The organism is Achromobacter sp. 1011811831 (assembly GCF_059760905.1).
The window spans coordinates 168830-224016 of the sequence record NZ_JCBANG010000001.1; the positions used below are offsets into that span (position 1 = coordinate 168830).

General features: G+C 66.7%; 50 protein-coding genes and 1 tRNA gene (1 of these 51 cut by a window edge). 23 read left to right on the forward strand and 28 right to left on the reverse strand.

Annotated features, from left to right (window positions below; translation table 11 throughout):
• On the forward strand, positions 1–1158 hold the 3' portion of the coding sequence (locus AC6LJ9_RS00650; protein WP_498146100.1) for a sensor histidine kinase. 39 nt of this gene lie to the left of the window's left edge; 1158 of the gene's 1197 nt are visible here — the last part of the coding sequence; the start codon falls outside the window, past its left edge; the stop codon is at positions 1156–1158.
• 253 nt (positions 1159–1411) lie between these two features.
• The gene (locus tag AC6LJ9_RS00655) at positions 1412–2878 is read left to right on the forward strand and encodes a lytic polysaccharide monooxygenase (RefSeq protein WP_498146101.1); all 1467 of its coding nucleotides are present in this window, start codon (positions 1412–1414) and stop codon (positions 2876–2878) included.
• A gap of 156 nt (positions 2879–3034) precedes the next feature.
• Here the strand turns inward: AC6LJ9_RS00655 and AC6LJ9_RS00660 are convergent, their stop codons facing one another.
• From AC6LJ9_RS00660 to AC6LJ9_RS00670, 3 genes are read right to left on the reverse strand one after another with little or no spacing between them, the layout of a single operon-like run.
• Positions 3035–4234, reverse strand: coding sequence for an MFS transporter (locus tag AC6LJ9_RS00660; protein ID WP_498146102.1), 1200 nt, complete (start codon positions 4232–4234; stop codon positions 3035–3037).
• 46 nt (positions 4235–4280) lie between these two features.
• The gene (locus AC6LJ9_RS00665) at positions 4281–5300 is read right to left on the reverse strand and encodes an asparaginase (RefSeq protein WP_498146103.1); all 1020 of its coding nucleotides are present in this window, start codon (positions 5298–5300) and stop codon (positions 4281–4283) included.
• On the reverse strand, positions 5297–6199 hold the full coding sequence (locus tag AC6LJ9_RS00670) for a polysaccharide deacetylase family protein (RefSeq protein ID WP_498146104.1): 903 nt from the start codon (positions 6197–6199) through the stop codon (positions 5297–5299). Before AC6LJ9_RS00670 ends, AC6LJ9_RS00665 begins: the two co-directional genes overlap by 4 nt.
• 161 nt (positions 6200–6360) lie before the next feature.
• On the opposite strand from AC6LJ9_RS00670, the gene AC6LJ9_RS00675 reads away from it, so the two are divergent.
• Positions 6361–7137 (forward strand): IclR family transcriptional regulator, encoded by a 777-nt coding sequence (locus AC6LJ9_RS00675; protein ID WP_498146105.1) that lies wholly within the window; start codon positions 6361–6363, stop codon positions 7135–7137.
• Between the two features lie 63 nt (positions 7138–7200).
• Here AC6LJ9_RS00675 and AC6LJ9_RS00680 read toward each other — a convergent pair whose 3' ends face one another.
• Genes AC6LJ9_RS00680 through glcF form a run of 4 tightly spaced genes read right to left on the reverse strand, consistent with a single transcriptional unit; the run spans position 7201 to position 11970 of the window.
• Positions 7201–8031 carry an alpha/beta hydrolase gene (locus AC6LJ9_RS00680; protein ID WP_498146106.1) on the reverse strand — a complete coding sequence of 277 codons (831 nt, stop codon included), beginning with the start codon at positions 8029–8031 and terminating at the stop codon, positions 7201–7203.
• Positions 8032–8046: 15 nt separating this feature from the next.
• On the reverse strand, positions 8047–8841 hold the full coding sequence (locus tag AC6LJ9_RS00685) for an SDR family NAD(P)-dependent oxidoreductase (protein ID WP_498146107.1): 795 nt from the start codon (positions 8839–8841) through the stop codon (positions 8047–8049).
• The gene (locus AC6LJ9_RS00690; protein ID WP_498146108.1) at positions 8838–10364 is read right to left on the reverse strand and encodes an FAD-binding oxidoreductase; all 1527 of its coding nucleotides are present in this window, start codon (positions 10362–10364) and stop codon (positions 8838–8840) included. Before AC6LJ9_RS00690 ends, AC6LJ9_RS00685 begins: the two co-directional genes overlap by 4 nt.
• 25 nt (positions 10365–10389) lie before the next feature.
• A complete protein-coding gene (glcF, locus tag AC6LJ9_RS00695) occupies positions 10390–11970 on the reverse strand; it encodes a glycolate oxidase subunit GlcF (RefSeq protein WP_498146109.1) in 1581 nt (526 codons plus the stop codon).
• Between the two features lie 87 nt (positions 11971–12057).
• Here glcF and AC6LJ9_RS00700 point away from each other — a divergent pair, with 87 nt between their 5' ends.
• Positions 12058–13041 carry a Bug family tripartite tricarboxylate transporter substrate binding protein gene (locus tag AC6LJ9_RS00700; protein ID WP_498146110.1) on the forward strand — a complete coding sequence of 328 codons (984 nt, stop codon included), beginning with the start codon at positions 12058–12060 and terminating at the stop codon, positions 13039–13041.
• 7 nt (positions 13042–13048) lie between these two features.
• Positions 13049–13945 carry an alpha/beta hydrolase gene (locus tag AC6LJ9_RS00705; RefSeq protein WP_498146111.1) on the forward strand — a complete coding sequence of 299 codons (897 nt, stop codon included), beginning with the start codon at positions 13049–13051 and terminating at the stop codon, positions 13943–13945.
• Between the two features lie 25 nt (positions 13946–13970).
• On the opposite strand, the gene AC6LJ9_RS00710 is transcribed toward AC6LJ9_RS00705, so the two are convergent.
• Complete coding sequence (locus tag AC6LJ9_RS00710; protein WP_498146112.1) at positions 13971–14921, reverse strand: helix-turn-helix domain-containing protein; 951 nt, start codon at positions 14919–14921, stop codon at positions 13971–13973.
• 157 nt (positions 14922–15078) lie between these two features.
• A tRNA-Gly gene (locus AC6LJ9_RS00715) sits at positions 15079–15154 on the reverse strand.
• 292 nt (positions 15155–15446) lie between these two features.
• Here AC6LJ9_RS00715 and murB point away from each other — a divergent pair.
• A complete protein-coding gene (gene murB, locus AC6LJ9_RS00720; RefSeq protein ID WP_498146113.1) occupies positions 15447–16496 on the forward strand; it encodes a UDP-N-acetylmuramate dehydrogenase in 1050 nt (349 codons plus the stop codon).
• A 119-nt stretch (positions 16497–16615) separates the two neighbouring features.
• Here the strand turns inward: murB and dapB are convergent, their stop codons facing one another.
• Positions 16616–17407, reverse strand: a complete 792-nt coding sequence (gene dapB / locus AC6LJ9_RS00725; RefSeq protein WP_212315896.1) for a 4-hydroxy-tetrahydrodipicolinate reductase — start codon at positions 17405–17407, stop codon at positions 16616–16618.
• A gap of 17 nt (positions 17408–17424) precedes the next feature.
• Positions 17425–17961, reverse strand: a complete 537-nt coding sequence (locus AC6LJ9_RS00730; protein WP_103272853.1) for an outer membrane protein assembly factor BamE — start codon at positions 17959–17961, stop codon at positions 17425–17427.
• Between the two features lie 157 nt (positions 17962–18118).
• Between AC6LJ9_RS00730 and fur the strand changes: the two genes are divergently transcribed.
• Positions 18119–18538: a ferric iron uptake transcriptional regulator gene (gene fur, locus AC6LJ9_RS00735; RefSeq protein ID WP_103272854.1), complete on the forward strand. Its 420-nt coding sequence runs from the start codon at positions 18119–18121 to the stop codon at positions 18536–18538.
• Between the two features lie 178 nt (positions 18539–18716).
• On the opposite strand, the gene recN is transcribed toward fur, so the two are convergent.
• Together recN and AC6LJ9_RS00745 are read right to left on the reverse strand one after the other, a co-directional pair.
• Entirely contained in the window at positions 18717–20378 is a 1662-nt protein-coding gene (recN, locus tag AC6LJ9_RS00740; RefSeq protein ID WP_498146114.1) for a DNA repair protein RecN, read from the reverse strand.
• Between the two features lie 13 nt (positions 20379–20391).
• A complete protein-coding gene (locus AC6LJ9_RS00745) occupies positions 20392–21291 on the reverse strand; it encodes an NAD kinase (RefSeq protein ID WP_212315892.1) in 900 nt (299 codons plus the stop codon).
• 143 nt (positions 21292–21434) lie between these two features.
• On the opposite strand from AC6LJ9_RS00745, the gene hrcA reads away from it, so the two are divergent.
• The 7 genes from hrcA to dnaJ all read left to right on the forward strand — a co-directional run bounded on the left by hrcA (position 21435) and on the right by dnaJ (position 28175).
• Positions 21435–22439 (forward strand): heat-inducible transcriptional repressor HrcA, encoded by a 1005-nt coding sequence (hrcA, locus tag AC6LJ9_RS00750; RefSeq protein ID WP_212315884.1) that lies wholly within the window; start codon positions 21435–21437, stop codon positions 22437–22439.
• A gap of 46 nt (positions 22440–22485) precedes the next feature.
• Entirely contained in the window at positions 22486–23577 is a 1092-nt protein-coding gene (gene hemH / locus AC6LJ9_RS00755; RefSeq protein ID WP_498146115.1) for a ferrochelatase, read from the forward strand.
• 12 nt (positions 23578–23589) lie between these two features.
• A complete protein-coding gene (locus tag AC6LJ9_RS00760; RefSeq protein ID WP_103272859.1) occupies positions 23590–23829 on the forward strand; it encodes a hypothetical protein in 240 nt (79 codons plus the stop codon).
• 121 nt (positions 23830–23950) lie between these two features.
• Positions 23951–24508 (forward strand): nucleotide exchange factor GrpE, encoded by a 558-nt coding sequence (grpE, locus tag AC6LJ9_RS00765; RefSeq protein WP_103272860.1) that lies wholly within the window; start codon positions 23951–23953, stop codon positions 24506–24508.
• Positions 24509–24528: 20 nt separating this feature from the next.
• Positions 24529–24933 carry a thioredoxin family protein gene (locus AC6LJ9_RS00770; RefSeq protein ID WP_498146116.1) on the forward strand — a complete coding sequence of 135 codons (405 nt, stop codon included), beginning with the start codon at positions 24529–24531 and terminating at the stop codon, positions 24931–24933.
• Positions 24934–25015: 82 nt separating this feature from the next.
• A complete protein-coding gene (dnaK, locus tag AC6LJ9_RS00775) occupies positions 25016–26941 on the forward strand; it encodes a molecular chaperone DnaK (RefSeq protein ID WP_498146117.1) in 1926 nt (641 codons plus the stop codon).
• Positions 26942–27050: 109 nt separating this feature from the next.
• Positions 27051–28175 (forward strand): molecular chaperone DnaJ, encoded by a 1125-nt coding sequence (dnaJ, locus tag AC6LJ9_RS00780; RefSeq protein WP_212315876.1) that lies wholly within the window; start codon positions 27051–27053, stop codon positions 28173–28175.
• A 376-nt stretch (positions 28176–28551) separates the two neighbouring features.
• Here dnaJ and AC6LJ9_RS00785 read toward each other — a convergent pair whose 3' ends face one another.
• The gene (locus AC6LJ9_RS00785; RefSeq protein ID WP_498146118.1) at positions 28552–28947 is read right to left on the reverse strand and encodes a DUF4148 domain-containing protein; all 396 of its coding nucleotides are present in this window, start codon (positions 28945–28947) and stop codon (positions 28552–28554) included.
• A 401-nt stretch (positions 28948–29348) separates the two neighbouring features.
• Complete coding sequence (locus AC6LJ9_RS00790; RefSeq protein WP_498146119.1) at positions 29349–32105, reverse strand: M16 family metallopeptidase; 2757 nt, start codon at positions 32103–32105, stop codon at positions 29349–29351.
• Between the two features lie 94 nt (positions 32106–32199).
• Here AC6LJ9_RS00790 and AC6LJ9_RS00795 point away from each other — a divergent pair, with 94 nt between their 5' ends.
• The 3 genes from AC6LJ9_RS00795 (at position 32200) to AC6LJ9_RS00805 (ending at position 34095) form a co-directional block, all read left to right on the forward strand.
• Positions 32200–32802: a GNAT family N-acetyltransferase gene (locus AC6LJ9_RS00795; protein ID WP_498146120.1), complete on the forward strand. Its 603-nt coding sequence runs from the start codon at positions 32200–32202 to the stop codon at positions 32800–32802.
• A gap of 251 nt (positions 32803–33053) precedes the next feature.
• Entirely contained in the window at positions 33054–33431 is a 378-nt protein-coding gene (locus AC6LJ9_RS00800) for a hypothetical protein (protein ID WP_212314511.1), read from the forward strand.
• Between the two features lie 106 nt (positions 33432–33537).
• Complete coding sequence (locus AC6LJ9_RS00805; RefSeq protein ID WP_212314509.1) at positions 33538–34095, forward strand: GNAT family N-acetyltransferase; 558 nt, start codon at positions 33538–33540, stop codon at positions 34093–34095.
• Between the two features lie 36 nt (positions 34096–34131).
• On the opposite strand, the gene AC6LJ9_RS00810 is transcribed toward AC6LJ9_RS00805, so the two are convergent.
• Together AC6LJ9_RS00810 and AC6LJ9_RS00815 are read right to left on the reverse strand one after the other, a co-directional pair.
• Positions 34132–35304, reverse strand: coding sequence for a vWA domain-containing protein (locus AC6LJ9_RS00810; protein ID WP_498146121.1), 1173 nt, complete (start codon positions 35302–35304; stop codon positions 34132–34134).
• 19 nt (positions 35305–35323) lie between these two features.
• Positions 35324–36193, reverse strand: coding sequence for an AAA family ATPase (locus tag AC6LJ9_RS00815; RefSeq protein ID WP_212314505.1), 870 nt, complete (start codon positions 36191–36193; stop codon positions 35324–35326).
• A gap of 150 nt (positions 36194–36343) precedes the next feature.
• Between AC6LJ9_RS00815 and AC6LJ9_RS00820 the strand changes: the two genes are divergently transcribed.
• Together AC6LJ9_RS00820 and AC6LJ9_RS00825 are read left to right on the forward strand one after the other, a co-directional pair.
• Positions 36344–36697: a c-type cytochrome gene (locus tag AC6LJ9_RS00820; protein ID WP_498146122.1), complete on the forward strand. Its 354-nt coding sequence runs from the start codon at positions 36344–36346 to the stop codon at positions 36695–36697.
• A 15-nt stretch (positions 36698–36712) separates the two neighbouring features.
• Positions 36713–37075 (forward strand): c-type cytochrome, encoded by a 363-nt coding sequence (locus AC6LJ9_RS00825; RefSeq protein WP_498146123.1) that lies wholly within the window; start codon positions 36713–36715, stop codon positions 37073–37075.
• A gap of 210 nt (positions 37076–37285) precedes the next feature.
• On the opposite strand, the gene AC6LJ9_RS00830 is transcribed toward AC6LJ9_RS00825, so the two are convergent.
• Entirely contained in the window at positions 37286–37711 is a 426-nt protein-coding gene (locus AC6LJ9_RS00830) for a DUF1841 family protein (RefSeq protein WP_103272871.1), read from the reverse strand.
• A gap of 200 nt (positions 37712–37911) precedes the next feature.
• Between AC6LJ9_RS00830 and icd the strand changes: the two genes are divergently transcribed.
• Positions 37912–39168 carry an NADP-dependent isocitrate dehydrogenase gene (icd, locus tag AC6LJ9_RS00835; RefSeq protein WP_103272872.1) on the forward strand — a complete coding sequence of 419 codons (1257 nt, stop codon included), beginning with the start codon at positions 37912–37914 and terminating at the stop codon, positions 39166–39168.
• Between the two features lie 68 nt (positions 39169–39236).
• Here icd and AC6LJ9_RS00840 read toward each other — a convergent pair whose 3' ends face one another.
• Positions 39237–39479: a hypothetical protein gene (locus AC6LJ9_RS00840; RefSeq protein WP_498146124.1), complete on the reverse strand. Its 243-nt coding sequence runs from the start codon at positions 39477–39479 to the stop codon at positions 39237–39239.
• A 230-nt stretch (positions 39480–39709) separates the two neighbouring features.
• Here AC6LJ9_RS00840 and AC6LJ9_RS00845 point away from each other — a divergent pair, with 230 nt between their 5' ends.
• The 3 genes from AC6LJ9_RS00845 to AC6LJ9_RS00855 all read left to right on the forward strand — a co-directional run bounded on the left by AC6LJ9_RS00845 (position 39710) and on the right by AC6LJ9_RS00855 (position 43848).
• Positions 39710–40690, forward strand: coding sequence for a glycosyltransferase family 9 protein (locus AC6LJ9_RS00845; protein WP_498146125.1), 981 nt, complete (start codon positions 39710–39712; stop codon positions 40688–40690).
• A 114-nt stretch (positions 40691–40804) separates the two neighbouring features.
• On the forward strand, positions 40805–42076 hold the full coding sequence (locus AC6LJ9_RS00850; protein WP_498146126.1) for an O-antigen ligase family protein: 1272 nt from the start codon (positions 40805–40807) through the stop codon (positions 42074–42076).
• A gap of 230 nt (positions 42077–42306) precedes the next feature.
• Positions 42307–43848, forward strand: a complete 1542-nt coding sequence (locus tag AC6LJ9_RS00855) for a methyl-accepting chemotaxis protein (RefSeq protein WP_498146127.1) — start codon at positions 42307–42309, stop codon at positions 43846–43848.
• Here AC6LJ9_RS00855 and dapA read toward each other — a convergent pair.
• From dapA to kdpF, 9 genes are all read right to left on the reverse strand, one after another.
• Complete coding sequence (gene dapA, locus AC6LJ9_RS00860) at positions 43826–44719, reverse strand: 4-hydroxy-tetrahydrodipicolinate synthase (RefSeq protein WP_498146128.1); 894 nt, start codon at positions 44717–44719, stop codon at positions 43826–43828. The two genes, AC6LJ9_RS00855 and dapA, sit on opposite strands and share 23 nt — an antisense overlap.
• A 9-nt stretch (positions 44720–44728) precedes the next feature.
• Positions 44729–45052, reverse strand: coding sequence for a hypothetical protein (locus AC6LJ9_RS00865; protein ID WP_498146129.1), 324 nt, complete (start codon positions 45050–45052; stop codon positions 44729–44731).
• Positions 45053–45199: 147 nt separating this feature from the next.
• A complete protein-coding gene (locus tag AC6LJ9_RS00870; RefSeq protein ID WP_498146130.1) occupies positions 45200–45961 on the reverse strand; it encodes a TorF family putative porin in 762 nt (253 codons plus the stop codon).
• Positions 45962–46074: 113 nt separating this feature from the next.
• Positions 46075–46767: a two-component system response regulator KdpE gene (gene kdpE, locus AC6LJ9_RS00875; RefSeq protein WP_498146131.1), complete on the reverse strand. Its 693-nt coding sequence runs from the start codon at positions 46765–46767 to the stop codon at positions 46075–46077.
• A 12-nt stretch (positions 46768–46779) separates the two neighbouring features.
• Entirely contained in the window at positions 46780–49566 is a 2787-nt protein-coding gene (locus AC6LJ9_RS00880) for a DUF4118 domain-containing protein (RefSeq protein ID WP_498146132.1), read from the reverse strand.
• A 57-nt stretch (positions 49567–49623) separates the two neighbouring features.
• Entirely contained in the window at positions 49624–50235 is a 612-nt protein-coding gene (gene kdpC, locus AC6LJ9_RS00885; protein WP_498146133.1) for a potassium-transporting ATPase subunit KdpC, read from the reverse strand.
• 25 nt (positions 50236–50260) lie between these two features.
• A complete protein-coding gene (gene kdpB / locus AC6LJ9_RS00890; protein ID WP_498146134.1) occupies positions 50261–52426 on the reverse strand; it encodes a potassium-transporting ATPase subunit KdpB in 2166 nt (721 codons plus the stop codon).
• 238 nt (positions 52427–52664) lie between these two features.
• On the reverse strand, positions 52665–54461 hold the full coding sequence (gene kdpA, locus AC6LJ9_RS00895) for a potassium-transporting ATPase subunit KdpA (protein ID WP_212314485.1): 1797 nt from the start codon (positions 54459–54461) through the stop codon (positions 52665–52667).
• Entirely contained in the window at positions 54461–54550 is a 90-nt protein-coding gene (gene kdpF / locus AC6LJ9_RS00900; protein ID WP_103272882.1) for a K(+)-transporting ATPase subunit F, read from the reverse strand. Before kdpF ends, kdpA begins: the two co-directional genes overlap by 1 nt.
• Positions 54551–55187 lie beyond the last annotated feature (637 nt).

The following is a 55187-nucleotide window of genomic DNA, read 5'->3' on the forward strand; positions in this document are numbered from 1 at the left end:
ACGGCGCTTGCACCTTGCCGAAACGCCTGGCTGTGCTGTCACCTGAGCATCGTCGCCCTGGCGCTGGTTCTGCCCGGGGGCCGCGTGGGTTCGCCGCCCCGGCCTTTCAGCGCGGCGGATGTACTGGTCATCGCCTGCGTTGCCCTGTTCATCATGGCCCTGGGCCTGTTCCATCAGCGCGGACGAGCCGCGTTGCGCCTGGCGGTCTTCTGGACCGCCGTGGTGCTGACGCTGATCATCGCGCGACGCGTGACACCGGCCGGGTCGCCGGTGATGGCGGTGGTGTTCATGCTGGGCTGCATGGTCCGCTGGCGCGTCGGCGTTTCACGGGCCCGCGCCCAGGTTTCCCTCGAGGCAGCCCCACGGGCGGCCGCGGCGACATCCGAACCGCCAAAGATCGCGCCTGCCGCGCCCGACCGCGACGCCGTCGCGCAGATGGTGCACGACCTGCGCAGTCCCCTGTCGGCCGTGCTCGCGCTGGTCGACAAGCAGGGCGCGGACAAGCCCGAGGCGGTGCATCATGACTTTCTGCGTTCGGTGCGGGACCAGGTGCAATACGGCCTGTCGGTCGCGCAGCACTTCATGCAGCGGTCGCGAGCGGAACGGCTGGACCGGTCGCGCTTCCTGCCGGTGTCGCTGCAAGACCTGGCGCACAGCGCGGCGGACCAGGTGTTTCCCCTGGCCGACAAGAAAGGCGTGTCGATCGCCGTGGAGGACGGCGACGAAACGCTATGGGTGGCCGGCGACTACTGCATGTTGCTGCGCGCCGTCGTCAATCTGCTGGAGAACGCCGTCAAGTATTCGGCATCGGGCACGCGGGTCACGCTTGGCGCGCAACGCCAGGGCAATGCCGCGCGGCTGTACGTGACGGACCAGGGCGTGGGCATCGCGGCCGAGGCCTTGCCCCGGCTGTGCCAGGCGTTCTACCGGGCCGCGGCGGCGCGCAAGCACTGCCAGGACGGCGTGGGGATGGGCCTGGCCATCGTGGCCGCCGTGGCCAAGGGGCATGGCGCGGAGGTGATGGTGAAATCGCGTCCGAGCCAGGGGAGCACCTTCATCCTGACCATGCCGTTGTTGCCGCGCGGTGGCGCGCTTGAAGAGGATGATCTCCCCGAACCCGGCGGCGCCGCGCAAGGCGCCGCCGTCAGACTGGAATGAGGCGCCCGCGAGGCGCTTTTTTTAGGTCTTGCCACACGAGGGACCATGGCGCCGGGCATGTGGCGAGACGTACGGCGAGGAGCGCGGCGCGCAGGCCCGTGCCTGTCGGTGGCCCCGATATTCAGGCTCTCTTGAGAATGGTTTTTCGAATGAAGGGCGGTCCACATAATGCGCCCGCTTTCGCGATTCGTCGCTTCATCCGGATTCGCGTTGGCGTTCACCTTCATTCTCACATTCAAAGGACTCAACAGAGATGCGTGCTTCCCTGCGCAATGCGGTCAAGATGGCGCTGCCCGTCGCGGCCCTGACCCAGGCCGTGCTGATGGCCATGGCTCCGACCTCCGCCAACGCCCACGGTTCCCTGATCGACCCGCCCAGCCGCGAATACGCGTGCAACAAGTTCGACACGCCGTGGAGCAATCCCAAGCACAGCGGCTGCGGCAAGATCGCCCCGCAGTCGTCCAGCTGGATGTCCAACAACGTGGGGGGCGTGCTGGACAACCACCAGGACTACATCCGCGACGGCCTGCTATGCGCGGGCGGCAAGGAAGACTGGAAGGAAATCGACGGCAACCATGATTGGCCCACCACGGTCCTGACGCCGGGCGCGGACGGCAAGCTGACGTTCAAGTACGAGCAGACTGCTCCGCACATCACCAAGTACTTCCGCACCTACATCAGCAAGGACAGCTACGACCCCAAGGTTGGCCTGCGCTGGTCCGATCTGGAACTGATCGGCGATTCCGGCTGGATGGACCGTCCCGTGGACGACAAGATCTCCAAGCTGGACGTGAAGATCCCGGCCCAGTACACCGGCAAGCGCGTGATCTACACGGTCTGGCAGCGTGATCCTTCGGACGCCAAGGAAGGCTTCTACTCCTGCTCGAACGTGGACGTGATGCCGGTCGACATGCAGTGGAAGGCCAGCGGCACGCTGGAAGGTGGCCAGGTCGAGACCGGCTCGACCATGACCCTGCGCGTGTTCGACAAGGTGCGCGGCGGCGATCTGGAAAGCCACTCCATTATCGTGTCCAAGGGCCAGGAAAAGCCCGAGCAGTGGCAGTATGTGCTGTCCCAGAAGACCAACAATGCCTCCGGCATCGTTCGCCTGGGCAAGCTCGGCGCCGACGGCAAGGTCGTGCCGCAGCCGGTCGCCAATGGCAACGAAGTCTACGGCCTGAACAAGGTCTACAGCTTCGCCGTCGACCAGCGCGGTCCGGAACCCGTCGATCCCCCCGTCGGCATCGTGCCGCCCACCGCGAAGGTGACCGGCCCGGCCACCGCCGAGGGCGGCGCCACCGTGCTGCTGTCGGGCAAGAGCTCGAACAACGGCGGCGGCAAGCTGACGTATCTGTGGAAGCTGCCGGCTGGCATCACCGCGCCGGTGAACCAGGCCGACCTGAGCTTCGTCGCGCCCAAGCTGTCGCAGGACAAGGCCTACACGTTCGGCCTGACCGTGACCAATGAAAAGGGCTCGTCCTCGGCCGAGCACACCGTCACGGTCAAGAAGCAGGACCAGGGCGGCGGCGGCACCGGCGGCGGCAAGTACCCGGCCTACAAGGAAGGCACGGCCTACAAGGCGGGCGAACGCGTCAGCAACGCTGGCCAGGATTTCGAGTGCAAGCCCTGGCCCTACACCAACTGGTGCGGCCAGTCGGCGCAGTACTACGCGCCGGGCACGGGCCTGAACTGGTCGGAAGCCTGGACCGAAGTGAAGTAAGGCGGTAGTGGATCTGGCTCCCTGTCAGCCCGTCCCATGGGACGGGCAGGCGAGTCCGGAATCCGTGGGGCCGGGTCCGGCATTGCGCCGGGCCCGGCCTGTTTCAGGGCAGGCAGCTTGCGCCGGCGCTTGATGCTGGCGGCCGTCCCAAGACGCTCAATCCGCGCGCCGCGCGCCCGCCATGATGGCCAGCAGGGCCGCCAGCAGCGCGCAGCCCGACACTTGCAGGATGCCTGCCAGGGTCCAGCCCATTTCGCCTTTCAGATGACCGAGCAGGTAGCCCGCGAAAGCGGCGGGAATGTAGAGGCTTGCCACGAAAAGGCCGGAAGCCTGCGCGGCCTTGGCGCTGCTGACAGACTTGATGATGCCCGCAGACAGATTGGCGTAGACCATGCCGCTGATGGCCGCGCCGAAGACAAAGGACAGCGTCGCGTGCAGCGCCAGGGAATGGCCGAGTTCGGTGAACAGCAGGCCGCCGGCCACGGCAGAGATCAGCAACGAGAAGAACAGCAGCTTGCGGTAATCGTAGCGGTCCCCCAGCCAGCCGCCTAGCAGCGACAGCAGGGCTCCCAGGCCGTAGAAGCTGACCGCGCCCGCCGCCTGCTTGGGCGTGAAGCCCAGCGCGTCGCGCAGATAGGTCGGGTACAGGCCCAGATAGCCGTAGATGGACAGGCCGGCGAAGGCGGTGGCGACGGCCAGCATGAGCGGCGTCGGGGTCCACAGGCTGTCCAGCGCGGGATCGGCCGGCGCGCCGGAGCGGTTCGCTGTCGGATCGGGCTGCGGACGCGCTTCGCTGAACCATGGCTTGACCAGCGGCACGATCAGCACGAAGGCCACGATGCCGGACAGGCCGAACACGATGAAGGGCATTTTCCAGTGCGTGGCGCCGAGGATGGCGGCGCCCAGGTTGGGGCCGATGATGGCGCCGATGCCGAAGGTGAAGTTCAGCGAGCTGGCGGCGACCGCGCGGTGCTGGAAGAAGTAGCTCGTGCCGATGGCCAGCAGGGCGGTCAGCTGCATGGCCTCGCCCAGGCCCGAGACGAAACGGTAGAGCAGCAGATCGGGCAGGCCGCGCGAGTAGGCGGTCAGGTAGGTCGCGGCCGAGAAGATCACCAGGCCGACCAGCGTGACCGACTTGCGCGACGTCTTGCCCAGCAGGTAGCCGGTCGGAATGCCCGCCACGCCCATGCCCAGCGTGAAGACCGTGGACGCCAGTCCCACCTGCGGCAGGCTCAGATCCAGCGCGTTGCGGACATCGGCCGCCAGCACCGAGAACAGTTGCCGGTCTATGGCATTGATGACATACGAGAACAGCAGCACGGCGAACATCCCGAGTGCTGCATGGCGCTTTTGCATTTGGGGAACTCCTGTGTGGGCGTTGATGGGGATGACGTGGCCGCGCTCAGGCGTCGGCCAGGCTGCGGCAGGCAAACTCGGCGCGCAGCGAGGCGCCCTGATAGCCGGCCGCCAGCAGCAGGCGCAACAGCAGCCGGGCCTTGAGTCCGCCCAGGCTGCCGCCGTGGATGGCGCCGCGCGCCAGCAGGTCGCTCTCGGACCCGGGGAAGCCGTAAGTGATGCGCAGCACCGGACCCGCCGCCACGCGCGTGCTCAGCACGACCGGCATCCGCGCCGCCAGTTCGCCGATGTCCGGCGCCAGCCATGCCGGCACGTGGCCGGCGCCCATGGCTTCGATGACCGCGCCCTGGTAGCCCAGTTGCGGCAGCGCGCGCAGCATGCGCCCGTCGTCGTCCAGCCCGATGCGCAGCAGGGCGACCGGGGTCTCGTCCAGTTGCGCGGCCTCGACGCGCACGGCCGGCAGCGGCGCCTGCCAGCCGAACAGGCGGAACTGGCCTTCCTGGATCGTGCCCAGCGGTCCCGCGCCGGGCGAGCGGAAGGCCGACGGCAGGGTGGTGTGGGTCTTCTGCACGTGCCGCGCGGCATGCGCCTCGTCGCCCAGGACCACCAGCGTGCCGAGTCCGGCCGCGTCCGGCGAGGCGGCCACGGTCACGGCCGCGAGCAGGTTGGCCGGACCGTCCGCGCCCGGCGCCTGGGCGCCGCGCATTGCGCCCGTCACGACCACGGGCAGCGCGCTCTGCGCCAGCAGCTCCAGGGCGAAAGCGGTTTCCTCGATGGTGTCCGTGCCCTGCACCACGACGGCGCCCTGGCAGCCGCGGTCGAAGCCGTCCGCGATCACGTCGGACAGGCTGGCGAGATCACGCAGCGTCAGCGTGGCGCCCGGCTTGTTCGAGTAGGCGACGGTTTCCAGGGCGGCGATCCGCTCCAGCGCCGGGACGGCGCGGACCAGCTCGTCGGCCTGCAGGGCGGGCTTGATGGCGTCGCCAGCATCCGAGGCCATCGCGATGGTGCCGCCGGTGCCAAGCAGCAGGATGCGGGGCGGGTTCAGGCCGGGCACGCCGTTCATGGCTGCTTTCCTTGCGATTGCGCGCGGTAGATGTCGAGGATCTCCTCGCCCGTGCACATCAGCACGTCGGGATGCGACAGGATGTGGTCGTAGAGTTCCGCCAGATAGCGGATCCGGTGCGGCGTGCCGGTGAGATAGGGGTGGATGGAAATGGCCATCACGCGGGGAATGTCGGCCCCCTCGCGGTACAGCTGGTCGAACTGGTCGCGGCCACGCCGCAGCAGTTCATCGGAGCCGTGCAATTGCACGGCCGATATCACCACATCGTTGAGTTCCACGGTATAGGGCACCGACAGGATATCGCCCGAGCGCGTCCTGATGGGCACGGGCTGGTCGTCCAGCACCCAGTCGGCCACGTACTCGATGCCCGCCTCGGCCAGCAGGTCGATGGTGTCGTCGGTTTCCGTCAGGCCGGGGCTTTCCCAGCCGCGTGGCGCGCGGCCGGTGAAGGCCTTGATGGCGGCGATGGTGTCGCGGATCGCCGTGGCCTGGTCGGCCACGCGATGCATGGGCTGCTGCACATGTCCGTGGCCCATGAATTCCCAGCCTGCGTCGAGCGCGGCCTGGCAGGCCGGGGCGTACAGCTGGCAAGCCGTGCCGTTCACTGCGAGCGTGGCCTTGAGCCGGCGCGCGTTCAGCACATCCAGGAAGCGCCAGAAGCCGACGCGCATGCCGTATTCATGCCAGCACCAGTTGGGGATGTCGGGCAGCAGCGGCTGGCCCATGGGCGGCGGCAGCACCGCGCGGGGCATCGCCAGCCCCGGCTGCCAGTTTTCCACGTTGACGATGGTCCATACGGCGACGCGGGCATTGCCCGGCAGCGTGAAGGGCGCGCGGCGGGTGATCGGTTCGTAGGGCACGCGGTCGCGTGCGGACCAGGGGGGAGGGGACGGCTGCATCGGCTTCGCTCCAGCAAGGAATCATTGCAGTGGGTCAACTATTCCAAATAATGGAAAAGATGTTGGAATGGTTTGACCCGGATACATCGCGAAGACATGCTAGGTTGCCAAATACATGCCCACCAAGTGAAATAAATTAAATTCCATCAATTGGACTGACGATGAGCCTAGCCACAGAAACCGTGAACGGCGCCCAGGGCATCACCCGGGCCATTCAGGTGTTGAAGTTGTTGGCGCGCGAGGCCGACGCCGGCATGAGGCTGGTCGATCTGGCCAGCGCCGCCGGCCTGGCGCGGCCGACCATGCATCGCCTGCTCAGGGCGCTGGTCGCGCAAGGCATGGCGGTGCAGGATACGGCGACGCGCCGCTATCGGCTCGGCGCGCTGGTTTTCGAACTGGGCCTGGCCGCCGCGCACCGGTTCAACCTGCGCGACCTGAGCATGTCCGCCCTGACACGCCTGGCCGTCGAGACTGGCGATACCAGCTTCCTGTTCGTGCGCAGCGGCAACGATGCGGTATGCATCAACCGCGTCCAGGGCGGCTATCCGATCCAGACGCCGGCCCTGCCGATGGGCAGCCGCCAGCCCCTGGGCGTGAGCGCCGGCGGCCTGGCGCTGCTGGCCAACCTGACGCCGGCGGAGCAGGATGGGATCATTGATGCCATCGCGCCGCGCCTGGGCGCCTACGGCGACCTGGACGCGCGCGACGTGCGGACGCATTGCGCGCAGGCCGCCAAGGTCGGCTACGCGCTGATCGCCAATCGCGCGGTTCCGGGCATCAGCGCGGTCGGCCTGCCGGTGCATAGCGACAGCGGCCTGCTGCTGGCGGCCGTGACCGTGGCGACCACGCACGGCCGCATGACCGACGCAAGGGTGCGCGAGGTGCTGCCGGTGTTGCGCCGCGCGGCGCGCGAAATTGGAGAGTTGCTGCGGCAGTAGCGGACCAGGGCTGGCCGTGGCGGTTGCGCAGTTGGCACGCCCATGTCCGGGTGGCCCGCGCCGCTAGCCGGGCCGCGAGATGAACGCGAGCGCCTGCTCCGCGAGCGGGCCATGGTCTGCGGTCAGCATCGCGAGCACGCTGAAGTGATCCTGCCCGTAAAGCGCCTGGTAAGTGGCGGGATTGCCATGCGCGGCCCAGCGTTCCGCCATTTCCCGGCTTTGCCGCAGGAAGGCCGGGGTTTCCGCGCCGCCGACCAGGAATGCCGCGGGGGATATTCCGCCTTGCACCCGGAATATGGGCGAGCACTGCCTGGCCTGGGAAAGATCAAGGCGCAGGCGATCGTTCAGCGTCGTCGACACCAGTGGCGTCAGATCGTATATGCCGCTGATGGCCACGACCCCGGCGAGCGTTGCCGTTGCCGGGTTGCGTGTCTTCCATGCCAGCGCCAGTTCAATGGCCAGATGCGCGCCCGCCGAGTGGCCCGCAAGAATGATGGGCAGGTTCCGTTGCGTGGCCTCCAAGGCGTGGACGACGGCCGATGGCACTGCCTGGATGCTCTCGGTGAGATCGCGCACGGAGATGTCAGGGCACAGGCGATACCCTGCCAGGGCGACATTGAAGCCGGCTTTGGCCCATGCTCCCGCCATGAAGCGAAACTGCGACTTGTCGCGCGACTGCCAGTATCCGCCATGCAAGAACAGCACGGTCCCCAGCGCCCGGGCCGGCGCCCTGCACAGGTCGAACGTTTCGCGGGGATCCCGGCCGTATGGCACGTTCAATTGCCAGTCCAGATCGGACAGGATCCTGGCGTTGGCGCGTTCGAACGCAGCGAACAGCCCGGGAAAGGTATCCCGCAGTTGTCCTGTCAAATACTGATGCTCGAGTTGCCGCATAGCCATCTTCAACCTTCAAGGGGTCAACCTGCCGCCGTTCAGATGCAGGACCTGCCCCGTGATGTAGCCGGCACCCGGTCCGGAAAGAAACAGGATGGGCCCGACGATGTCGGCGGGGCTGGCAACGCGGCCCAGCGGTATGGAGGATACATATTTGTCGCTCAGCTGGTCGAACCAGCCTCGGTCGCTCACGATGTCCTCGCGTCCGGTGCCTCCCCCCAGAAAGGCCGTTTCGACGGCGCCGGGCGCCACCACATTGGCGCGCACCTGAGGAGCCAGCTCCATGGCGAATGCCTTGGTCAGGCTGACCAGGGCGCCCTTGGACGCGGCGTAGGCGCCCATGCCCGGCATGACCTGGTAGCCCAGGCTCGATGCCACGGTCGTTATCGAGGGTGTTTCGCTGGCCCGCAGCAGCGGCAGCAGTTCGCGTACCAGGATATGCGCGGATGTCAGGTTCACCGACATCAGGTCATTCCATGCCGACAGCGCGACCTCGGCCAGGGGACGGCGCGGCAGTATCGGATAGCCGCAAAGGAACACGAACGCATCGACGTTGCGCCAGGCGCTCCGGATTTGTCCGACCGCCTCGATGATGGACTGCTCTTCAAGCGCGTCAAAGCCGATGTATCGGGCGCCGGCAAGGCGGCAGTCGGGGCGGATGGCCTTGGGCAGGTCCAGCACCGTGACGTGCACGCCATGGGCCAGCGCCTGGGCGACGAGTTCGCGTCCGATGCCGCCGCAGCCTCCGGCGACCACCATGCGCGAGCCTGTTTTCGGACCCAGCCAGTTGTCGTCATGCGCCATCATCATTTCTCCGTGGGAATCCCGTACTTGCCGGGGCTGATGACGCCGTTGGGATCAAGCGCCTTCTTGATGGCGGCGCAGGCGTCGCGCAGTTCCGGGATCATTTGCCGCATGTGCAGGTCGTGGTAGTCCGCCGGGGCGCGGCCAACGCCGACGCCGTGCCTGGCGAATGTTGCGGCCAACTCCCGATAGCAGGCATCGGCCCGCGCGTTTTCGTTCTTGTCGTCCTTGTTCCAGACTAGGACATGCAGGCCCCGCGCGAATCGCGCGGACGCGACGTGCATCACGATGTAGTCCATCCCGTGCTTGGCGAAAATGGCGCGCCCGAGACGATCGAGCGCCAGCGCCTGTTTGCCCACCATGGGCGTGCCGGGCAGGAACCATGAGTTGCCGCTGCCGGGCCGCCACTGCAGCATGCCCAATTCGTTGGCGCTGGGGCGGCCGTCCATGGAATCGATCGCCACGCGCAGCGGCGCCATGCCCTGCGCCTCCTCATGGCTGATGTAGCGGGCCTTGCCGCTGCGCTCGAAATGCGCCCGCACGCGCTGGATCTGCGGCTCCAGCGCGGCGTCGGACGGGCCATAGAACATGCCGGACACCTGCCAGGCGCCCAGCCCATGCTTGCGCTGCAGCGCGGCGCGGCCCGCGTCCGAGATGCCATCCTTCGATCCGGCCATGTATTCGGGGTTGCGTTCCTCTGGCGCCAGCGCGTACAGATCATTCGCCACGCGGAACAGGCTCGGCACGAAATTGGAGAGCTTCAGGGGACGGCAGAGATCGATGATCTGTTCTATGTCCTCGTCGTCCGGAAAGACGAAGTGAAAGGAGCGCGAGACGGGCGGCCGGGGCATGAGCCAGATGCCCACGCGCGTCACGATGCCGAAATTGGACTGCGCGAACAGCCCGTCCAGCGCCGGCCCCGATGAGAACCGCGAGACGTGCCAGTTGATCGGATCCTCGGTGTCGAGACCGCCGTCGCCGGTGCGGATGACGTCGCCGTTGCCCAGGACGATCTCCATCCCGCAGAGCATGCCGAAGTGGTCGAAGTAGGGGCCGTAGCCGGCCCCTCGGTCCAGCGCGTTGCCGATGATGCCGCCATGCGGCGGGCCGGAGGTCGCGGAGACCATCAGCTTGTTGCCGCGCCGCGCGAGTTCATCATGGAGCATCTGAAAGCTGACGCCCGGCTCGAGCTCGGCGTAGCACGTTTCCTCGTTGACCTGGAGGATGCGGTTCATGCGGTAGCCCAGATCCACCACCACCTGGCCGGCGCTGGTCGGCGCCCGGGAGCCCAGCCCGATGTTGTTGCCCGTGCTGATGGGGTAGAGCTCGACGCGCCACCGATTGGCCGCCAGGACGATGGCGCGCACGTGTTCCGTTGACGCCGGGAACAGCACGGCCGATGGTTCCCGGACCGGCGCCGGCAAGGTGTGTTCGCCGTAGCGGGCGAGCGTTTCCCGCCGCGTGTCCACCCATTGTTCGCCGATGCTGGCGGCGACTTCGTGCAGGAAGCCCTGCATTCCCTCGTTCATGATGTCTCCTGTGGATAGGCGTGGATCACCAGATCCCGACGTCGTCGCCGTCGGGCATGGTCTTCTTGTGCAGCCTGACGACGGCCGAGGCCTGCGTCCCGGGAGCGCTGTCCTCGGTCGCGGCCGGCGCGGGCAGTTCTTCGAGCGCGATGTCCTCCAGCGCTGACGGCCGCCTGCCGCCGTAGGCCCAATCGAGCAGCTCGACGGTGTGTACGATGGGCGCATCGCTGTACTGGCCGATTTGCGTGATGCATCCGATATTGCCCGCGGCGATGATCTGTGGCGCCAGGCTCGCGATGTTCATCGCTTTCCGTTGTCCCAGCCGCCGGGCAAGGTCGGGCTGCAGCAGGTTGTAGGTGCCCGCGGAACCGCAGCAGAAGTGCGCTTCCGGTATGTCCTGCACGATGTAGCCTGCCTTGCGCAGCAGTGCGCGCGGCGGGTCCGTGACCTTCTGCGCGTTACGCAGGGAACACGCATCATGGTAGGCAACCCGGTGCCGCCGGGGAGAGGGCGGGTCGGGTGGATTCATGCGCATCAGCCATTCGGTGATGTCGAGCGCCAGCGCGGATACACACGCGGCCGCGACGGCGAGGTCACTGTCCTGCAACAGATGGACGTAGTCCTTGACGGTTGTTCCGCAGCCCGATGCATTGACCAGGATGGCGTCCACGCCCTCGCCGTCGATTTCCGCGATCCAGGCCCGCACGTTGGCCTTGGCGAATTCGCGGGCCTGCTTGCGGTTGCCCATGTGCAGATTCAACGAGCCGCAGCAGGCCGCCGAGGCTGGCACGACCACTTCGCAACCCAGGCGCGTCAACAGACGTATCGTCGCGTCGTTGATGTGCGGCGAGAGCACGGGCTGCACGCAACCCGCCAGCAAGGCGACGCGCCACTTCCGTTCGCCGCAGGCGGGGTAGCGGTATTGGCGGGGGCCTGCCCGGCGTCGTTCGGGAATAAGGCGCAATGCGCTGCGCAGGGAGGATGGTAGCGCCGCCGAAAAGGGCCTGGCCAGGCGGCCCAGGGCCAGCGCCATCCGGAACAACGCGGGGCGCGGCAATACACGGCCGAGCAAGCCCCGGGCGATGCGTTGCGCGGGAGGACGCCGGTAGTTCTCCTCTATGTGCGCGCGCGCCGTGTCGACCAGGTGCATGTAGTCGACTTTGACCGCGCAAGTGGTCATGCACGACATGCAGGAAAGACATCGGTCTATGTGCGCAACGGTCTGCGGCGTTGGCGCTCGCTGGCTTTCCAGCATTTCCTTGATCAGATCGATGCGTCCGCGCGGGCCATCGTTCTCGTCGTGCAGCAGCACATAAGTGGGGCATCCCGCCGTGCAAAAGCCGAAGTGCTGGCACGTATTCAGGATCCTGTCCGCCTCCGCGATCGCGGGATCGGCGAGCTGCTCATCTGTCAGGCTGGTCTTCATGTCCGCGACGGTATGGTCTTCGATGGAATGATTCTGAAGGCCGGCCTTGAAACAAGTCTTGGCGCGAAGCGCAGATAGCTTGTGCCAGCGCGATGTCTGCGCGCCGGGCTTGCCTTTCCGGGCCGTGCCGGGGCGACCGCGCCGCCCCATCGGCAGCGCCGGGCGCTTGAGACCATTCAAGATGCGCGGCAGACCAAGCGCGGTTTCCTGGCTGCGGTAAGGTTTCCCGGCACAGCGCACTGCGCGCCATATTCCAAGGGGGACGCCATGTCCAGGTCCATCATCGGTCGAGTCATCTTCTGCATCGCCGCGATGCTGTCCACCACCGCCCTGGCGGCCGACAGCGCGTATCCGTCCCAGCCCATTCATATCGTCGTGCCCTACGCGGCGGGCAGCACCGGAGACATGGTCGTGAGGCTGATCGCGCCAGGAATGGAGCAGGCGCTGAAGGGAAAGATCATCATTGAGAATCGTCCGGGCGCGGGCGGGAACATCGGCACGAATTTCGTCGCCAACGCCGCGCCTGACGGCCATACGCTGCTGATGGCCGCGGTCAACAACTACGCGATCAACCAGTTCGTGTATCGATCCTTGATCGAAAGGCCGATCAAGCCGCTGGCGCCGGTGTCCAAGGTCATAGAAACGCCGTACGTCATGTATGCAAGCGGCGCCGTGCAGGTCAAGGATGTGCAGGCCTTCATCGCGCTGGCCAGGGAACGGCCGGGCACGTTCTTCTATGCTTCTTCGGGAGTGGGCACGGCGCCCCACCTGGCGGGGCTGTTGTTCGCGCGCCTGGCCGGCGTGCAACTGGAACACGTGCCGTACAAGGGCAACGCGGAGTCGGTGCGCGCCTTGCTTGCCAACGAGGTGCAGGTCTATTTCGCCAGCGTATCGGCCGGGCTGGAGCAGGTGGCCGGCGGGATCAAGGGCATTCATGTATTGACCACCGCCTGGCCCTCGCGGCTGCCGGGCTATCCCGATGCGCCGTCGGCGGCGGAGTCGGGCGTGCCTGGCCTGAACGTATCGAATTGGTGGGGCCTGGGTGCGCCATCCGGAACGCCGCTCGCCGTTCGCGAGAAATTGGCGGCGGCGGTGGCCCAGGCGCTTGACGATCCCCAGGTCCAGGCACAGTTCGAGAAGTTGGGAATCTCCGCGGCGGCCAATGCGCCGGCGGCGTTCGCGGCCGACATCGCGTCGGACACCCGCCGCTGGGGGGAGCTCATCAAGTCTTCGGGTATCGAGCCGCAGTAGGCGCTCGATGAACTTCAAGGGGTGCGGGATGCGGCAACATGTCTATCGGAATCTTGACCAGGCCGAGCTCGATCGCGAGTACAACGCCGCGGCTCATGTGGGCGAAACCAGGCCGTACTTCGACGACTACAACGCCAGAAGCGCGGCGGCCAGGGCCAGCCTGCTGTTCTCGCCGGATATCCCTTATGGCGGCGAGGAAGGCGAGACGCTGGACATCTTCTTTCAGTCCAGGTCTTGCGGCGCGCCCATCCATGTCTTTTTCCATGGCGGGGGCTATCGCTCGCAGGACAAGTACAACTTCAGCTTCGTGGCCAGGCCGCTGGTCGAGCGGGGCGCGGTCGTTGTCATCCCGAACTACGGCCTGTGTCCCGCGGTAGGTCTGGACGACATCGTGGCGCAGACCCGCCGCAGCATTGCCTGGGTCTATCGGCACGCCCGCGTCATGGGAGGCGATCCCAATGCCATCACGATCTCCGGCCACTCCGCCGGCGCGCATATCGTCGCGCGCGCGCTGGAAGCCTGCTGGGATGATCATGGCGCGCCGGATGACGTCATCAAGGCGGCCATGTCGCTAAGCGGAATCTATGACCAGGAGGCAAGGCGGCTTTCTTTCCTCAATCAATATCTGCGGCTGGATCAGGCCCAGTCCTTGAGGAATTCGAGCATGTTCCGCACGCCAAGACGGCGGGTGCCCTATGTGATCGCCGTGGCGGAACATGAAACGGGCGAGTACATCCGCCAATCCAGGGACTACGCCCAGGCGCTCCAGGGCAGAAGCTATGACGCGACCTATCTGGAGGTCCGGGGGAAGAATCACTACGACATCCTGGATGCATTCCTTGATTTTTCCCATCCCCTGGGCCATGCGCTCCATGAGCAGGTGTTCAAAGGCAGTCGCGCCTGAAAGGCGCTGCAGGGCAGGGGAAACGCTAGGCGTCGCGCCGATCGGCGGATTCGGCCGAACGGAGGTCGGACGGCGTCATGCCGAATCGTTTCCTGAAGGCGTGATTGAAATGGGAGATGTCATTGAAGCCGCATGAGTAGGCGATGCTGGATATCCGGTCGTGGCAGGCGAGGAGTTGTGTTCGAGCCAGTTCCAGCCTTTCCTGCTGCAGCAGGTTCGAGAAACTGCTGTCCTGCTCATGCAGCACTTTCTGGATCAAGCGACTGGACATCCTGAGGTGGGCGGCGGCGTCGTCCAGTGAGAGATCGGGGTTGCTTGCGTGACGGGAAACAAACCGCGCAATCGCCGCGCGCTGAAGCTCGCGAGGCGTCATGTAGACATCCTGGCGATGCGCGATCACCCGCAGCAGATTGCAGATGTTCTCCACGAGCAGATCGCCATCGCCGAGTTTCAGCGCATGGTTTCCCGTGGACAATTCGACCAGATAGGACTGCAGGATGGTGGCGAACGGTTCAGCGGGCGCAAGGGGCATGCTGTGGACGTGCTGCAAGACGGGCAGTGACTTTTCGACCGCGGCCGCCGGCAGGTTGGCGACGATTCTGCGCACGCTTCCAGGAAAGCAGACTTTCATCGGGCGGCGGCTGTCTATGATGGTGACATCCCCCGGACGAACCAGGATCCGGCGTTGTTCGTCGTGGGTGATTTCCGCCGTGCCTTCCATCTGCCAACTGACGAGATAGCCGGAGGCGCCGGCATTGCCCAGCGTCTCACGCTTGCCACAGACATCGTGCGCCTTGGTCCAGAACGATGCGCAGCGGATGCCATCGTGTTGCCTGGCGCTGATCCTGGCGGAAAAGTCCTTGGCCGATATCCTTTCGACGGAGACGTTGTGAATCGTTCTGGAGATGAAGTCTCGCCAGGATTCAGCGCGTTCGGATGGCGGCATGACATCAGTCGACAGGCTGATTACGGTCATGGCATGTTCCCCCAGGAAATTCCAGCCTTTGTTTTTTGTATTCTAGGCTTGGCTCCGAACGGCGACCAGTGTCGTGGAGAGGGGGGGCAGAAATGAAAAAAGGGCCTTTCGGCCCTTTCTCAATATCCACAGGCATGAAAACCTGCGGATCAGAATTTGGAGCGGGAAACGAGTCTCGAACTCGCGACCTCAACCTTGGCAAGGTTGCGCTCTACCAACTGAGCTACTCCCGCATTGGTTCCCTCTGGGCGGCTGGCTTGCGCCAGCTGCTTGCGGAAACCGCATTTTTTATTGCGCGCCGAAGAATGTGATCCTGTCGGCTGTCGCGCTGATCAACTTGGTTATCGATCAGAAGGCGCGCATCTTACATGATTTTTTTGAGCTTGTCTTGCCAGCGGGTTTTTATTCCACCGGGTTTGCCAAGTTTGCCTTTCGTTGACCATTGGCTTGCAACGAGCGGAAAACCGGAAAACTCAATCAAGTAATATGAGCGAAGACAGAAACTATAGCAACCCCGCAGCACCCATGTCAAATTCCCCTGCCATGCCTGACGCGAAAACCACGCTGTTCCCGGTCGCCCAGGATCTTTCCGGCCTCAACACCCTGGGCCTGGCGTCCCGCGCCGGGGCCTGCGTGACGCTGGATCAGCCGTCGCAATTGCCAGCCTTGTCGGCCTTGGCGCGGGAGCGCGCGCCGCTGCTGGTGCTGGGCGGCGGCAGCAACGTGGTGCTGCCCGAGACCGTGCCGGGACTGGTGGCGCGGGTGCGCTTCCAGGGCGTCCGACTGCTGGAAGCGCGTCCCGACGCCTGGCTGGTCGAGGCGGCGGGCGGCGAGAACTGGCACGGTTTCGTGTCGACCTGTGTCGAGCAGGGCTGGGACGGACTGGAAAACCTGGCGCTGATCCCGGGTACGGTGGGGGCGTCGCCGGTGCAGAACATCGGCGCCTATGGCGTCGAGCTGGACCAGCGCTTTCACAGCCTGACGGCCTGGGATGTGCAACAGGCGCGCATGGTGGAGATGTCCGCGGCGGACTGCTGTTTTTCCTACCGGGACAGCCGTTTCAAGCACGACGCGCCGGGCCGCTGGGTCATCGTCAGCGTGCGCTTCGTCTTGCCCAGGCCGTGGCGGCCGGTGCTGGCGTATCCGGACCTGCAGCGCCACGAACATCTGTCGCGGACGGCGTCGCCGACGGCCAGGGATATCTTCGACGCGGTCTGCGAGATCCGCCGCGCCAAGCTGCCCGATCCGGCCGTGACCGGGAACGCCGGCAGCTTCTTCAAGAACCCCATCGTGTCCGCGACGCGGCGCGATGAACTGCTGGCGCGTTTCCCCGGCCTGGTTTCCTATGCGCAGCCCGACGGCAGCTACAAGCTGGCCGCCGGCTGGTTGATCGACCAGTGTGGCTGGAAGGGGCGCAGTCTGGGCGCCGCCGGCGTGCATGACCGTCAGGCGCTGGTGCTGGTGAACCGGGGCGGGGCCACCGCGGCCGACATCATGGCGCTGGCCGGTGCCATCCAGGAATCGGTGGCCGCGCGCTACGGCGTGGCGCTGGAACCCGAGCCGGTACGAGTCTGAGCCGCGCATTCGGCGCGGTGGTCCTGCAAAAAGGAAAAGGCTCCCGAAGGAGCCTTTTTCATGCGCCGGCTTGTCCGGTCGGGCACTGCCGCGCCGCCAGCGGCGGCCTGGACGGCCGCTTAGAGACCCAGCACCGATTGCATGTCGTACAGGCCGTTGTGCTTGTCTTCGAGGAAGCGCGCGGCGCGCAGCGCGCCCTGCGCGTAGGTGACGCGGCTGGACGAACGATGCGTGATCTCGATGCGTTCGCCGATGCCGCAGAACGACACGGTGTGGTCGCCCACGATGTCGCCGCCGCGCAGCACCGAGAAGCCGATGGTGCCGGGCTTGCGCACACCGGTGTCGCCGTGGCGGCTCCAGGTGGCGACGTCCGGCAGCGCCACGTCCCAGGCCGAGGCGATGGTCTCGCCCATCTTCAGGGCGGTGCCCGAGGGCGCGTCGACCTTGTTGCGGTGGTGGGCTTCGAACACTTCGACGTCATAGCCCGAATTCAGGATGCGGGCGGCCATGTCCAGCAGCTTGAGCGTGGCGTTCACGCCCACGCTCATGTTGGGCGCGAAGACGATGGCGGTCTTCTGGGCGGCGACCTCGATGGCGGCGCGGCCGGCCTCGTCGAAGCCGGTGGTGCCGATGACGGCCTTCACGCCATGGCGCACGCAGGCCTGCAGATGCTCCAGCGTGCCCTCGGGGCGGGTGAAGTCGATCAGGCAGTCGGCGCCGGATAGCGCGTCCAGGTTGTCGGTGATGGCGACGCCGGTCTGCTTGCCCAGCGGGGCGCCGGCGTCCTGACCCAGCGAGGCCGAGTCCTTGCGGTCCAGCGCCACTGCCAGTTCCAGGCCGTCGGCGGCGAGCACGGCTTCGATCAGCATCTGGCCCATGCGGCCGCTGGCGCCTGCGATTGCAATACGCATGTGGGAATTCCTTGGTGTCAGCGCAGCGGCTCGGGCGCGTTGCCCGGCTGGCCGGGGTATTGGGTGGCGGGGTCGACGGGGGCCGCGCTGTCGCGCTTCTTGGCGTCCTGCTCTTCCTTCAGGCGGGCTTCGTCTTCGTTCAGACGCTTCTCGGCCTTTTCGTCACCCTGGGCGCTGGGCGTGTTGATCTGGTAGGGCTGCAGCTCGGGCTGCTTGTCGCCTTCCCAGCGCACCAGGCGGTCGTTCTCGAACCAGACCGTGAACTTGCGCTCCTGGGCGTCGCCGTAGCCGGGCTTGAAGTAGTACGGGTAGTCCCAGCGGTCGGCGTGCAGCACGCTGGTCAGCGTGGGGCTGCCCAGCGCGAAGCGCACCTGCTCGCGGGACATGCCGGGCTGCAGCAAGGCCACCTGTTCCTGGGTGATCCAGTTACCCTGCTGGACGCCCGCCTTGTACGGGAAACCCCATTTGCCGGACGAGCAGCCCGCGAGGGCGAAGGCCAGGGCGGCGACGGCCAAGCCGGTCTTCAGCGAACGGGAGGGAATTCGTGCAATCATGGACACTACGCGCCCCTATTATTTGGAAGCAGACAAAACCGTTATCATAAAGGTTTCATAAGGATAGTTCCGCGGGGCGGCATGAATTCCGGGCGGCCCGCTTGCGGTTTTCCCCTGATCCTTGCCCATGCCAACGCGGACGGAGAGCGATTACACCATGACCGACCAAAGCGAACTGAAAAACATGGGGCTGAAGGCGACGTTCCCGCGCCTGAAGATTCTTGATATTTTTCGCAAATCCGACCAACGGCACCTCAGCGCCGAAGACGTGTACCGCGCCCTGATCGGCGAGAACGTCGAGATCGGCCTGGCCACCGTCTACCGCGTGCTGACCCAGTTCGAGCAAGCCGGCATCCTGGCCCGCAGCCAGTTCGACAGCGGCAAGGCCGTGTTCGAGCTGAACGACGGCGACCATCACGACCATCTGATCTGCACCAACTGCGGCAAGGTCGTGGAATTCTCGGATCCCGACATCGAAAAGCGCCAGCAGAAGGTCGCCAAGGACAACGGCTTCGCGCTGGAAAGCCACGCCATGGTGCTGTACGGCATCTGCGGCAGCTGCCTGAAAGGCCGCTGAACCCCCCCCTGTGTCCGGGCTTGGGCTTCGCGCCCGGACGCAGCAAGCCTGATTCCCCCCGATTCGCGCCGCGCTCGTCGCGGATCGGTGAAATCAAAAGCCCCTTCCAATGGAAGGGGCTTTTTTTATCGTCAGCACGAGGCGCCGAGCGCCAGGCGCGCTTGACGGCAGGTCCGGGTCAGCGCGTGGCCTGGACGGCGCCTTCCAGCATTTCGCGCGCGTGTTCGCGGGTGGTGGCGGTGAGCTTGATGCCGCCCAGCATGCGGGCGATTTCCTCGACGCGGGCGGCGTCGTCCAGCGCCTCGATGCTGGACCGGGTGGTGCCGCGCGATTCCGCCTTGCTGACCAGGAACTGGCTGTTGGCGCAGGCGGCGACCTGGGGCAGGTGGGTCACGCACAGCACTTGATGCCGCTCGCCCAATTCGCGCAGCAGCTTGCCGACCACTTCCGCCACCGCGCCGCCGACGCCGCTGTCGACTTCGTCGAAGATCAGCGTGGGCACGCGCGCCGCGCGGCTGGCGATGACCGACAGGGCCAGCGAGATGCGCGACAGCTCGCCGCCCGAGGCCACCTTGGCCAGGGGGCGCGGCGAGGTGCCGGCATGGCCGGCCACCAGGAATTCCACCTGTTCGTTGCCGTGCGCGGACGGCGCCGCGGCGGACAGCGTCGGCTCGAAACGGCCGCCCTGCATGGCCAGCGTCTGCATGGCCTGGGTGACCAGCTTGCCGAGGTCCTTGGCGACCTTGCGCCGCGCCGTGCCGAGCTTGGCGGCAGCGGCGTCGTAGCGCGACTGGGCGGCCTGGGTCTGCTCGCGCAGGCTGTCGATGTCGGCGGCGGCCTGCAGGGCCGACAACTGCGTGTGCAGGTCTTCGCGCAGGCCGCAGAGCCCGTCGGGCTCGACGCGGAACTTGCGCGCCGTCTCGAACACCGCGCTCAGGCGGGCCTCGACGTCGGCCAGCCGCTGCGGATCCAGGTCGACACGGCTGACGTAGTTGTTCAGGTCGGACACGGCTTCGCTGACGGCGATGCGGGCCGATTCGATCTCGTCGACCACGCCCTGCAGGCCGGGATCGTGGCGCAGCATGTGCTGCAGCCGCTGGCCGGCCGCATTGAGCCGGTGATGGGCCGAATCGCCGTCGCCGTCCAGCGCTTCCAGGATCTGGCCGGCGCCGTCCAGCAGCGACTGCGCGTGCGACAGCCGCGTATGTTCGGACTGCAGCGCGTCCCATTCGTCCTGGCCCAGGTCCAGGCGGTCGAGTTCTTCCACCTGCCATTGCAGGCGTTCGCGTTCGGCGGCCAGGCCGGCGGCGTCCTTCTCGGCGGCTTCGAGCTGGCGGGCCAGCGCGCGCCAGAGCTTCCAGGCCTGGCCCACGGATTGGCGCAGTTCGCCATGGCCGCCGTGCGCGTCCAGCAGGTCGCGCTGCGCGTCCGGGCGCATCAGGCTCTGGTGGGCGTGCTGGCCGTGGATGTCGACCAGGCTGTCGCCCAGCTCGCGCAGTTGCGCGACGGTGGCGGGCGTGCCGTTGATGTAGGCGCGGCTGCGTCCCTGGGCGTCGATCACGCGGCGCAGGGCCAGTTCTTCGTCGGCGTCGAATTCGCGTTCGGCCAGCCAGGGGCGCAGCGCCGCGGGCGTGTCGAAGACGGCGGAGATGTCGGCGCGCGCCGCGCCCTCGCGCAGCACGCTGGCGTCGCCGCGCTCGCCCAGGGCCAGGGCCAGGGCGTCGACGAGGATGGACTTGCCCGCTCCGGTCTCGCCGGAAAACACGGTGAAACCCGGGCCAAAATGGATCTCGGTCTGTTCGACGATGACGAAGTCGCGGATATGCAGGGTGCGCAGCATGGGGGGGCGCTAACTACTCTACGTTGTCGGTGGCCTGCGGCATCAGGTTCCAGTGCAGCTTGCGGCGCAGGGTGGAGAAGAAACTGTAGCCTTCGGGATGCACGAAGCGGACATTGTGGCGCGAGCGCTGCACCACGATGCGGTCGCCGGGCTGCAGGTCGGACCAGGTCTGCATGTCGAAGTGCACGCTGGCGCCCACGCCCACGCGCCCCATGGCGGTCAGGGTCATGTTGAGCACGCCGCTGTCGGGAATGACGATGGGACGGTTGGACAGCGTCTGCGGCGCCACCGGGACCAGCACCATGGCGTTCATGCCCGGATGCAGAATGGGGCCGTTGGCCGACAGCGCGTAGGCGGTCGAGCCGGTGGGCGTGGCGATGATCAGGCCGTCGGCGCGCTGCGTGTACATGAAGGCGCCGTCGAGTTCGACGCGGACTTCGATCATGCCGCCGCGGCCGGCGCGGTTGAGCACCACGTCGTTCAGCGCGGTGGCGGAATACAGCTGCTGTTCGCCGCGCCAGGCGCTGCCCTCGAGCAGCATGCGTTCCTCGATCTGGAAGCTGCCTTCCAGCACGCGCGCCAGCGCGGCCTGCGAGTCCTGCAGCGGGATATCGGTGATGAAGCCCAGGCGTCCGTGGTTGATGCCGACCAGCGGCACGCCGAAAGGCGCCAGGTGGCGCGCCGCGCCCAGCACGGTGCCGTCGCCGCCCATGACCACCGCCAGCGAGGCGTTCTGGCCGATCTCTTCGAGCGAGGCGGCGGGGAATTCTGTGAGCCCGGTGTTGCGCGCCGTGTCGGCGTCGACCAGCACCTGCCGACCGGCCTGCCTGAGGGCGAGCGCGAGCGCCCGCAACGGTGCGTCCAGGCCGGTGTCCTGGTATCTGCCGATCAGGGCGACGGTGGGAAAGTGCATGGCTGCGAGCGGATCAGAAAAGGCGACGCTGGAAAACGCGACACTTGCCCGGAATGGGCCAGTTTGCCGATTATATGGGGCCGCATATACGCTTGCGGGACAAAAATCGCCTCAATTGGAAAAGATTCCCTAAAATACCCGCCATGGACGACCGTGCACGCGCGTTACTGAAGGCGTTGATCGAACGCTATATCGCCGATGGACAGCCCGTGGGTTCGCGGACGCTATCCAAAGTCTTCGATCTTTCCCCGGCCACGATCCGCAACGTCATGGCGGACCTCGAAGAGCTGGGCCTGATCCACAGCCCCCACACCTCGGCTGGGCGCGTGCCGACGCCGCGCGGCTATCGCATGTTCGTCGATTCCCTGCTGGCGGTGCAGTCGTACCAGCTCGAGCCCCGCAACATGGGCGAGATGCTGTCGGCGGCCGAGCCCACCCGGGCCGTCAACGCCGCCGCCGCGCTGCTGTCCAACCTGACCCAGTTCGCCGGCGTGGTGCTCACGCCCAAGCGCGCCCAAGTGTTCCGCCAGATCGAATTCATCCGCCTGTCCGACAAGCGCGTGCTGCTCATCATCGTCACGCCGGACGGCGACGTGCAGAACCGCATCCTGTTCGTGCAGCGCGACTACGCCGAGTCCGAGCTGCTGGAGGCCGGCAATTTCTTCAACGTCCATTTCGCCGGCAAGTCCTTCGACGCCGTGCGCCGCACGCTGTCCACCGAACTCGCCCAGCTGCGCGAGGACATCTCGCGCCTTATGCAGGCCGCGGTCGAGGCCAGCGCCGAGGCGGCCGAGGACGGCGACGCCGTGGTGATCTCCGGCGAACGCAAGCTGCTGGACGTGACCGACATCGCCTCCGACATGGACCGGCTGCGCAAGATGTTCGCGCTGTTCGAGAAAAAGACCGACCTGCTGCAGCTGCTGGACGTGTCCAGCCGCGCGCAGGGCGTGCAGATCTACATCGGTGGCGATTCCCAGCTGGTGCCGATGGAAGAGGTGTCCGTCATCACCGCGCCCTACGGGGTCGACGGCAAGGTGGTCGGCACCCTGGGCGTGATCGGCCCGACCCGCATGGCCTACGAGCGCGTCATTCCCATCGTGGACATCACGGCGCGCCTCCTGTCCAACGCGCTCAGCCACAACCAGTAGTTCCCAGTCAAAGCTGCATCCTCCTCGCGGAGGAAGGGGAGTTTTTGTGTTTCTTCGCCTGTTCAAGTACCTGTGGCCTGAACGCTACCTGCCCGAGCCGGAGCAGGACGATCCCTTCAACGAGGATCCGCCGCCGCGCGCGCCAGGCAAGGTCGGCGTGCTGCTGGTGAACCTGGGCACCCCGGACACGCCCACGGCCCGGGACATCCGCAAGTACCTGGGCGAATTCCTGTCCGACCCGCGCGTGATCGAAATCCCACGCTATCTGTGGAAGCCGATACTGCACGGCCTGGTGCTGACCATGCGTCCGAAGAAGCTGGCGCCGCGTTACGCCGGCATCTGGCTGCAGGAGGGCTCGCCGCTGATGGTCTACAGCCGCCGCCAGGCCGAGGGCGTGGCCGCGGCGTTGCGCGAGGCGGGCGTGGAAGCGACGGTGGAGCTGGGCATGCGCTACGGCAATCCGTCGATCCCGGACGCGATCAGCCGGCTGCGCGCGCAGGGCTGCGAGCGCATCCTGACCGTGCCGCTCTATCCGCAGTACGCCGCCAGCACCACCGCCACGGTGGTGGACGCCGTGACCCGCCACGCCGGCCGCCTGCGTGACCAGCCCGAGCTGCGCTTCATCAAGCGCTTCCATGAAGATGCGTTCTATCTGGACGCGCTGGCCGGCAGCATCGAAGCCTTTTGGCGCGAGCATGGCCGTCCGCAGAAGCTGGTGATGAGCTTCCACGGCCTGCCGCGCTACTCGATCGAGCTGGGCGATCCCTACTACCGCGACTGCATGGAAACGGCGCGGCTCGTGTCGCAGCGCCTGTCGCTGCCGCGCGAGCAGATCGAAGTCACCTTCCAGAGCCGCTTCGGCGCGGCCCGCTGGCTGGAGCCCTATACCGAGCCCACGCTCAAGATGCTGGCCGCCGCCGGCGTGACGGACGTGGACGTGGTGTGCCCCGGTTTTGTGGCAGACTGTCTGGAAACCCTGGAGGAAATCAGCCAGGAGTGCCGCCATGCCTTCCTCGGCGCCGGCGGCAAGCAGTTCCGCTACATTCCCGCCCTGAACGACGATCCTGCCTGGATCGCCGGCCTGGCAGGCTTGACGGCCAGGCATCTGCAAGGGTGGGGCGCGTCCTCACCGACTTGAAGGAGCAGGCTCATGCATCATGATCCCAAGACTGGCAAGACCGTGAAAAAGGGGACGGTAGCTACCCCGGTGGACGAGGATCAGGTCGAGCATGAGCTGGACGAGGCGCTGGCCGAGACCTTTCCCGCCAGCGACCCCATCGCCGTCCATCCCGAGCCGGAAACGGACGAGGCCCGGGTCGACCGGGCGCTGAAGGACAGCTTTCCCGCCAGCGACCCGGCCGCGCCTGCCCAGCCGCACAGGAAAAAGTAAGGCGACCCCAATTTTCCGCAAAGGTTCCGCCGCCGGGGAATATTTCGCTATCCCGGGCTTGAAATAGGGGTATTGGCCCCCATTCATGTCTGCGAAAGCCATTCTTTTTGGAGGATTCCCCATGACGGCACCCCACGAGCCCGCAGACCAGACGCCCGAGCACGGCGCCGCCGCCGACGCGGCCCCCGCCGCCCAGGACGACCTGCTGGCCGAGCTGAACGAGCTGCGCGCCCAGCTGGACGCCGCCCAGGCCACCGTCAATGAACAGCATGACCAGCTGCTGCGCGTGCGCGCGGAAGCCGAGAACGTGCGCCGCCGCGCCCAGGAAGACGTGTCCAAGGCCCGCAAGTTCGGCATCGAGTCGTTCGCCGAGAGCCTGGTCCCGGTCAAGGACAGCCTGGAAGCCGCGCTGGCCCAGCCCGAGCAGACCGTGGACACCCTGCGCGAAGGCGTGGAGGTGACCCTGAAGCAGCTGGCCGCCGCCTTCGAGCGCAACCTGCTCAAGGAAATCGCGCCGGCCCAGGGCGACAAGTTCGATCCGCACCTGCACCAGGCGATTTCGTCGGTGCCGGCCGATCAGCCCGCCAACACCGTGCTGCAGCTGCTGCAGAAGGGCTACGCCATCGCCGACCGCACGTTGCGGCCCGCGCTGGTGGTGGTGTCCGCCGGCCAGGGCTGAAACCGGACGGCCCCCCAGCCATGAGCGCGACCCATTTCGACCCGGCCAGCTTCTTCGAGGCCTTCGGCATGCGCCACGTCGATTCCGCCGGATTCGACGCGGCCGTGGTCCAGGCGCCGGGCGACGATCTGCGCTGCGTGTTCCTGTGGGGGCAGGACTGCTACAACTGCAATATCTTCAAGCAGACCGCCCTGTTGCACCGGGACGCGCTGCTGGAATTGGATCTGAGCTGGTTCGAGGCCGACGTCTACGCGGACGAGCCGCTGGGCCGGCGTTTTTCGCTGCATGGCGTGCCCACCTTCGTGCTGTACCGGGCGGGCAAGCGGCTGGGACGCATCACCGGCTGGCCGGGCGTGCCCCAGTTCACGGCGGCGATCCGCCGGCTGCGTGAGCCGCCTCCGGAAAATTCCGCCGGGACGTCTTGAAAAACCCTGCCGGCGGCCCCAGTTATGCGGGGACAGTAAATTTTCTCTATTTTCATAGATATACATTCAAGGTAAACCCACCATGAGCAAAATCATCGGCATCGACCTGGGCACGACCAACAGCTGCGTGGCTGTCATGGACGGTGGGCAGGTCAAGATCATCGAAAACGCCGAAGGCGCCCGCACCACGCCTTCCATCGTCGCCTACATGGACGACGGCGAAACCCTGGTCGGCGCCCCGGCCAAGCGCCAGGCGGTGACCAACCCCAAGAACACGCTGTACGCGGTCAAGCGCCTGATCGGCCGCAAGTTCGACGAAAAGGCGGTGCAGAAGGACATCAACCTGATGCCCTATGCGATCGTCAAGGCCGACAACGGCGACGCCTGGGTGGAAGTGCGCGGCAACAAGATGGCGCCTCCCCAAGTGTCGGCCGACGTGCTGCGCAAGATGAAGAAGACCGCCGAGGACTACCTGGGCGAGGAAGTGACCGAGGCCGTCATCACCGTGCCCGCGTACTTCAACGACAGCCAGCGTCAGGCCACCAAGGACGCCGGCCGCATCGCCGGCCTGGAAGTCAAGCGCATCATCAACGAGCCGACCGCGGCCGCGCTGGCCTTCGGCCTGGACAAGAACGAGAAGGGCGACCGCAAGATCGCCGTCTATGACCTGGGCGGCGGCACGTTCGACGTGTCCATCATCGAAATCGCCGACGTGGATGGCGAGAAGCAGTTCGAAGTGCTGTCGACCAACGGCGACACCTTCCTGGGCGGCGAAGACTTCGACCAGCGCATCATCGACTACATCATCTCCGAGTTCAAGAAGGAACAGGGCGTTGATCTGTCCAAGGACGTGCTGGCCCTGCAGCGCCTGAAGGAAGCCGCCGAAAAGGCCAAGATCGAACTGTCGTCGGCGCAGCAGACCGAGATCAACCTGCCGTACATCACGGCCGACGCCTCGGGTCCGAAGCACCTGAACCTGAAGATCACGCGCGCCAAGCTGGAAGCGCTGGTCGAGGAACTGATCGAGCGCACCATCGAGCCCTGCCGCGTGGCCATCAAGGACGCCGGCGTCAAGGTCTCGGACATCGACGACGTGATCCTGGTCGGCGGCATGACCCGCATGCCCAAGGTGCAGGAGAAGGTCAAGGAATTCTTCGGCAAGGATCCGCGCAAGGACGTGAACCCCGACGAGGCCGTCGCCGCCGGCGCCGCCATCCAGGGTTCCGTGCTGTCGGGCGAGCGCAAGGACGTGCTGCTGCTGGACGTCACCCCCCTGTCCCTGGGCATTGAAACCCTGGGCGGCGTGATGACCAAGATGATCCAGAAGAACACGACGATCCCGACCCGCTTCTCGCAAACCTTCTCGACCGCCGACGACAACCAGCCCGCCGTGACCATCAAGGTGTTCCAGGGCGAGCGCGAAATCGCCGCCGGCAACAAGGCGCTGGGCGAGTTCAACCTCGAAGGCATTCCGCCGTCGCCCCGTGGCGTGCCGCAGATCGAAGTCACGTTCGACATCGACGCCAACGGCATCCTGCACGTGTCCGCCAAGGACAAGGGCACCGGCAAGGAAAACAAGATCACCATCAAGGCGAACTCGGGCCTGTCGGAAGACGAGATCCAGCGCATGGTCAAGGATGCCGAGGCCAATGCCGAGGAAGATCACCGCGTGGCCGAGCTGGCGCAATCGCGCAACCAGGCCGACGCGCTGGTGCACGCCACCCGCAAGTCGCTGACCGAGTACGGCGACAAGCTCGAGGCCGCCGAGAAGGAAAGCATCGAGGCCGCGATCAAGGACCTGGAAGCCGTGCTGAAGGACGGTGACAAGGCCGCGATCGACGCCAAGGTGGAAGCGCTGTCGACCGCCTCGCAGAAGCTCGGCGAAAAGATGTACGCCGACATGCAGGCGCAGCAGGCCGCGGGCCAGCAACAGGCCGCGGACAACGCGAAGCCGGTGGACGACAATGTCGTCGACGCCGACTTCAAGGAAGTCAAGCGCGACCACTGATGGCCAGGCTCTGACCTGCCCAGCGCCGCCCGGTAGCCGGATTTTCCGCCTACCGGGCGGACTCATTCTGTAGCACTGAAAAGAAGGCTCGCTTCCGGGCCCACCGATCATGGCAAAACGCGACTATTACGAAGTCCTGGGCGTGGCGAAGAACGCCTCGGACGACGAACTGAAGAAGGCCTATCGTAAGCTGGCCATGAAGTACCATCCGGACCGCAATCCGGACAGCAAGGAAGCCGAAGAGAAATTCAAGGAAGCCAAAGAGGCCTATGAAGTCCTGGGCGACGAGCAGAAGCGCGCCGCCTACGACCGCTACGGCCACGCCGGCGTCGACCCCAATGCCGCGGGCATGGGCGGCGGCATGGGCGGTGGCTTCGCCGATGCGTTCGGCGATATCTTCGGCGAAATCTTCGGCGGCGGCGGTGGCCGTCGCGGCGGCGGTCCGCAGGTCTATCGCGGCGCCGACCTGAAGTACGCGCTGGAAATCTCCCTGGAGCAGGCCGCGGCCGGTTTCGACACCGAGATCCGCGTGCCCAGCTGGGAAAACTGCGACACCTGCAAGGGTTCGGGCGCCAAGCCCGGCACCTCGCCCAAGACCTGCCGCACCTGCGGCGGCTCGGGCGCGGTCCGCATGCAGCAGGGTTTCTTCAGCGTGCAGCAGACCTGCCCGACCTGCCACGGCAACGGCAAGGAAATCACCGATCCGTGCCAGGCTTGCGATGGCGTGGGCCGCATCCGCCGCAACAAGACCCTGCAGGTCAAGATTCCGGCCGGCATCGACGACGGCATGCGCATCCGCTCCAGCGGCAATGGCGAGCCGGGCATCAACGGCGGTCCTCCGGGCGATCTGTATGTGGAAATCCACATCAAGAAGCACCAGATCTTCCAGCGCGACGGCGACGACCTGCATTGCGAGCTGACCATCCCGTTCACCACGGCGGCGCTGGGCGGCGAGCTGCAAGTGCCGACGCTGGGCGGCAAGGCCGAGATCTCGATCCCCGAAGGCACGCAGTCGGGCAAGACCTTCCGCCTGCGCGGCAAGGGCATCCGCGGCGTGCGCGGCAGCTATCCGGGCGACCTGTACTGCCACGTGGTGGTCGAGACGCCGGTGCGCCTGAGCGACGAGCAGAAGAACATCCTGCGCCAGTTCGAGGCCTCGCTGAACGACGGCGGCGACCGCCATTCGCCGCAAAGCAAGTCCTGGACCGACCGGGTGAAGGAATTCTTCAGCTGAATCGCCGGATAGGGCGCCATTTGGCGTCCCGGCTTGCCTATCCCCGCACGGGCGTCATGCCTTGCGGGGATTTTTCATCGCAGGGCCCCACCAAGATGAAACGCCCCCTTGGGGGGCAGCTAGCGCCCGCAGGGCGCGCGGCGTGGGGGGCTTTTTCATCTCGGGTCGGCGCGGCGCTGACAGACGCGTCGTCGGAGGCAGCCGGCGCGCGCAATGCGCGCGGCCTTGGCGGCCCATTTCGATGGGCAAAAAAAACCGCGGCATCTCTGCCGCGGCGGTACTGCATCCGCTTGTCGTGGCTGAAAAAACCGGCCCCGGACCATGATGCCGTCTGAGGCCGGCCGGGCTACAGCAAGCAGCTCACCGGATGGCCGGTTCAGCGCACGATCGGCGGGTATTCCAGCTCGCCGAAGGTGTACTGGCCGCTGGCCTTGGCCTGCGCCAGTTCGGCCAGCACGTCGGCGCGCGACTTCGCGGCCTTGGCCGTGGGGGCGACGACGACGGGCGGGTATTGCAATTCGCCAAAGGTGTATTGGCCGTTGATCTTGGCTTGTTGCAGCTCATCGCTCACTTGCTGCGAGCTCAGGCTGGCGGCCTGGGGCAGGGCGGGCGGATAGTCCAGCTCGCCGAACGTGTACTGGCCGCTGGCCTTGGCTTGTTGCAGTTCGGTGGCGACTTGGGCGCTGCTCTTGGCTTGCGACAGATCGGCGGCTTGGGCGCCGACGCCGACCAGGGCTAGCGAAATCAGCAGGGTGGTAGTCAGGGTTTTCATGGTAGACCTCCGTGTCTTGGATTTAGGGTGCGAATCCGGCGGGTCTCCGTCGTGGTTCGTCATGTGTTCCCGATGACTGAATTCTCCGCGTTATCCCACCTGGGATAAACCCGTATTCGTTGAAAACATCTTTCCAAATAACCGAGTAATAAATTTCTTTCTTATGAATTGCCCCACAGGTGGAAGGGAGAATGCCCTCGGGCGGCTTGGCCGGCCGTGGGAGATCCGGCTGGGGGGCGGGGGTACCTGCGTGGGGTAGCGGCATGCGCCGCTCCGTGCGGCCAGGCAGGCGAGCGGGCAGGCAGGCAGCGCATCATGGCGGCCCGCCAAAAGAAAAGCCCCTGCCGAGGCAGGGGCTGGATGGGCAGCGGCGGGGCGGGCGAGGCCGCCCCTGTTGTGCGTCAGGGCGCCGCTTTCTTCTTGAAGTCGCCGGCGACGGCGGTGCTGAAGGCGTCCGGGCGCAGGTACTTGCGCATGGCCGCGTTCACCACGTCGGGCGTCAGCGCGGAGATCTTCTTGTCCATGTCGGCCGACCAGGCGAAGGTGCGTCCGCGCTCCAGGTAGTCCAGCCACACGCCGGCCACTACGTCATCCTGCGCGCGGGCGAGGTTGCGGTAGTTCAGCAGGGCGGTGATGCCGTCGGAGATCTCCTTGTCCGAGAAGCCGTCCTTCAGCACGCGGGCCAGTTCCTCACCCACGGCCTTTTCCAGGCGCTCGCGGTTCTGCGGCGCGTAGATGGCGTAGATGCTCCACGAAGCGTTCGGCTCGAACGCCGACACCGACAGCGAGCTGCGCACGTTGTAGGACAGGCCTTCGGTTTCGCGCACGCGGTTCCACAGGCGCGAGGTTTCCGAGGCGCCGAACAGGTAGTTGGCCAGGTACAGCGCCGCGTAGTCGGCGTCGCTGTCCTGCAGCTTCAGCGGCATGCGCGACAGGTAGAAGGCGTTGGCCTTGTCGGGCGTTTCGATGTCGAAGCGCTGCGCGGCGATCTCGCGGTACGGATTGGCCACGCGCTCATAGGCGGGCGCGCGTTTCCAGCCGGCCAGGCCGGTCTTGATGGCCTTCTCGATGGCTTCGGGCTGGAAGTCGCCCACGGCCGAGTACTCGATGTTGCCGGCGCCGTAGAACCTGGCGTGGAACTTCGCCAGGGCATCGCGGTTCAGGCCACGGGCGCTGGCCAGCGCTTCGTCGAAGGTCGGCACGTAGCGCAGGTCATCGGCGGGCCACGGATTGTCCTGGCGGGCCAGGGCGCGCGAGGTCAGCGCCGAGGGCTCGGTCATGGCGTTGCGGATCGAGGTTTCGAGCTGGCGCTGGTATTCCTCCAGCTGGTCCTTCGGGAAGTTGGCGTTGCGCACGATGTCCAGCGCCAGCGTGGTCAGCTCGGGCAGGTTCTCGCCCTTGGTGGACATGGCGATGCGCAGCGTGGTGCCCGAGCCCGAGAAGCCCAGTTCGGCCTGCAGCTTGTCCAGGCGATCCTGGATGTCCTGGCGCGAGAGCTTGGCCGTGCCGCGGTTGAGCTGGTCGGCCACGGCGGCGGCATTGACGCGCTGGCCGCGCAGGTCCTGCGCGGTGCCGAACTGGATCTGCATCTGCGCCTGCACGCGATTGCCGCGCGTGGCCTTGGGCAACAGCGCCAGCTGCACGGGACCGTTGGGCAGGTCCAGCTTCTTGCGCAGCGTCAGCTTGTCGATGTTGGCGGGCGAGGGGTCGAAGGCCGACGCGCTCTTGAAGTCCGGGTCGCCCTTGTAGTCCTTGAAAACCTCGCTCAGGTCCACGCGCTGCGTCTGCGGCGCGCGCTGCGGTTTTTCGGTGGGCAGGTAGCGGCCCTCGATGCGGTTGCTCTGCACCAGGTAGGACGTGGCCGCCTTCTGCACTTCGCCCAGCGTGGCCTTGCGGGCGCGGTCGCGCTGCAGGAAGAACAGGCGCCAATCGCCAGCGGCGATGGCTTCGGACAGCGCCACGCCGACCTGCTCGGGATCGCTGTACACCTGCTCCCACGAGGTCAGCCATTTGCTGCGCGCGCGTTCCAGTTCCTGCGCGGTGAAGGGCTTCTTGTCCAGCGTCTCCAGCGTGGCGGTCAGCGTCTTGAGCGCCGCGTCCACGTTCTTGCCCGGCGACAGCTGCGCGCCGAACATGGCCAGGCCGGGATCGAGCTGCTCCATGGTGAAGCCGAACACGCCCGAGGCCATCTTGGTGGGCACCAGCGCGTGGTACAGGCGGCCGGAAGGCGTATCGGCCAGGATGGTGGCGGCCAGGTCCAGCGGCACGAAGTCGGCGCTGCCGGCGGCGGGGATGTGATACATGGCCGCGACCAGCGGCGTGCCGCCCGCGCGGCGCAGCGTCACCGAGCGTTCGCCGTCCTGCACCGGTTCCACCGTGTACTCGCGCGGCAGCGCGCGTTCGGGCTTGGGCAGCTTGCCCAGCGTTTCCTCGATGTCCGCGAGCGTGGCCTGCGGGTCGAATTTGCCGGCCACGATCAGCACGGCGTTGTCGGGCTGGTAGTACTGATGATAGAAGGCGCGCAGCTGGCCGATGTCGACGTTTTCCACGTCGGAGCGCGCGCCGATGGTGTTCTTGCCGTAGCTGTGCCACTGGAACGCGGCCGCCTGCATCTTCTGCATCAGGATGCGGGACGGGCTGTTCTCGCCGCTTTCCATTTCATTGCGGACCACGGTCATTTCCGAGTCCAGGTCTTCCTTGGCGATCAGCGAATTGACCATGGCATCGGCCTGCCAGCCCAGGTACCACTTGAGCGTCTCGGGGTTGGCCGCGAAGCTGGCGAAGTAGTTGGTGCGGTCGCCGGAGGTCGAGCCGTTGGCCTGCAGGCCGCGGCGCGAGAACTCGCCCATCGCGTTGCGCGTGGTGGACGTGCCCTTGAACAGCATGTGCTCCAGCAGGTGGGCCATGCCGGTCTGGCCGTAGTTCTCGTTGCGCGAGCCGACCAGGTAGGTCATGTTGACGGTGGTGGACGGCTTGGATTCGTCCGGCACCAGCAGCACCCGCAGGCCGTTGCCGAGGCGGTACTCGGTGATGCCTTCGATCGAGGCGGCCTCCGTGACGCCGGCCGGCAGGCTGGCGGCGCCGGCCTGGAAGGCCAGGAAGGAGGTGAACAGCAGCGTGCCCAATGGGCGCGGCAGCTTCGACAGGGACAGGCGCATGGCGAATCATTCCTTGGTCATGGCAGAATCCGTTGGAGTGTATACGGTGCGATAGGTTCAGGCTGTTCCGTGCCGCGCATCCGAGGAATCCCGCATGTCCCTGTCTCTGGAAATCGAAACGCCGCGCCTGCTGCTGCGGCAATGGCGCGCCGCCGACCGCCGGCCTTTCGCCGAGCTGAACGCCGATCCGCAAGTCACTGAATTCCTGGTGCCGTTGGACGCCGCGCAGAGCGACGCGCTGGCGGACCGGCTGGCGGCCGAAATCGATGAGCATGGCTGGGGCGTCTGGGCGGTCGAGGCGCCGGGCGTGGCGCCGTTTATCGGTTTCGTCGGCATCCGGCCTCTGTCGTCCGCACTGCCTTTCGCGCCTGGCATCGAGATCGCCTGGCGGCTGGCGCGCCCATACTGGGGGCGCGGCTATGCGGCCGAGGCCGCGCAGGCCGCGCTGAGGGTGGGCTTCGAGCAGTTGCGCGTGCCCGAGATCGTCGCGTTCACGGTGGTGGAAAACCGGCGCTCGCGCGCGGTGATGGCGAAGCTGGGCATGCGCGAGGATCCCGTTCCGTTCCGGCATCCCGCCTTGGCCGAGGACCATCCGCTCAGCCTGCATGTCCTGTATCGGTTGCGGCAGCAGGACTGGCGCGCGGCGTCCGATCGCGATGGCGGTGGGGACCGCTGCGCGCCGGTCGCGGCCGCATAACGGCCCGCGCGGCGCGCGGTCATGCCGTGTTGCGACGCAACAAGCAGGCGCGGCGCGGTGGATTTGAAGACCGCCCGGTCACGGGTGTAAGCTGTCCGCACCGTATCACCTGTTGCAGACGGGGTGCGCGACAGCCGCTTAGCAGGTTTCCCGTCCAACGCCAGACGCCGCTGGTTCATCGCGGCGCCGGTGCTTGTGTTCGCGCCTTCGCCGCCGGCATCCTGCCGGCGCATCTTTCGGAGGAACGACCCATGCTGACCGAGATCGTCACGCGTGCCTTGTCCCAACTGACCGGCCGGCCCATGAGCGGCGAGCTGATCAAAGGACAGTTTCAATACGCCTATGCCAGCGACGACGGCCAATTCGTAGCCATACTCACCCATGACATGACGACCTACGTGGTCGACCTGAGCGCGCGCCGCTACTTCGCCGAATGCGGCGGCTCGCCCAGGGGATTCGCCGGCCATGTGCTGGAAATGGAGGGGTCGGCCGCGCGCCGGCATCCCTGGCCCGCCGCCAACGACCTGTTCGACCTGGACATGGACGCGGACGAACTGGCCTGGCGCAATTGCCCGGGCCTGCGCTCCGCCGGCGCGGCGGGAGGATCAGTGGAGAGCCGCGCCGCCTGACAGAGTGGCCAGAAGCGGCAGCATCTGCTTGAACCGGCGTCTCGCGCCGGTTTTTTTTCGCGCCGCGTCGGCGTCGCGAGACACGGGCCATCGCTACAATCAGCGCATGAACCCGTCCGCCGAATTCCAAGCGCCCGAGGGCGCCACGCTGGTCGACTGCACGCTCGAGCGCCATGCCGACCAGATCCTCGCCATCTTCAACGATGCCATCGCCACGTCCACCGCGCTGTACGACTACAAGCCCAGGCCGCGCGAGTCCATGGATGCCTGGTTCCAGGCCAAGCAAAAGGGCGGCTTTCCGGTGATCGGCTACGAGAACGCGGCGGGCGAGCTGATGGGCTTCGCCAGCTACGGCACGTTCCGCGCGTGGCCCGCGTACAAGTATTCGGTGGAGCACTCGGTCTATGTGGACGGCCGCCATCGCGGACTGGGATTGGGCGAGGCGCTGATGCGCGCGCTGATCGCCCGCGCGCGCGAGCGCGACGTGCATGTGCTGGTCGGCGGTATCGACGCGGCCAACCAGGGCAGCATCCGCCTGCACGAAAAGCTGGGCTTCAAGCACGCGGGCACGCTGCGCGAGGCGGGCTTCAAGTTCGGTCGCTGGCTGGATCTGGCGTTCTACCAGCTGACGCTGGATACGCCCGCGAACCCGGTCGACGGCTGACGGGTTGAACACGCTCGGACACGCGGCGCGGGCGGACTACTTCGACAGGACGCGCATGGCCTGTTCCAGGCCGGCGACGGTCACGGGGTACATGCGGTCCTGCATGATGTCGCGCAGCAGCGCGATGGACTGGCGGTATTGCCAGGACGCGGTGGCTTCCGGATTGAGCCAGACCGACTTGGGCCAGGCGTCCAGCAGCCGCCGCAGCCACAGCGCGCCGGGCTCGGCGTTGTAGTGCTCGACCGAGCCGCCCGGCTGCAGGATCTCGTATGGGCTCATGGTGGCGTCGCCGACGATGATGAGCCGCCAGTCCGGGTTGTACTTGCGCAGCACGTCCCAGGTGTCGAAACGCTCGTTGTTGCGGCGCCGGTTGCTCTGCCACAGGCTTTCGTACGGGCAGTTGTGGAAGTAGTAGACGTCCAGGTTGCGGAACTCGCTGCGCGCGGCGGAGAACAGTTCCTCCACGCGCGTGATGTGGTCGTCCATGCTGCCGCCCACGTCCAGCAGCATCAGCACCTTCACCGTGTTGTGGCGTTCCGGCACCATGCGCAGGTCCAGGTGGCCGGCGTTGCGCGCGGTGCTGGCGATGGTGTCGTCCAGGTCCAGCTCCAGCTCGGCGCCTTCGCGCGCGAAGCGCCGCAGCCGGCGCAGCGCCACCTTGAAATTGCGGGTGCCGAGTTCGACCTGGTCGTCGTAGTCGCGGAACTGGCGCATGTCCCAGACCTTGACCGCGCTGCGGTTGCCGGCCGAGTCGCCGCCCACGCGGATGCCCTCGGGATGGTAGCCGCCATTGCCGAACGGCGAGGTGCCGCCCGTGCCGACCCACTTGTTGCCGCCGGCGTGGCGTTCCTTCTGTTCTTCGAGCCGTTGCTTGAACAGCTCCATCAGCTTGTCCCAGCCGTGCTTCTGGATGGCGGCCTTTTCCTCGGGCGTCAGGCTCTTTTCGAACTGCTTGATCAGCCAGTCCGCCGGCACCTCGCGGCCTTCGGGCAGCGCGGCCGCGATGCCCTTGTAGTACGCGCCGAAGGCCTTGTCGTAGCGGTCGTACAGCGATTCATCCTTCACCAGCGTGGCGCGCGCCAGGAAGTAGAAGTCGTCCAGCGTCGGCGGCATCAGGTCCTGGCGCAGCGCGTTCACCAGCGTCAGGTACTCGTTGACCGAGACGGGCAGCTTGTGCGCCCGCAGGTGGTAGAAGAAATCGATCAGCATGGCGGGGCCGGCGCAAGGCTTAGCGGCGTTGTCCGCGGGTCATGGCGGCCAGGCGGTCGAGCAGGTGCATGTCCTGCTCGTTCTTGAGCAGCGCGCCGGCCATCAGCGGCACGGCCGCGGCGGCGTGCGCGTCGATCTCGGCGGCGGTGGCGTCTTCGGCCAGCAGCAGGCGCAGCCAGTCCAGCAGTTCGGACGTCGACGGCTTCTTCTTCAGGCCCGGCGCCTCGCGCAGCGCGAAGAAATTGTCCAGCGCGGCGCGCAGCACGTCCTGCTTCAGTTCCGGGAAATGCACGGCCACGATCTCGCGCATGGTCTCGCGGTCGGGGAAGCGGATGTAGTGGAAGAAGCAGCGGCGCAGGAACGCGTCGGGCAGGTCCTTCTCGTTGTTCGACGTGATGATCACCAGCGGGCGGTGGCGCGCGGCGATGGTCTGGCGCGTTTCGTACACATGGAATTCCATGCGGTCCAGCTCGCGCAGCAGGTCGTTGGGGAATTCGATGTCGGCCTTGTCGATCTCGTCGATCAGCACCACCACGGGCTCCGGCGCTTCGAAGGCCTGCCACAGCGTGCCCTGCACGATGTAGTTGCGGATGTCGCGGACCTTCTCGTCGCCGAGCTGCGAGTCGCGCAGGCGCGACACCGCGTCGTATTCATACAGGCCCTGGTGCGCCTTGGTGGTGGACTTTACGTGCCATTGCAGCAGCGGCCGGCCCAGCGCGCGGGCGACTTCCTCGGCCAGCATGGTCTTGCCGGTGCCGGGCTCGCCCTTGATCAGCAGTGGTCGCTGCAAGGTCAGCGCGGCGTTGACCGCCAGCTTGAGATCGTCGGTGGCGACGTAGGTATCGGTGCCCTCGAAGCGCGCGGGCGTTGCGGAATGAGCTGCGGACATGGGGTTTTGCCGGATGGGATTGACGGGGATCAATACGCTTTCAAAGGTATTAATTCATGGCAATTATCGTACAATCGGGCAGTTTTGCAGCCGGGTTCGCCCCGCGAAGTGTTTGCCCTGTCCCTAGCCATATCAAGAAGAGTCATTCCAATGAAGTTGCGAACCTCTCTGAAGTGCACGGTTTCCGTGTTGGCCGCGATGGCATCCTGTGCGATCGCCGGCCAGGCAGTCGCTGCCGACGCAGCCCCGGTCGGCAATATCCAGAACGCCCGCGATAAAGTCTCCATGTGCATCGGTTGCCATGGCATTGAAGGCTACAAGGCGACGTTCCCCGAGCTGTACCACGTACCCAAGATTGCTGGCCAGAACGCCAAGTACATCGAAACGGCCCTCAACGAGTACAAGAAAGGCGCGCGCAGCCATCCCTCGATGGACGCCGTCGCCGGCAGCCTGTCCGATCAGGACATCGCCGACCTCGCCGCTTACTACTCGAATCTCAAATAAAGAGGGGGCCACACCATGAATCGCATCATGCTTGCCCTCGCGGGCGCAACCCTGGCCATGGCGGGCGCCGCCGCCCAGGCGCAAGACCTGGCGGCCGGCAAGGCCGTGTTCGACAAGTTCAACTGCGCGTCCTGCCACGGCGCCGACGCCAAGACCGCGGTGGACCCGGCCTATCCGACGCTGGCTGGCCAGCACGCGGACTACCTGGTCCATGCGCTGAAGGCCTACAAGCGCGGCGCCTCGGGCAGCGCGGCCACGGCCAATGTGCGCAAGAATCCCATCATGGGCGCGTTCGCCGCCCAGCTGTCCGACCAGGACATCAACAACGTTGCAGCCTGGCTCTCGTCGCAGCCCAGCGATCTGGGCGTGCGGAAGTAGGAGGGTCCACCCCCGAAGCGCTGCGCGCTTCCCCCTCAAGGGGGCATGCCTACGGACCGGCGGAGCCGGATCCGTGGCATCCCGCTCTTGGGGCGCCTGCGTTTTGCGGGGGCGCTGTGCTGTGGCTGCACGGTTGGTCTTGCGCGGCCCAGGTTGTGGCTGGCGTGCGGGATCGCAATGCCTTGCGCATTGCTGGCTGGTGCCGGGGCCTCAGCGTTCAGCGCGCTGGCGGATCAGTTCCACGTAGCTGTCGCTGTCCAGCGGCTTGCCCAGCCGTTGCGCTTCCCAGACCACCTGGCCCAGGCATTCCATGATTTCGTGGGCGGCGTGGTGAGCGTCGCTGCGCGAGACCAGCTTCTGATAGGCGCGGCGGATGCCGGGCGGGTGGTCGATGGACAGCTGTTCGGCGATGGCCAGGTGCATCGACAGGTGCAGGAACGGGTTGGTGCGCCCCTTTTCCACCGCGTATTCGGCCGTCATGGCTTCCGGGCTTTCCAGGTCGCCATGGTATTCGGGGTGCTCGATGATCCAGTCCAGGGCCATGATCTCGAGCGGCGTCAGCACCTCGGACGCGCGGTGCTTGCGCCAGGTTTCGATGAAGAATTCGCGGACTTGGTCGCGTGATGGGTTGAACATCTGCAAAAGTGAATAGGCGATAGATGTCCACATTTTAGCGCTCGCGGCCGGGCGGGCGCCGCCGGGCGGGCCATTGCGATATAGAATGGGTTGCCATCCGCTTGCCTCGTGCGTCCAGCGGGCCGCCGCGCCCGGCCGGGAAGCACGACGGGCGTCGCGGCGCGCGCGCAGAATAATCACCCGGAGCAAATGGAGCATTCATGTCCTATCAACATATCAAGGTTCCCGCCGGCGGCCAGAAGATCACGGTCAATGCCGATTTCTCGCTGAATGTGCCTGAGCAGCCCATCGTGCCTTTCATCGAAGGCGATGGCACTGGCGCCGACATCACGCCGGTGATGATCAAGGTCGTCGACGCCGCCGTGCAGAAGGCCTACGGCGGCAAGCGCAAGATCCACTGGATGGAAGTCTATGCGGGCGAAAAGGCCACCAAGGTCTATGGTCCCGACGTCTGGCTGCCCGAGGAAACGCTGGACGTGGTCAAGGACTACGTGGTCTCCATCAAGGGGCCGCTGACCACGCCGGTGGGCGGCGGCATCCGTTCGCTCAACGTGGCCCTGCGCCAGCAGCTGGACCTGTATGTGTGCCTGCGCCCGGTGCGCTACTTCAAGGGCGTGCCCTCGCCGGTGCGCGAACCCGAAAAGACCGACATGGTGATCTTCCGCGAAAACTCGGAAGACATCTATGCCGGCATCGAATACATGGCCGAGAGCGAGCAGGCCAAGGAACTGATCCAGTTCCTGCAGACCAAGCTCGGCGTGAAGAAGATCCGCTTCCCGGCCACCTCGTCCATCGGCATCAAGCCGGTGTCGCGCGAAGGCACCGAGCGGCTGGTGCGCAAGGCCCTGCAGTACGCCATCGACAATGACCGCGCCTCGGTCACGCTGGTGCACAAGGGCAACATCATGAAGTTCACCGAAGGCGGCTTCCGCGATTGGGGCTACGCCCTGGCGCAGAAGGAATTCGGCGCGCAGCTGATCGACGGCGGTCCGTGGTGCAAGTTCAAGAACCCGAAGACGGGCCGCGAGATCATCGTCAAGGACTCGATCGCCGACGCCTTCCTGCAGCAGATCCTGCTGCGCCCGGCCGAGTACGACGTGATCGCCACGCTCAACCTCAATGGCGACTACGTCTCCGACGCGCTGGCGGCGCAGGTGGGCGGCATCGGCATCGCGCCGGGCGCCAACCTGTCCGACTCGGTCGCCATGTTCGAGGCCACGCACGGCACCGCGCCCAAGTACGCGGGCAAGGACTACGTGAACCCGGGTTCCGAAATCCTGTCGGCCGAGATGATGCTGCGCCACATGGGCTGGACCGAGGCCGCCGACCTGATCATCGCCAGCATGGAGAAATCCATCCTGTCCAAGAAGGTCACCTACGACTTCGCCCGCCTGCTGGAGGGCGCGACGCAGGTGTCTTGCTCGGGCTTCGGGCAGGTGATGATCGACAATATGTAGGATGGGCCAACGATTGCCGGACAGCGAAGCGCCGCGGACCACGTCTTGCTGCTTTCAGTGTCCGGCGATCACGTGCCGGGGGCCGATCCGATCGTGCTGCGGTTGACTTTCAACGGGCGAGCCAGATGTGCTGGCCTCTCGGAATCACGTTCGTGTTTGCCGGGACGTGCGAGGTTTTCCTCGCCCTGCGTTTTGCTGATGCGCAAGGGGGGCAAATCCGCTAAAGTGGAATCCAGACGGCGCTTGGCCACGAGGCGTTCGAGCTTTTCAGGCTCATTTTCCGGGGCGGTACTTGCCAGCCGATGCTCCATCGGCGCCTGGAAGTGATGCAGCCGGTGCTTACCCTCACGTAAAAACCCGCAAGGTCGAGCTGGCCTGCGGGTTTTTTGTTAATGCTTGGACTCAAAATTGTTATTAATGCGATGCAATTTAAGTTAATGGTATTAAATTGTTAACGCTTGAGGAATATAATGCCCGCCTCACTAGAACCGAGCACTATCGTGCTGTTGTTGTCCCCCGGATTCCGCTGACCTCCGAAACGATGGCACAACCCGCGCCGAACATGCCGCCCTATGACGTATCCTCCTGCCTGCGCAGCCTGCGCGAGGCGAGGCGTATTGCGTTGCTGATGGCGCCGCGGCTGGGCGATACCTTGCTGATGATGGCCATGGCCAGCAACTTGGCCAAGCATGGCCGGGCCGTGACGGTGTTTGGCGACTATGCCCATGCGTTGCGCAGCTGGTTTCCCGGCGTGGACATCCGCCCTTCGTTGTCGGAGTCAGATGCGGCCCGTGCGCTCGCCGGTTTCGACTGCGCCGCCCAGATGCATGTGGGCTGGCCCTATGCCTTGCACGATCATGCGCGGTCGTACTTCTACTACGATGCCCATGTCGTGATCACCGGGAAGGGCTTTGTAAAGGTCAATCAGATCAGCGATTTTTGTCGCGACCAGCTTGGCTTGGCGCTTTCGACTACGGACATCGGCCTGTGTCCCCCCGTGGTCGGGCGACATCGGTTGCACAGGCGACGGGTCGCCGTGCATCCTTCGTCGAGCGGCATAGAGCGCTGCTGGGCGCCCAGGCATTTCGTGGAATTGGGCCTGCGCTTGCAGCGCGACGGCTATGAGCCGTTCTATATCCTGGCGCCGCATGAGCGGGAACGATGGGCGTGCCTGGAGGAAGCCGGCCTGCAGATCCAGCAAGCGCCGTCCCTGGCCGATGTCGCTGCCTTCATCCACGAATGCGGCTGGTTCATCGGCAATGAGTCGGGCGTCGGTCATCTGGCGTCCAGCGTGGGGGTCCCGACATTGACGCTCACGGGACGTCCCACCCGGACCAGGGCATGGCGACCGGGCTGGTCCTTGTCGCATATCGTCTATCCCGCCTATATCCCAGGCGGCAGATGGCGCGATCGCTTTTGGCGTGACTGGTTGTGGCCGGGCAGCGTCATGGCTGCCTTTGGACGCCTTGCCCGGGAGTACGAGGGGTCCGCGGCTTCGTCCAAGAGATTCCACCTCGAATAAGCGCCGGTCTGCGTGCCTGAAACACAGCGTGGCCCGTCGAACGACGGCGCCGCGCACCTGCCAATCCTTTCCCATATACAGCCCGCTTCCTGGCGGGCAAGTCCACCTGTAGATATGCCTATGATCAGTTCCCGTTGTATTGCCTTGCTGGTCATGCTTGTGCCAGCGATGGCCCTGACCAGCGCCGTCGGCGGTCCCGCGGTCATTTATCTGACCGCGTTGATCTCGCTGGTCGTCCTGGCGTCGAATGCCTTCACCCGTCGGCAACCGTTCGACTTCCGGGAATTGATGCCGATGGCGGTGGCGCTGTTCGCGCCTTTCACTGCCATGCTGATCAGCAGCATATGGCTGGGTGTCTGGAGCGCGTCCGAGATCGAGAAACTGCTCAGGTTCGCGCTGGCTGTGCCCGTGTGCTGGCTGCTGTTGCGGGCGCCACGCCACTGGCTGCAGCATGTGCAATGGAGCTTGCTGTTTGCCGCGTATGCAGGCTCGATCATGCTTTTCGTCATCCTGCTGCACCCGGGTCTGGGACGGGGATTCGTATCGGAGTACGGCGGGCGCTACAACGCCGTTGCCTTCGCCGACCTGACACTGCTGTTCGGCGTGATGTCGATCGTGACCCTGCCCTGGACGCTGACGAGCTGGGCCAGGTTTGAGGCGGCGTTGAAGATCTTCGCCTTGCCGCTGACGCTGGCTGCCGTCTGGGTGTCCCAGACCCGCAGCAGCTGGGGTTTGCTGCCGGTGTGCGGTTTGGTGTTCCTGTTGGCCAAACGTGGCTGGACGGTACGCAAGAAGGCGATTTTCGTGGCCTGCATCGCCGCGGTCCTGGCCGTGGGAGCGGTGGCTGCATGGCATGCCAAGGGCACGCGCTGGACTGAAGCGGCATCGGACGTGAGCCTCTTCACCGAAAACAAGGAACGCGATACGTCCGTCGGCATACGCATGCAGCTCTGGCACGCGTCCTGGCTGATGTTCAAGCAAAGCCCGCTGGTCGGCGTGGGCGTGCCCAACTTCCGGCCCGAGCTGGTCAAGATGGCGGAGCAGGGGACCGTGACCAAGCTGGTCTCCACGGACTTCGGCGAGCCGCATAACGACTACCTGGGCGCGCTGGCGGGCTACGGCCTGCTCGGCATCCTGAGCATCTTCGCCCTCTATTTCGTTCCCGCGGCCGTCTTCATGCGCCGCATGCGCAGCGATGACGTGGTGGTGCGAGTAGGCGCCCAGCTCGGCCTGCTGTTCTGCCTGGGCTACAGCGTCTTCAGCCTGTCCGAGATGATGTTCCGCAACATGCGCAGCGTACCCATCTATGCGGTGACCGTCGTGCTGCTGTACGCGCTGACCACGGTTCGAAAGGGCAGTACCCCGGCGCCGTCCGCCAGCGCTTGAATTCCGCAGCGTCCTCGCGCTGCTCCGGTCAAAAAACGCAAGGTCTGATCCTTGCGTTTTTTTTCGTCCGCGGCCAAAACCCGGGCGGCATTGACCTGCGTCAATCACACGATCTCTTCTTGGTGAAAACCCTGGCTCATCCCCGTATTCTGATGAAACGCAACATATAAACCGTCACATTCTGCCGCTATTGCTTGCATGCGCAGGGTGGGCATAGAAAGAGAGGTTCTATGAAAAATTCCAGTTTGCGTAGGGAACTGCTGTGGTTCGTATTTGCCATCGGCGCGGCCGTGCTGGCCCTGGGCGCCTGGGACGCCTGGGAGCGGCGGGCCGAGATGGTGGCGCAGCGCAAGACCGAGCTGCGGCATGTGCTGGACCTGGCGTCCAGCATCGTGCAGAACGGCAAGCGGGGCGTGAGGGAGGGGCTCACGCTGGAGCAGGCGCAGCGCAATGTCGCCCAGCGTCTGGCGCAGCTGCGCTATGGCGCCGACGGCTATGTGGGCGCGTTCCGCGACGATTATTCACTGCTGGTGCATCCGGATCCGAAGCTGGTCGGCACCAAAGTGCGGGAAACGCGCGACGCCGAGGGCAAGCCGATCTTCGAGGATCTGTATGCGCAGGGCAAGGCCGGCGGCGGCTATGTCGATTACCTGTTCCCACGGCCGGGATCGGACGAGGCCCTGCCCAAGATCAGCTACGCGGTCTATGAACCCGAATGGGGCTGGCTGCTGTTCACCGGTCTGTATGTGGATGACGTGGACGCGGCATTCCGCGCCACGCTGTGGCGCCAGGGCGGCGTGACGCTGGGCTTGCTCGCGGTGGTGCTGCTGGCGGCATTGCGCTTTTTCCGCACGCACATCATCCGTCCGCTGGACGAGGCGGTGGTTGTGTGCGAGCGGGTGGCGCAGGGCGATCTGTCCAGCATCGTGTCGCGTCATCACCGGGGCGAGATCGGCCGGCTGTTCGACGCCATGGCGCTGATGCAGGAACGTCTCGACGTGGCGGTGCGCAGCATCGTGCATTCCACGGGTTCGATCGCCGCGGCCTCGCGCCAGATCGCCGCCGGCAGCATGGACCTGCACGACCGCACCGAGAAGCAGGCGGCGGCGCTGGAGCAGACGGCGGCCAGCGTGGAGCAGATCACCGCCACCGCCAAGCAGAGCGCCGATCACGTGCGCGAGGTGAGCGCGCTGGCGGGCGAATCGGCGCAACTGGCGCGCCAGGGCAGCGAGGAAACCCAGCACGCCATCGACGCCATGCGCGAGATTTCGCAAAGCTCGCAGCGCATCGACGAGATCATCCGCCTGATCGACGAGATCGCGTTCCAGACCAACATCCTGGCGCTCAACGCCGCGGTCGAGGCGGCGCGCGCCGGCGAGCAGGGCAGGGGCTTCGCCGTGGTGGCGGGCGAAGTGCGGGCGCTGGCGCAGCGCTCGGCCACCGCGGCCAAGGAAATCAAGGGCCTGATCGAGGCGTCCTCCGATTCGGTGGAGCGCGGCAGCCAGCGCGTGGAACAGGCCAGCGCCACCATGGGCAGCGTGCTGGAATCGGCCCGCAACAGCGCGCCGCTGATGGGCGAGATCGCCACGGCCTCGGCCGAGCAGAGCGTGGGCATCGAGCAGATCAATCAGGCCGTCACGCACCTGGACAGCGTGACGCAGCAGAACGCCTCGCTGGTGGAGGAGTTCGCCGCGTCGGCCGCCACGCTGCACGACCAGGCCGACGACCTGGCCCGCGCCGTGTCGGTGTTCAAGCTGTCTGCAGCCTACTAGGCGTGCACTGGACCACGCTCATGGCCCGCTGCAGCCGCGCGCTCAATTCGCGGCTGGCGCTGGTCATGGGCGGGCGCAGCTCGTCCGCGATCAGGCCCTGCAGGGCCAGCGCGCGCTTGATCGGCGCCGGATTGGGCTCGGTGAACAACAGCCGGATCAGGCCGCGCAGCGGTTCGAACAGCTCGCGCGCCGCTTCGGCGTGGCCGTCGCGCGCCAGCTGCATGACCTCGACGTAGCGCTCGGGATACAGGTGCGCCGCGGCGGGAATGGCGCCGCGTCCGCCCATCTGGAAGTGATCCAGGAAGGCCAGATCCTCGCCGCAGAGGACGTCCATCCTGCCGCGCGCGTTGAGCGCGGACAGCAGCGAGGGATTGCATTCCTTGACCGAGCCGAACTGCGGCAGCGCGGCCAGCGTTTCCATGGTCTTCACCGTCATCGCCACGCCCGCGCGCTTGGGGATGTTGTACAGGATGACGGGGCGTTCGGTGGCCCAGGCGATCTGGCGGTAGTGCCACAGGATGCCTTGCTGCGACGGGCACAGGTAGTACGGCGGCGGCACCAGGTAGCCGGCCGGGTTCAGCTTGTCCAGGCGGCGGATGGCCGCCGCCACGCCGCGCGTGTCCACGCCGCCGGCGCCGAACACCAGCGGCAGCGCGTGCGGATCGGTGCGGATGGCTTCGATCATGTCGATCTTCTCCGGCAGGCTCAGCAGGTTGCCTTCGCCGGTGGAGCCGAACAGGACCAGGCCGGCGATGCCGGCGTTGCGATAGTAGCGGGCCAGCGCCTGGGCGGCCTCGCAATCCACGTGTCCGGCGCGCATGGGCGTGACCATGGGCAGCCAGATGCCTTCGAAGACGGAGCGGGCGGGCATGTCCATGGCTCAATGCCTCCGCGCGGAACCGGCCAGCAGCACCGGGCCGAATTCGGCGCGCGGCAGGCCGGACATGACCGCGTGCATGATGGCATCGACCTGGTCGCGCGCGCATTGCAGCTGGACGGCGGTCTGGCCGTGCTGGTGATCGACCGCCAGCACGTAGACGCCGATGCGCGCGCCCAGCGCACGATGCAGCGCCAGCCGCAGGTTCAGCGCGTCCAGGCTGTCGATCCGGATGGTCAGCGACACGTCCGCCGGCGCGTGGCGCGGCGGCATCCGGGACGCGGGATTGAAGGCTGGAGAGGCGGCGCGAGCTTGTCGAGGAATCATGGCGTGGGGCCGGGCGGAGCCGGAAAACGTGTTTCCGGGGTACCGGCTTGGGGTGGTTGACGACGCTTCCACTATAGGAAGCGCGTCGTAAATCCTGCCGATAAATGCGGGCGCGGCGCGTAAAAACCGCGTCAACGCCCGGCGGGCTCAGAACGTCTTGGTCAGCGACAGCAGCCCGGTGGCGCGGCCCATGTAGCGGCCCTTGCTGTTGGTGTAGGCGCCACGGTCGGCGTTGGTGTCCAGATAGGCCAGCGACACGGCAAAGCCTTGGCCAAAGTCCTTGGTCAGGCCCAGCTTCCAGTCCGTGTAGGAACCGTTGTCCACGTTGCGCACCGTCTGCCTGCCCACGTGCGCGTTGACGGTCAGGCCCCAGATGCCGGTGTCGAAGTTGCCGGACAGGTCGAAGTACTGGCTGTACTTGCTGTCGGCGGCGCCGAACAGGTTGGTCAGGGCGATGGAGTACTTGAACATCACCGGGCCGTAGCCCAGGCCGGCGTACAGCTCGGTGGTGTCGGGGCTGGTGTAGCCGGACGGGTAGTCGCCGGGATAGTAGTACTGCATCACGCCCAGGTCGAAGGGCACGCTGGGCGCCAGTTCGCCTTTGTAGCCGCCGTAGAAGTCCATTTCCACGGGCGCCGAGACGGCGCTGTTGCTGTCGCCCAGCCAGCTGATGCTGGAGTTCCAGTTGCCCAGGTACAGGCCGCTGGAATGCGCCAGGTCGAAGCCGCCCTGGATGGCGGGCTTGTTGTTGGTCTGCATCAGGCCGCGATAGCGGTACTGGCTGGCAAGCGTCACGTTGGCGCTCAACGTGAAATCGGATTGCGTGGGTTGCGGGGCGGGCGCCTGCTCGGCATGCGATGGCGCGGCCAGCGCGATCAGCGCCAGGGCGGCCAGGGTGTTGCGGGACATCGGAATGCTCCATGCGTTGAACGGATCGCAACGATAGGAGAAGCCGCATAAACGCCGAGACAAGAGTGGCGCCGCGCGCGTAAAAGCGCCGTCAATGCCGCGCCCGGCGGGGGTCAGCCGGCGAAGCGGTAGCCGACGCCGATCTCGGTGAGCAGGTAAGCGGGCTGGGCCGGATCGGCTTCCAGCTTCTGGCGCAGGTGTCCCATGTAGATGCGCAGGTAGTGGTTGCTTTCCACATGCGAGGGGCCCCAGACCTCGCGCAGCAGTTCGCGGTGCGTCATGACCTTGCCGCGATGCGCGAGCAGGGCGGCCAGCAGGCGATACTCCATCGCCGTCAGGTGCACATGCTGGCCGTTGCGCTCGACCACGCGCCTGGCGAAATCCACGCGCACGTCGCCGAAGCTGATCTCTGACGCGTTGCCCGCGCCGCCCCGGGCGTGCCGCCGCAGCAGCACGCGCAGCCGCGCCAGCAGCTCGCTGACGCCAAAGGGCTTGGTCAGGTAGTCGTCCGCGCCGGCGTCCAGCGCCGCCACCTTGTCGGCCTCGGCGCTGCGCGCCGACAGCACCAGCACCGGCACCTCGGTCCAGCCGCGCAGTTCGCGGATCAGCGTCATGCCGTCCTCGTCGGGCAGGCCCAGGTCCAGCACGATGGCGTCGGGCTGGCGGGTGCCGGCCTCGATCAGGCCGCGCTTGACGGTGTCGGCCTCGTGGACCGTGCAGCCCTCGCTTTCCAGGGCCTGGCGCACGAAGCGCCGGATGTAGTCGTCGTCCTCGATGATGAGCACGGTGGGCTGGTAGTCGAACATGCGTGGCGGGACTCAGGGAGTTTCGGGTTGGATGGCGGGCGGTTCGCCCAGCGGCAGCGTGAATACGAATTGCGCGCCGCTGGGCCGGCCCGGCGCGTGCTCGACCCAGATGCGGCCATGGTGGGCGGTGACGATGGCTTCGCACACCGCCAGGCCCAGGCCCACGCCAGGCGTGGCGGATTCGCGTTCGCCGCGGGTGAATTTCTGGAAAATCCGGCGCTCGGCGCCGGCGGCGACGCCTGGGCCATTGTCGCAGACCGCGATGCGCAGTTCCTTGTCCTGCGCGGTCGCGCCCAGCTGGATGGCGCTGCCGGCCGGCGTGTACTTGGCCGCGTTCTCCAGCAGATTGCAGAGCACGCGTTCGATCAGCACGCCGTCGCATTCCACCAGCGGCAGCTGGGACAGGCTGGACACCGTCACCTGGTGCGCGGCCAGCGGCTCGCGCATGGCGGCCAGCGCCGCGCCCACCAGTTCCTCGACCGACTGCCATTCCAGCCGCAGCGGCGTGTCGCCGCTTTGCAGCCGGGCCATGTCCAGCAGGTTGGCCACCAGCGCGTGCATGCGCTGGGCCTGGTCGCGCATCGCGCGGATGGTGTCCTGCACATCGGCCGGCAGCGCCGCCTGCTGGCGCGCCAGGGTATCGGTCATGCCGACCAGACTGGTCAGCGGCGTGCGCAGGTCGTGCGACACGGCGGCCAGCAGCGAGTTGCGCAGCTTCTCGGATTCCATGCTGACCAGCGCCTGCTGCGCCACTTCGACATAATGCAGGCGCTCGAGCGCGATGGCGATCAGCGTGGCGTAGGCCTCGATCTGGCGCCGCGATTCGGGATTGGAGAACAGGCTGCGGCGCGGTGCTGCCAGCGCCAGGACGCCGCGCGTGCGCATGGGGGCCTTCAGAGGCAGGTAGAGCAGCTCGCTGTTGGACAGGGTGGCCGTGCCGGCGCCGGCGGGCTGGCCATGGTCATAGACCCACTGCGCCAGCGCTGATTCCAGCGGCGGCATGTCGTCGGCGGCGGGCGAGGCCAGCTTGAGCCGGTCGTCCAGTCCCAGGATGTACAGCGCGCAGCGCGAGCCGAAGGTGGCATGGACGAACAGGCCGGCCGATGCCACGATCTGCTCGGGCAGCAAGGCCGACGACAGCTCGCGCGCGAACTCATACAGGCTGCGGGCGTCGGCCTCGCGCTTGACCGAGACCTGGGCCTGCAGGCGCAGTCCGGCGGTGAGCTGGCCGATCAACAGGCCCACGGCCAGCAGCACGCCGAAGGTCAGCAGGTACTGCACGTCCGACACCGCGAAGGATGCCAGCGGCTGCACGAAGAAGAAATCGAACAGGCCCACGCTGACCACCGAGGCCAGCGCCGCCGGCCCGCGTCCGTGCCTGACGGCCACCGCGACCACCGCCAGCAGGAACAGCATGACGATATTGGTCTGATGCAGCGCCGGAAAGGCCAGCGCCGACAGCGCCGTGGCGATGGCGCAGTAGCACAGCGCCCAGGCGTAGCCGGCCAGGGGGCGGCCGCCGCGTTCGTCGGCCGCCTGGCGAGCGCGCTGGCCCAGGGTCAGCGGGTCTCGTCCCGGCGCGGCGCTGGCCGGCAGCGGCGGCGCGCCCAGCCGGATCACGTCGATCTCCGGGCAGCCGGCGGCCAGCATGTCGGCGAAGCTGTGGCGGCGCCACAGCCAGCCCGGCGACAGGGCAGCGTTGAGCAGGGCGGACGCCGACAGCCGCAACCGCAGCAGGCCGCTGGCGCGGGTGCGGCCGACGACGGCCTTGGTGATGTTGTGGCGGCGCACGTAGCGGACCATGGCGTCGACCATGTCGCCGCCGGCGAGTGTTTCGGCGCGCGCGCCCAGCGTGTCGGCCAGCGCCATCGCGCGCTGCAGCCGCTCCTGGGCGCTTTGCGGCGCGGGCGCGGCGCGCGCCGTGTCGACCGTCACCACGTGCAGGTCGCATTCCAGCTGCTGGCTCAGGCGGTGGGCGCTGCGGATGACGTATTCGGCGTCCTCGTCGGCGCCGATGCAGGCGACCACGGCCTCGCGCGTGCGCCAGACCGGCTCGATCGCGCGGTCGCGGCGGTAGGCCTGTACATCGTCGTCCACGTGGTCGGCGGTGCGGCGCAGCGCCAGCTCGCGCAGCGCGATCAGGTTGCCCTTGCGGAAGAAGTTGCGGGTGGCGTGGCGCGCCTGCTCGGGCAGGTAGACCTTGCCTTCCTTCAGGCGGCGCAGCAGCTCGTCGGCCGACAGGTCCACCAGGATGACTTCGTCGGCGCCGTCGAAGACCTCGTCGGGCACGGTTTCCCAGACCCGCACGCCGGTGATGCTGCCTACCGCCTCGTTCAGGCTGTCCAGGTGCTGCACGTTCAGCGTGGTCCAGACATCGATGCCGGCGGCCAGCATTTCCTCGATGTCCTGCCAGCGCTTGGCATGGCGCGAGCCGGGCGCGTTCGAGTGCGCCAGTTCGTCCACCAGCGCCAGCGCCGGACGGCGCGCCAGCGCGCCGTCTAGGTCGAACTCCTTGAGCACATGGCCGCGATAGGCCACGTCCTTGAGCGGCAGCGTCGGAATGCCGTCCAGCAGGGCGGCGGTTTCGCGACGGCCATGGGTTTCGACGATGCCGGCCAGCACGTCCACGCCCTGCGCGGCCTGGGCGCGCGCCGCGACCAGCATGGCGTAGGTCTTGCCCACGCCGGCCGAGGCGCCGAAATAGACGCGCAGCTTGCCGCGCACCGCCTGGCGCGCGGCGTCGTCCAGCGTCTTCAGGAGCGCGTCCGGATCGGGACGCTCGTCAGCGGTATCGGCCATGGGCGCGCGGCTTCGAGGAGAAAAGGGCTGGCAATACTATACCCAGGCGCAGGGCCGTCAGCGCCGGGGCGCCAGCTTGTCCAGCGCCAGGTTGAGCTTGAGCACGTTGACGGCGGGATCGCCCAGCAGGCCGATCCAGGGCTTTTCGGTGTTCGCCGCGATCAGCGCGTCGACCTCTGCGCGCGGCAGGTTGCGCGCGCGCGCCACGCGCGCGGCCTGGTAAACCGCCGCCGCCGGGCTGATGTGCGGGTCCAGCCCGCTGCCCGAGGCGGTGACCAGGTCCACCGGGACCGGTAGCGGATTCTCCGGATCGGCGGCCTTGAGCAGGGCGATGCGGGCCTGGATCGCCTCGGCCAGCGCGGGATTGCGCGGACCCAGGTTCGAACCGCCCGAGCCGGCCGCGTTGTACGGCATGGGCGCGGTGGCCGACGGCCGGCTCCAGAAATACTGCGGCGAGCTGAAGGACTGGCCGATCAGCGCCGAGCCCACCACCTTGTCGCCGTCGCGGATCAGCGAGCCAGCGGCTTCGTGCGGAAAGACGGCGGCGGCGATGCCGTTGGTCAGGAAGGGATAGGCCAGGCCGGTCACCAGCGACAGCGCGGCGAACACGACCAGGGCCGGGCGCAGGATGCCGCCTTGGCGCGGCAGGGCATGGATGGCTTGCTTCATGATGAAATTCTCCTAGTGTTGCGGATCAGACCCAGCCCAGCGCGGCCAGCACCATGTCGACCAGCTTGATGCCGACAAAGGGCACCAGCAGGCCGCCCAGGCCATAGATCAGCAGGTTGCGGCGCAGCAGCACCGCGGCGCCCAGCGGCCGGTAACGCACGCCCTTGAGCGCCAGCGGGATCAGCACCACGATGATCAGCGCGTTGAAGATCACGGCCGACAGGATGGCCGAGGCCGGCGTGGTCAGCGCCATGATGTTCAGCACGTTCAGCTGCGGATAGACGGTGGCGAAGGCGGCCGGGATGATGGCGAAGTACTTGGCCACGTCGTTGGCCACGCTGAAGGTGGTCAGCGCGCCGCGCGTCATCAGCATCTGCTTGCCGATCTCGACGATCTCGATCAGCTTGGTGGGATTGGAGTCCAGGTCCACCATGTTGCCGGCTTCCTTGGCGGCCTGCGTGCCCGAGTTCATGGCCACGGCGACGTCGGCCTGCGCCAGCGCCGGCGCGTCGTTGGTCCCGTCGCCGGTCATGGCCACCAGCCGGCCTTCGCCCTGGTAGGCGCGGATCAGCTTGAGCTTGGCTTCCGGCGTGGCCTCGGCCAGGAAGTCGTCCACGCCGGCCTCGGCCGCGATGGAGGCGGCGGTGAGCTTGTTGTCGCCGGTGATCATCACGGTCTTGATGCCCATGCGGCGCAGCTCGGCGAAGCGCGACTGGATGCCGGGCTTGACGATGTCCTTGAGCTCGACCACGCCCAATGCGCGGTTGCCGTCGCTGACGAGCAGGGGCGTGCTGCCGCGCCGCGCCACATCCTCGGCCAGGCGCAGCACCGTGTCGGGCACGGAGGCTTCCTGCGCCTGGAGCCAGGCGGCCACGGCGTCGACCGCGCCCTTGCGGATCATGCGTTCGCCAACGTTCACGCCGCTCATGCGCGACTGGGCGGTGAAGGGCACGAATTCGGCGGCGGTCAGGTGCGGCGCGGGCGCGTGGATGGCCTTGTCGGCCAGCGCCACGATGCTGCGTCCCTCCGGCGTTTCGTCGGCCAGCGAGGCCAGGCGGGCGGCGTCGGCCAGCTCGCGCGACGAGACGCCGGGCGCCGGCAGGAAAGTGGAGGCCTGGCGGTTGCCGAAGGTGATGGTGCCGGTCTTGTCCAGCAGCAGCACGTCCACGTCGCCGGCGGCTTCCACCGCGCGGCCGGAGGTGGCGATGACGTTGGCGCCCATCATGCGGCTCATGCCGGCCACGCCGATGGCCGAGAGCAGGCCGCCGATGGTGGTCGGGATCAGGCACACCAGCAGCGCCACCAGCACCGTCACGGTCACCGCCGTGCCGCCGCCGGCGGCCGAGACCGCGTAGATCGAGAACGGCATCAGCGTGACCACCACCAGCAGGAACACCACCGTCAGGCCCACCAGCAGGATGGTCAGCGCCAGTTCGTTGGGCGTCTTCTGGCGCTTGGCGCCTTCGACCATGGAGATCATGCGGTCCAGGAAGCTCTCGCCGGGATCGGCCGCGATACGCACGAAGATCCAGTCCGACAGCACTCGCGTGCCGCCGGTGACGGACGAGAAGTCGCCGCCGGATTCGCGGATCACGGGCGCGGATTCGCCGGTGATGGCGCTTTCGTCGACGGACGCCACGCCGGCGATCACCTGGCCGTCGCCGGGGATGGTGTCGCCGGCCTCGACCAGCACCACGTCGCCGCGGCGCAGCAGCCCGGAGGGCTGGCTGACGGCCTGGCCGCGCCAGGCGTCGGGCGTGGCGCGGCTGGCGTCGGCGTCCTTGAAGCCCTTGAGCAGGCGCGCAGCTATGGTGGTGCGCAGGCCGCGCAAGGTGGCGGCCTGCTGCTTGCCGCGGCCTTCGGCCAGGGCTTCGGCGAAGTTGGCGAACAGCACGGTGAACCAGAGCCACACCGTGATCGCCAGGATGAAGCCCGCCGGGGCCTCGGCCTGGCCGCGCAGCGCCATGATCCAAAGGACCGTGGTCAGGATGCTGCCGACGTAGACCACGAACATGACGGGGTTCTTCATCTGCGCGACCGGCGAGAGCTTGCGCAGGCTGTCCAGCAGCGCCGGACCGACCAGCGCGCTCGACCACATGCCGAACTGGCGTTCATGGGCGCCGCTGGACGCGGCGCGGGCGGCGCCGCCTCCGGCGCCGGTCGTAGAAGTTTCAATCTTGGCCATTTTCATTCCTAGCCGTTGGTGTTCAAGTTGTCTGCGGCGCTGGCGAACCACCCGCAGCATGGAGAAGCTCGCCGCCTCGCGGGGCCGCGCGGATCCGGCTTTGCCGGTCCGCAGCGGTGCCCCCTTGAGGGGGAAGCGCGTAGCGCTTCGGGGGTGGGCGTCACCCGCGGATCCGGCTTTGCCGGTCCGCAGCGGCGCCCCCTTGAGGGGGAAGCGCGCAGCGCTTCGGGGGTGGGCTTCATCATTAGCGGAGCAGGTGCTCGGCGACGGGGCCAAGCGCCAGTGCAGGCACGTAAGTCAGCGCGCCCACCAGCAGCACGGCGCCGATCAGCAGCACCACGAACAGCGGGCCGTGGGTCGGCATGCTGCCGGGGCCGGCGGGCAGGCGGCGCTTGGCGGCCAGCGAGCCGGCCATCGCCAGCACGGCGACGATGATGGCGAAGCGGCCGAACCACATCGCCGCGCCCAGCAGCACGTTGTAGAAGGGCGTGTTGGCCGACAGGCCGGCGAAGGCGCTGCCGTTGTTGTTGGCCGCCGAGGTCAGGGCGTACAGGATTTCCGAGAAACCGTGGATGCCCGGATTGAGCACGCCCGCCTGGCCGGCGCTGACCGACACGGCCAGCGCCGTGCCGCCCAGCACCAGCAGCGGCGTGGCCAGGATGACGATGGACACCATCTTCATGTCGTAGGCCTCGATCTTCTTGCCCAGGTATTCCGGCGTGCGGCCGATCATCAGGCCGGCGATGAACACCGCCAGGACGGCGAAGGCCAGCATGCCGTACAGACCGGAGCCGACGCCGCCGTAGACCACCTCGCCCAGCTGCATCTGCAGCATCGGCGTCACGCCGCCCATGGCGTTGAACGAGTCATGCATGCCGTTGACCGCGCCGCAGGACGCCGCGGTGGTCACGGTGGCGAACAGCGAGGTGGCGGCGATGCCGAAGCGGGTTTCCTTGCCTTCCATGTTGCCGCCGGGCGAGAAGGCCGATAGGGCGCTGTCCGCGCCGGCCTGCGTCGCCATCGGATTGGCCTGTTGCTCGAAATAGCCGACGTTGATCGCGAAGGCGACGAACAGCGCCGTCATCGCCGCCAGCACCGCGATGCCCTGCTTGCGGCTGCCGACCATCTCGCCGAACGAGAAGCACAGCGCGGCCGGGATGATCAGGATGGCCAGCATTTCCAGGAAGTTCGCCAGCGGCGTGGCGTTCTCATAGGGATGAGCCGAGTTGGCGTTGAAGAAGCCGCCGCCGTTGGTGCCCAGCAGCTTGATGGCTTCCTGCGAGGCCACCGGGCCCATCGCCAGGGTCTGGGTCTGCGTGACCGCCGGGTCGGTGACCGGCTGGCCGGCCGCGTCCAGCACAGGCTGGCCCTGCGCGTCCACGCGCGGCTGGTCGTAGTGCAGCGCTTCGACGGTCTGCGCCTCGACATAGGGGCTGAAGTTCTGGATCACGCCCTGGCTGACCAGCGCCAGGGCCAGGATCAGCGACAGCGGCAGCAGCACATACAGCGTGCTGCGGACCATGTCGGTCCAGAAGTTGCCCAGCGTGGCGCTGCAATGGCGCGCCAGCCCGCGAATCAACGCGAACAGCACGGCGATGCCGGTCGCGGCCGACACGAAGTTCTGCACCGTGAGCGCCAGCATCTGCGTCAGGTAGCTCATGGTCGATTCGCCGCCATAGCCCTGCCAATTGGTGTTGGCGACGAAGCTGATGGCGGTGTTCAGCGCGGAGTCGGGCGATACCGGACCCATGCCGGCCGGGTTCAGCGGCAGCATGCCTTGCAGGCGCTGCAATGCGTAGACGGCGATGATGCCGAGGATGTTGAAGGCCAGCACCGCCAGCGCGTAGCGCTTCCAGCCCATCTCGGCCTGCGGATCGATGCCGGACAAACGGTAGATGATGCGTTCCAGCGGACGGCCCCAGGCGGTCCAGCGGGACTGCCCGTCCTCCATGGCGATGCGGATATAGCGCCCGAGAAATGGCGCGAGGGCGAGCAGGACTGCCAGATAGAGCACGAGCAGTCCGATGTATTGGGCGTTCATCAGAACTTCTCCGGTTTGAACAGGGCGACCAACAGGTACACGAACAGGGCGGCCGCGGTCAGGCCGCTGAGCCAGTAGAGCCAGCTCATGATTGGTCTCCCGAAGACAGGGCTGCGCACAATCCCAGCAGGGCGTAAGTCAGCCCGGCCATGACGGCGAAGATGGCGATATAGATGGCATCCACGTTCTTTCCTCCCGGGAGCGTCGCTCCCTGCGTGCGTCGGGCCGTGCGCGGCAAAAGGGGATGCGGGCCGCGCAGGCGCAATGACCAATCAGGACAGCGGCAGGTTACGGAGCGGGGGGTAAAAACGGGGTATAGCTTTGGCTGGCGGGTGTAAACGGGATATAAAAACCGGCGCGGACCGCCCCGTGGCGGGGCGTGGCAGCCAGGCGCGCCCGGATGCGGGCGCGGCGGCGCCAGGATGGGGAGGGCGCCGCAAACCGGGTCTTGCGGCAAGGCCGTAAACGGACGCCGGCTCGCGGGCATCCGAAAAAATCCCAAGGGTTGGGACGGGTTGGGTGATTTGCACCATTGTGGTGCCGGTTATATGTAAATGAATGCGCCGAATTAGGGCATTCCCCTAGTGTGACAATCCCGCGTCTGGTGCAGAATCTCGTCCCATGCAGGTGAGGAGACAAGCCCTGCATCATGGGCACGAGACCGGCGGCACCGGTACATAAAAAAAGTAAAGCAGTACTCAAAAAAGCAAAACGCACAACGGCTGG

What these genes read in the sequence shown, in the direction of transcription:
- AC6LJ9_RS00675 (WP_498146105.1), top strand. Translation starts at nt 6,361, where the DNA reads ATGAGCCTAGCCACAGAAACCGTGAACGGCGCCCAGGGCATCACCCGG.
- AC6LJ9_RS00830 (WP_103272871.1), bottom strand. Translation starts at nt 37,711, where the DNA reads ATGTTCAACCCATCACGCGACCAAGTCCGCGAATTCTTCATCGAAACC.
- AC6LJ9_RS00870 (WP_498146130.1), bottom strand. Translation starts at nt 45,961, where the DNA reads ATGTCCCGCAACACCCTGGCCGCCCTGGCGCTGATCGCGCTGGCCGCG.
- AC6LJ9_RS00770 (WP_498146116.1), top strand. Translation starts at nt 24,529, where the DNA reads ATGAGCGCGACCCATTTCGACCCGGCCAGCTTCTTCGAGGCCTTCGGC.
- AC6LJ9_RS00680 (WP_498146106.1), bottom strand. Translation starts at nt 8,031, where the DNA reads ATGCGGCAACTCGAGCATCAGTATTTGACAGGACAACTGCGGGATACC.
- dnaK (WP_498146117.1), top strand. Translation starts at nt 25,016, where the DNA reads ATGAGCAAAATCATCGGCATCGACCTGGGCACGACCAACAGCTGCGTG.
- kdpF (WP_103272882.1), bottom strand. Translation starts at nt 54,550, where the DNA reads ATGAGCTGGCTCTACTGGCTCAGCGGCCTGACCGCGGCCGCCCTGTTC.
- AC6LJ9_RS00760 (WP_103272859.1), top strand. Translation starts at nt 23,590, where the DNA reads ATGCATCATGATCCCAAGACTGGCAAGACCGTGAAAAAGGGGACGGTA.
- AC6LJ9_RS00845 (WP_498146125.1), top strand. Translation starts at nt 39,710, where the DNA reads ATGGCACAACCCGCGCCGAACATGCCGCCCTATGACGTATCCTCCTGC.
- AC6LJ9_RS00705 (WP_498146111.1), top strand. Translation starts at nt 13,049, where the DNA reads ATGAACTTCAAGGGGTGCGGGATGCGGCAACATGTCTATCGGAATCTT.
- murB (WP_498146113.1), top strand. Translation starts at nt 15,447, where the DNA reads ATGTCAAATTCCCCTGCCATGCCTGACGCGAAAACCACGCTGTTCCCG.
- AC6LJ9_RS00665 (WP_498146103.1), bottom strand. Translation starts at nt 5,300, where the DNA reads ATGAACGGCGTGCCCGGCCTGAACCCGCCCCGCATCCTGCTGCTTGGC.
- kdpB (WP_498146134.1), bottom strand. Translation starts at nt 52,426, where the DNA reads ATGAAAATGGCCAAGATTGAAACTTCTACGACCGGCGCCGGAGGCGGC.
- kdpE (WP_498146131.1), bottom strand. Translation starts at nt 46,767, where the DNA reads ATGTTCGACTACCAGCCCACCGTGCTCATCATCGAGGACGACGACTAC.
- dnaJ (WP_212315876.1), top strand. Translation starts at nt 27,051, where the DNA reads ATGGCAAAACGCGACTATTACGAAGTCCTGGGCGTGGCGAAGAACGCC.
- AC6LJ9_RS00655 (WP_498146101.1), top strand. Translation starts at nt 1,412, where the DNA reads ATGCGTGCTTCCCTGCGCAATGCGGTCAAGATGGCGCTGCCCGTCGCG.
- AC6LJ9_RS00815 (WP_212314505.1), bottom strand. Translation starts at nt 36,193, where the DNA reads ATGTCCGCAGCTCATTCCGCAACGCCCGCGCGCTTCGAGGGCACCGAT.
- recN (WP_498146114.1), bottom strand. Translation starts at nt 20,378, where the DNA reads ATGCTGCGCACCCTGCATATCCGCGACTTCGTCATCGTCGAACAGACC.
- AC6LJ9_RS00670 (WP_498146104.1), bottom strand. Translation starts at nt 6,199, where the DNA reads ATGCAGCCGTCCCCTCCCCCCTGGTCCGCACGCGACCGCGTGCCCTAC.
- AC6LJ9_RS00660 (WP_498146102.1), bottom strand. Translation starts at nt 4,234, where the DNA reads ATGCAAAAGCGCCATGCAGCACTCGGGATGTTCGCCGTGCTGCTGTTC.
- AC6LJ9_RS00800 (WP_212314511.1), top strand. Translation starts at nt 33,054, where the DNA reads ATGCTGACCGAGATCGTCACGCGTGCCTTGTCCCAACTGACCGGCCGG.
- AC6LJ9_RS00785 (WP_498146118.1), bottom strand. Translation starts at nt 28,947, where the DNA reads ATGAAAACCCTGACTACCACCCTGCTGATTTCGCTAGCCCTGGTCGGC.
- AC6LJ9_RS00790 (WP_498146119.1), bottom strand. Translation starts at nt 32,105, where the DNA reads ATGCGCCTGTCCCTGTCGAAGCTGCCGCGCCCATTGGGCACGCTGCTG.
- AC6LJ9_RS00710 (WP_498146112.1), bottom strand. Translation starts at nt 14,921, where the DNA reads ATGACCGTAATCAGCCTGTCGACTGATGTCATGCCGCCATCCGAACGC.
- AC6LJ9_RS00690 (WP_498146108.1), bottom strand. Translation starts at nt 10,364, where the DNA reads ATGAACGAGGGAATGCAGGGCTTCCTGCACGAAGTCGCCGCCAGCATC.
- kdpA (WP_212314485.1), bottom strand. Translation starts at nt 54,461, where the DNA reads ATGAACGCCCAATACATCGGACTGCTCGTGCTCTATCTGGCAGTCCTG.
- AC6LJ9_RS00730 (WP_103272853.1), bottom strand. Translation starts at nt 17,961, where the DNA reads ATGATTGCACGAATTCCCTCCCGTTCGCTGAAGACCGGCTTGGCCGTC.
- AC6LJ9_RS00685 (WP_498146107.1), bottom strand. Translation starts at nt 8,841, where the DNA reads ATGATGATGGCGCATGACGACAACTGGCTGGGTCCGAAAACAGGCTCG.
- AC6LJ9_RS00745 (WP_212315892.1), bottom strand. Translation starts at nt 21,291, where the DNA reads ATGCACTTTCCCACCGTCGCCCTGATCGGCAGATACCAGGACACCGGC.
- fur (WP_103272854.1), top strand. Translation starts at nt 18,119, where the DNA reads ATGACCGACCAAAGCGAACTGAAAAACATGGGGCTGAAGGCGACGTTC.
- dapB (WP_212315896.1), bottom strand. Translation starts at nt 17,407, where the DNA reads ATGCGTATTGCAATCGCAGGCGCCAGCGGCCGCATGGGCCAGATGCTG.
- AC6LJ9_RS00795 (WP_498146120.1), top strand. Translation starts at nt 32,200, where the DNA reads ATGTCCCTGTCTCTGGAAATCGAAACGCCGCGCCTGCTGCTGCGGCAA.
- AC6LJ9_RS00840 (WP_498146124.1), bottom strand. Translation starts at nt 39,479, where the DNA reads ATGGAGCATCGGCTGGCAAGTACCGCCCCGGAAAATGAGCCTGAAAAG.
- AC6LJ9_RS00880 (WP_498146132.1), bottom strand. Translation starts at nt 49,566, where the DNA reads ATGGCCGATACCGCTGACGAGCGTCCCGATCCGGACGCGCTCCTGAAG.
- AC6LJ9_RS00810 (WP_498146121.1), bottom strand. Translation starts at nt 35,304, where the DNA reads ATGCTGATCGATTTCTTCTACCACCTGCGGGCGCACAAGCTGCCCGTC.
- AC6LJ9_RS00855 (WP_498146127.1), top strand. Translation starts at nt 42,307, where the DNA reads ATGAAAAATTCCAGTTTGCGTAGGGAACTGCTGTGGTTCGTATTTGCC.
- icd (WP_103272872.1), top strand. Translation starts at nt 37,912, where the DNA reads ATGTCCTATCAACATATCAAGGTTCCCGCCGGCGGCCAGAAGATCACG.
- AC6LJ9_RS00805 (WP_212314509.1), top strand. Translation starts at nt 33,538, where the DNA reads ATGAACCCGTCCGCCGAATTCCAAGCGCCCGAGGGCGCCACGCTGGTC.
- AC6LJ9_RS00865 (WP_498146129.1), bottom strand. Translation starts at nt 45,052, where the DNA reads ATGATTCCTCGACAAGCTCGCGCCGCCTCTCCAGCCTTCAATCCCGCG.
- AC6LJ9_RS00820 (WP_498146122.1), top strand. Translation starts at nt 36,344, where the DNA reads ATGAAGTTGCGAACCTCTCTGAAGTGCACGGTTTCCGTGTTGGCCGCG.
- hrcA (WP_212315884.1), top strand. Translation starts at nt 21,435, where the DNA reads ATGGACGACCGTGCACGCGCGTTACTGAAGGCGTTGATCGAACGCTAT.
- kdpC (WP_498146133.1), bottom strand. Translation starts at nt 50,235, where the DNA reads ATGAAGCAAGCCATCCATGCCCTGCCGCGCCAAGGCGGCATCCTGCGC.
- dapA (WP_498146128.1), bottom strand. Translation starts at nt 44,719, where the DNA reads ATGCCCGCCCGCTCCGTCTTCGAAGGCATCTGGCTGCCCATGGTCACG.
- grpE (WP_103272860.1), top strand. Translation starts at nt 23,951, where the DNA reads ATGACGGCACCCCACGAGCCCGCAGACCAGACGCCCGAGCACGGCGCC.
- AC6LJ9_RS00850 (WP_498146126.1), top strand. Translation starts at nt 40,805, where the DNA reads ATGCCTATGATCAGTTCCCGTTGTATTGCCTTGCTGGTCATGCTTGTG.
- AC6LJ9_RS00825 (WP_498146123.1), top strand. Translation starts at nt 36,713, where the DNA reads ATGAATCGCATCATGCTTGCCCTCGCGGGCGCAACCCTGGCCATGGCG.
- AC6LJ9_RS00700 (WP_498146110.1), top strand. Translation starts at nt 12,058, where the DNA reads ATGTCCAGGTCCATCATCGGTCGAGTCATCTTCTGCATCGCCGCGATG.